Origin of the sequence: Acetobacter tropicalis, from assembly GCF_030644465.1 — a bacterium.
Lineage (GTDB): Bacteria > Pseudomonadota > Alphaproteobacteria > Acetobacterales > Acetobacteraceae > Acetobacter > Acetobacter tropicalis.
Genome location: NZ_JAUYUW010000001.1, coordinates 1,779,333 through 1,837,003 on the forward strand (window position 1 = coordinate 1,779,333; position 57,671 = coordinate 1,837,003).

Genomic DNA, 57,671 nt, shown 5'->3' on the forward strand with positions numbered 1-57,671 from the left:
CGCTTTTCGTGCTTGATCCCGTTATGGTAGCTAAGGGGGGCGCAGCCTTGCTGGCAGAGGACGCCATTAGCACGCTGAAGGCGTACCTCTTTCCGCTCGCGACAGTGCTGACCCCCAATCTGCCCGAAGCAGAACGTCTCACGGGTCGTTCTGTGGAGACGATACAGGATATGAGGGTGGCGGCGCGCCATTTGCGAGAGGAAACAGGTGCAGCGGTCCTGCTGAAAGGCGGTCATTTATCAGGTGACGATCTGGTAGATGTTCTGCTGGATGATACCGGTTTTACGGAATTTGCAGATAAACGAATTCCTACCCGCCATACACATGGAACAGGATGTACTCTGGCAAGTGCGTTGGCCACGCTGCTTGCTCAAAATCATGCCATGGCAGATGCCATTTCCTTAAGCCGTCAGTATGTGCGGAACGCTATTCTTACAGCGCCAGGATTGGGCCATGGGGCAGGCCCCCTATGGCACGCACATCCATTTCGGAAATAGAATTATTTCATAATGGTTTTTAAGTAATTCCTTATTCTCCGGCTGCCTGGAGTTGAGGAGCCCGGCTTTCCTGATAATGCCTGGCGGCATTGATCTGGTGCGCTGCGGGCTTTTTCGGCGGAGGGTCATTGAGAACATACCCGCGTCCCCAAATGGTGGAGATGAGGTTTCCCGCTCCAGCAGCCTGAAGTTTTTTGCGTAATTTGCACACAAAGACATCAATAATCTTGATGTCTGGTTCATCATGCCCACCGTAAAGGTGGTTGAGGAGAGCTTCTTTGGATAAAGAAACGCCTTTTCTCAGAACAAGAAGTTCGAGAATAGCAAACTCTTTTCCTGTTAGATGAACGGGCAAGCCGGCCACGGTAACGGTATGTTGGTTGAGATCAAGAGCTAGATTGCCAACTTCCGTGATAGGCTGACAATAACCGTTAGACCGTCTTAAAATAGCCTGAACCCGTGCAACAAGTTCTTCCGGGTCAAAAGGTTTGGTCAGATAATCATCTGCACCAATTGAAAAAGCCTTTATTTTTGAATGAGGTTTATCAATTGAAGATAAGATGACGATAGGAGTCTGAATTTTTCGCGCCCGGAGAGAGGCAATAAAGTCGTAGCCATCCATATCGGGCAGAAATAGCTCTACAATTACCAAACCGTACGTATAATTGCGGAGCATTTCAATTGCGCCGCGCCCTGTCTCGGTCACATCTACGTGAAGTCCGGCGTGTATAAGAACGGGAAGAATCGTTTGAGTTGCAGCATTGTTGTCTTCGGCCAATAAAATTCGCATGGCGTTAGTCCCTTCTCCCGGAAGAGAGTACAAACACACCCAATGGTTGTGTTCGAGGTGTTATAATATCAATTCATACCCTTTCATATAACGTAAACAAATTTTTTACCACCATTGGTTGTATCTTTTTAAGGGTATGCAATTAACGCATAACGCGTTTTGAATCTGAATGTTGCAACTTATGATTGAGAATTTCTCACAATCTGGTGTTGATAAATAGAAATCATGGCACACTTGATCTTATATTTATTAAGTTAATGTAATAAATAAGAAAATAAATAATAACTTTTTGAATCTTTGCTTTATTTTTTGAAATACTAAAGAAATTCTCTTTTTTATGATGGTTTTTGCCATGTGGACTTCTGACATGCTGTGCTGATCTGATAAAAAGCCCTAGAGAAGGTATGACAATGCAAGGTAAGAGGCGGTGGGGCTGTCTATGGGTGCGAGCGTGATTTTAAAAGATGAGGCAGCAACACAACACTTTGCTATGCAGGTAGCCGCTGTGGTTCGACCCGGAGACACCATTCTGCTCTCTGGTCCGTTAGGGGCAGGAAAAAGCGTGTTTGCACGTGCTTTTTTGCGGGCACTCTGTGAGAACCCTGCTCTGGATGTGCCGAGTCCGACTTATACTCTGGTGCAAACCTATGATGCCCCCCTTTGCGCCGTCTCCCATTTTGATCTGTGGCGTCTTGGTGGCCCAGATGAACTGGAAGAACTGGGCTGGGAAGAAGCTCGGGACGGTATTGTGCTGGTGGAATGGCCTGAGCGACTGGAAGATCTGACACCCGATGACGCTTTGCATCTGGGCGTTTCGGTGCTGGCCGGTGGCGACCGACAGGTTTCGATTAAAGGTTGGTCCCAGCGGCTTGACGCTGCTGGTTTGTCTTTGGGCCCAGAAACCAATGTGTAAATGCTTTTGTGAAGCGTCTATCTGGTTAGCTGATGGGGCTTTTCTTATGTCAGGTTCGTTTCCGCGCAGTAAGGTCAAGACAATATGAGTTTGGCGACAATTCCAGCCCATCTGCCTTTTCTGGATCATCTGGCGCAGCGGTGGATTGAAGCAGCAGGAGGAGACGCTCAGGCAATCGGGGAGGGGGTTATTGTTCTTCCTGGCCGACGTGCAGCACGCGCGCTGACAGAGGCGTTTCTGCGCCATATGGATGGCAGCCCCATGTTGCTGCCTCGCATTATTCCAATCAGTGCGCTGGATGAGGCAGAACTGGGGCTTGCATCTGATCTGGGGGGAGCCGAAGGGATCGACCTGCCTCCCCCCGTTGCCAGCATGATGCGTCTGGCTGTGTTGACCCGTCTGGTTCTGCAGGCCGAAGGGGCGTTTGGCACACGGCCCACGCTTGATCAGGCATGGCCTCTGGCCAAGGCGCTGGCAGACCTTATGGATGAAGCAGAATGGGCGGATGTGGATCTTGCTGCCCGCCTACCGGACGCTGTGCAGGATGATTTTGCTCAGCACTGGCAAACCATTTTGCAGTTTCTGGATATTGTCACACGTGCGTGGCCGGAATGGTTGAGGGCGCAAGGGCTTATGAACCCCGTTGCCCGGCAGGTTGCTCTGCTGCGGGCGCAGGCAAAGTTATGGCATGAACAGGCGGAGAAGGGGGACAAAACCCGTTTGTGGGCAGCCGGTTTTACTAATGTGATGCCTGCTACGGCAGAAGCCCTGCGTGCCGTTATGGCTTGCCCGGGGGGGCTGGTGGTGGTTCCCGGTCTGGATACAGGCATGGCGGAAGAAACCTTTGCCCATTTGCCAGACTGTCACCCCCAGGCTGGTCTGAGCCATCTGCTTGCGGCCTTGGATGCTGTCAGGGCGGATGTTCACGCCTGGGATGGAGAAGGTGGTTATCCAGCCCGCACACAGGCGCTGTGCCGCGCATTGCTACCCGCCTCTGCTCTGGAAGACTGGGCGCGGTCCGATCCCGTTGTCCTGCCTCATGTTACCCGGTTAGACCCGGCGGACCAGCAGGAGGAAGCCGTCGCCATCGCCATGTTGATGCGGGATGTGATTGAGCAGCCGCACAAACGGGCAGCTTTGATCACCCCGGATCGGGGGTTGGCGGCGCGCGTGGTGACAGAACTTTCGCGCTGGGGTGTTCTGGCGGATGACAGTGGTGGGGCCTCTCTTATCGGTACGCCGGGCGGAGTACTATTGCGGCTGGTGGCGCAACTGGTGGATAATCGGTTTGCCCCGGTTTCACTTCTTTCAGTTCTAAAACATCCTTTGGTAGCATGTGGGCTTTCTGCAGGCGTGTGCCGTGCGTCTGCCCGGCTTCTGGAGCGTGTGGTTCTGCGAGGGCCTGCGCCCCCACCGGGTTTTGCGGCCTTACGGGCGGCTGTTGAACGCGCCTTGGATGAACACACGCGGAATGAGAAAAAAATAGAACAGGTTGAGGCCGGTGCGGAGGCGGATCGCCCTTTTGGCCCGGAACCTCTTCTTGTGTTCATGGACAGAGTGGCGGAGTGTTTTGCACCTGTTCTGGCATGGCCGCAGGCTGATAGCGCAGCGGAAGATATGCCCGACCATTTGCAAGATGTGACAGAAACCTATCGGGCGCCTGTACCGGAACTGCTTGAAACCTTGATCAGGACGGTTGAGCGGCTGGTTCGTACGGATACGGAAGAACCGGCCGAACGGTTGTGGCGTGGGGAAGAAGGAAACCTGCTGGCCAGCCGTCTGACAGATTTGATGATGGCATCAGATATTTTGCCACCCCAGCCGCCCGCTGTTCTGGATGGCTTGTTGAGCGCCGTTCTGGCGGAAGAGCGCGTGGCCAGCCGCCGTGGGGGGGACCCGGCCGCCCTGCATCCGCGCGTGTTGATCTGGGGGCTGTTTGAAGCTCGCCTGCAAACGGCGGATACGGTTATTCTGGGTGGTTTAGCAGAAGGTGTGTGGCCGCCCGTGGCAGAAGCCGGTCCGTGGATGAGTCGCCCCATGCGTCAACGTGTGGGGCTGCCTTCACCCGAACAGGGAGTGGGGCAGGCAGCGCATGATTTTTTTGCCTGTGCAACTGCGGCGGATAACGTTGTGCTGTCCTGCCCGAAAAGGCGTGAGGGTGCGCCCGTGGTACCGGCGCGTTGGTTATCCCGGCTGGATGCGTTTTTAGCCGGGCGTGGCCTGTCTGTACCGGCGCATCCGGTTATGGAATGGCTGCATGAGGTGGATCGGCCTGGTGGGGCTGCGCGGCCTGTTGCCCCTCCACGTCCCACGCCGCCCGTGGCTCTCCGGCCTCGTCGCCTGAGTGTGACGGAAATTGAAACATGGATGCGTGACCCTTACGCTATTTACGCACGCCATGTACTGCGGCTTCAACCTTTGCCGGAACTGGAGGAGCCTGCCGATGCATCTGATTACGGGATGATCGTGCATGAAGCGCTTGAGCGGTGGTTCAGCACGCATGGCACAACCTGGCCAGCTAATGCCGAGGCTGGCTTGCAAAAGATGTTTCAGGATGTGCTGGCCGCACAAACGTTGCGCCCGGCTTTGCGTGCGTGGTGGGAGCCACGCCTGATGCGCATTGCTTCCTGGGTTGTTCAAGCGGAAGAAGCATGGCGTGAAACAGCAGGAACGCCGCGCAGTATTAAAACAGAATTGCGCGGGCAGGTGGATATGCCAGACGCATCGCATGGTCCTTTCCGGCTGGTGGGGCGAGCAGACCGTATTGATTTTGATGCAGAAAACCGTGTGATTGTACGGGATTACAAAACAGGGACGCTGCCAACCGCGCGGGACGTCCAGTTTGGCTGGAACCCTCAGCTTCCGCTTGAAGCTGCCATGATCTTGCGTGGCGGTTTCAAGGAATTACCGAAAATCGATACGGAAAAAACAGCGGAGATTGGTGGTCTGGTATATTGGCGGCTGACCGGGGGTGCAGAGCCTGGCGCAGAGGTGGCGATTTCCGCAGGGAAAGATATATCACTGACAGATTTGGCAGAGCAGACATGGGTACGCTTGCGGGAGCGTGTGGTGGCGTATGACAATCAGGCACAACCCTACCTGTCCCATCCTCATCCGGGGCAGGAGCCTCGCTTTGCAGATTACGCCCGTCTGGCCCGTGTGCCGGAATGGAACACTGCACGCGTGGATGATGAAATATGAGAAATAACCACGTCTTTTCTGATGCTGTTGAGCAGGCAAATCAGCAGCAGGCTCTGGCGTCTGATCCTCTGGCCTCCGTATTTGTATCCGCTTCGGCAGGAAGCGGTAAAACCAAACTGCTGATTGACCGCCTGCTTCGCTTGATGCTGCCGCGCCGTACGTCAGACGGAGAGATTATACCCGGTAGCCATCCGGCCCGCATTCTGTGCCTCACGTTTACAAAGGCGGCCGCGGCGGAAATGGCCATCCGCTTGCAAACTCGGCTGGGGCGGTGGGTAACGTTATCTGATGCGGATCTGGAGAAAGACCTGACAGCCCTTTTTGTGCCGTGCACACCAGAAACACGCCGACGCGCACGGGCATTATTTGCAGAAGTTCTGGATCTGCCAGGCGGTATGCGTATTGGCACCATCCATGCGTTTTGCCAGTCTCTGCTGCGTCGTTTTCCGTTGGAAGCGGCCATGAACCCGCACTTTACGGTCATGGAAGAAACGGATGCCTCTTTGGCCTTGCAGAGTTGTGTGGAAACGGTTCTGGGCAGCCGCTCCTCCGCAACGCTGGCACCGGTAGCGGGGCAGATTGGGCTGGGAGATTTTGTTAGTCTGGCGGGAGCGTTACGGCATGATTCGCGCGCTGAACGTATTCGGGAGTGGACTTCAAGAAAACCAGGAGAATTGCCTGCAATTTTCTGTCGTGTTCTGGGGCTTGAGACCGGAGCGCTGAAGGGAACAGATCAGGATTATGTGCAGCGCGCTTGTATGGCATTTTCTGGTGAAGAAAAGCTGCGTCATTTCTTGCGGTTGCTGGCGGATGAAGGCACAGAGGCGGTCAAACGGAATGCGCTGGCGTTACTGGATTGGCTGAGTCTTGAATCTGCCCAGCGGGCTGCGCAGTGGGATGTATGGCGCAACGGGTTTCTGACCAAAGACGGAAATCTACGCAAAACAGGCCTTATTACCAAAAAGCTGACGGAGAAATATACCGATCAGGCGGAGTGTCTTGCGCGAGAAGCAGACCGTATTCAGGGGATTGAGGACGCTTTGCGAGCCAGGGAGTTGGCGCGGCTGGGTGTTTCTCTTCTAAAAAATGCTGCGCCTGTCGCTGCTCTTTATGAGGACAGAAAAACCCAACGTGGGCTTGTTGAGTATGATGATCTGATTTATCGCACATTAGGGCTTCTGAAAGAACCCGGTGCAGCCTGGGTGTTATATAAACTGGATGGCGGGATAGATCATCTTCTGCTGGATGAGGTGCAGGATACTTCCGGTGAGCAGTGGCGCATTGCTGGAGACCTGACAGAAGAGTTTTTTGCGGGTGAGGGTACTCATGCGCCAGAGGCAGGACCACGCACTGTTTTTGCTGTTGGGGACTATAAACAATCCATTTACGGTTTTCAGGGCGCAGACCCGGAAGCATTCCGCACATGGCGGCGTGTGTTTCAGGAACGTGCGGTGTCAGCCGGCTTACCGTGGCGGGAGCCGGAACTGACCGTTTCCTTCCGTTCTACAGAACCTGTTCTGAAACTGGTTGATTCTGTCTTCTCCCTTCCGGAGGCAGCGAAAGGGGTGGCGGAAGAAGATGGTCGGCCCATGCACCATATCACGGCCAGACCGGGGCAGGGCGGCCGGGTTGAGCTCTGGCCTCTGGCGGAAGCCACAGAAGAGGATGCGGATTTGGCCAGCCCGTGGGAGCCTCCGCAGGCCAATACCACACGGCAGAACCCGCGCCAGAAGCTGGCGGATACGTTGGGCCGCCATATTGCGCGCCTGCTTGCCGCGCCACCTGCGCCGGGAGAGAAACCGCTTACGCCGGGAGATGTCCTCATTCTGGTGCCGCGTCGCTCTCCGTTTGTTACAGCGCTGATCCGGGCATTGAAAACAGAGAACGTGCCAGTCACGACTCTGGTGCGCACAGGCTTGGCGGATCAACTCGCCGTGCAGGATTTGATGGCGCTGTGTGCGGCTTTGCTGTTGCCGCAGGATGATCTGACTCTGGCCTGTGTCTTGACCTCCCCGCTGGGCGGGGTGGCAGATGACAGCCTGATGGTGCTGGCGACAGGACGCAAACCCGCCGAACCTCTGTGGTCCGCCCTGAGGGATCGTCATGCCGAGCGGCCAGACTGGGCGCAGGCATGGGCATTGCTGGATAGCCTGTTCCGGCGGGTGGATTACCTGACCCCACATGAATTGTTGTCTGAAGCCCTAGGGCGGGCCGGAGGGCGCGCGCGTCTGCTAGCACGGCTTGGCCCGGAAGCGGCGGAATCCATAGATGAGCTTCTCTCCGCTGCCCTGCGCTATCAGGACATGCATCCTCCTTCCCTGCAAGGCTTTCTGCACTGGCTGCGTAATTCGGAAGAAAGCGTGAAGCGTGAGGCCGAAGCCGGGGGAGATTCCGTGCGGGTGATGACAGCCCATGGGTCCAAAGGTTTGCAGGCACGGCTGGTCATTCTGCCAGACACGGTCAGCAGGCCCCGGTATGAGGATCGGCTGTTCTGGGCAAAGGACAACCATACAGGGCTGGACGTGCCGGTATATGTGCCGCGTGGGGCGCTTGCCGTAGGGCTGACGCAGGCCTTGCGGGCTTCCATGCAGGCCAGCGCCATAGAGGAGTACAATCGCCTGCTCTACGTGGCGCTGACGCGTGCGGCGGAAAGGCTGATTGTGTGCGGCTGGATGCCGGGCCGCCATGTACCTGCTGAAAGCTGGTACGAGCGCTGTCGTCAGGGGTTTGAGGTTGCCGGTGCCCAGCCCCAACCGTGGACGGAAGGTGATTGGGCAGACACCATACTGGTTCTGGAAGAACGGGCAGAGGTCAAGGAGCAGTCCCCAAAGGCGGGGGTGGATGCACTACCCGAAATCGGTAAACCGACAGTCGCTTCTCTGCCCACATGGATGGGGCGAGCCCCAGACTGGCGGCCTGTGCCACCTGTGCCTGATGCCAGACTGGCCCGGCCTCTGGCCCCCAGCCGACCGGATGACGCCATGCTGGGGCCGTTGCCACCTGTGCGTTCTCCATTGGATGTTGCCGCCGTGACTCCTGCCGCAGCGCGTGAGGCTGCGTTCCGGCGCGGCACACTGGTGCATGCCTTGTTGCAATATCTGCCAGGGCTCCCACGTGAGCGATGGGCCGATCTTGCGCACGGATGGCTGGCGCGCCCTGCCAGCGGCCTGAAACCGCAGGAGGCCAAAGTGCTGGCGGATCAGGTGCTGGGGGTTCTGGCTCTGCCGGATCTTGCGACCTTGTTCACGCCCGAGGCGCGTGCGGAGCAGCGTTTGGCGGGCGTGGCCGGCGGGCAGGTGATTGTGGGGCAGGTGGACCGTATGCGCGTTCTGCCAGACCGCATTGTGGTGTGTGACTTCAAAACTGGTCGGCACACGCCCCGTACCGTGGCGGGCACGCCGGTTCTGTATCTGCGGCAGATGGCGGCCTATCGGGCTCTGTTGCAGGGCCTTTATCCCGATAAGCCTGTGCGCTGTGTGCTGGTGTGGACGGAAGGCCCGCGGGCGGACGTGTTGCCTGATTCGCTATTGGATACACATGCTCCGGGCAACCCTGCATCTTGACCGCCTGCGTTGCCGCCTTAAGTGTAGGGCTATCAGATGATGCGGAACCGTTTTTCGGCATCCGGTTTATGGCAGCCAAGGAGGCAGGGGCTGAAATGTCCCGCCCAGAAAAAGGAACAGGTTAATGAGTGAACATACGCTTGCTGTCAGCGATTCCACCTTTGAAGCCGATGTGCTGAAGGCATCCGGTCTGGTTCTGGTGGATTTCTGGGCCGAATGGTGTGGCCCGTGCAAGATGATCGGCCCGGCGCTGGAAGAAATCGGCAAGGATTTTGCTGGCAAGGTCACGGTTGCCAAAGTCAACATTGATGAAAACCCCGCAACGCCGACCGCTTATGGCGTGCGCTCCATTCCGACCCTCATGCTGGTGCGTGATGGCAAGGTGGTGGAAACCAAGGTAGGCGCTCTGCCCAAGAGCCAGCTTAAAGCCTGGGTTGAAGGCGCTCTGTAACGCCTGAAACACTCAGGGTTGGGCTTTTCTGGCAGGCTGTGTGCGGGGTACGTTCCGGCGCATAATGCTTGGCAGGAAGGCCCAAGCAGCGTAATGCACGCCTCATTGGGGCTGCATGCCCATTTTCATGTCTCGCAGTTGCAAGGTTCAAAATGAGCTGGATCACCGAATATGTCCGTCCCAAAATTCGCGGCCTTCTCCGCCGTGAAGTGCCGGATAATCTGTGGACCAACTGCGAGTCCTGCAGTCAGATGATTCTGACCAAGGAACTGCACAAGAACCTGAATGTGTGCCCGCACTGTGGCCACCACATGAAGGCTCCTGTGACGGAACGCCTTGAATGGACATTTGATAACGGCGAGTTCACCCGTATTGAACTGCCCTCCGCTCCCGTTGATCCGCTAGGGTTCCGGGATCAGAAAAAATATACGGACCGTCTGAAGGACGCCCGCGCCAAAAGCCATGTGGATGAATCCCTTGTGGTGGCGCACGGTAGCATTGGCGGGCATCCTGCCGTTGTGGCCGTCATGGCGTTTGAATTCATGGCAGGCACCATGGGCGCGGCTTTTGGCGAACGCTTTGTGGCCGCCGCACGTCTGGCTGTTTTGCAGAAATCTCCGCTGGTTGTTTTCACTGCGTCTGGTGGGGCGCGGATGCAGGAAGGCGCCATCAGCCTGATGCAGATGCCCCGCACCACCATTGCCGTGCAGATGCTGAAAGAAGCCGGTCTGCCTTACATTGTGGTGCTGACCAACCCGACAACGGGCGGGGTTACGGCCTCTTTCGCCATGCTGGGTGATGTGCAGATTGCAGAACCCAATGCCCTGATCGGGTTTGCAGGCCCGCGCGTTATTCAGGATACCGTGCGTGAAAAACTGCCCGAAGGCTTCCAGCGGTCCGAATATCTGCTGGATCACGGCATGTTGGACATGGTGGTGGTGCGTAAGGACATGCGTGCCACGCTGGGCCGCGTGATCGGGCTGCTGACGCGTGCGCCGGTTGGTGCTGAAAAATCAGCACCTGATCGGCCTGCGCCGGTAGAGGAAGCACCCACCGCGGCTCCGTCTGTCTGAGTTTGGCGAGCGTGCCCGCTTCTGCCGCCGGCGCAGCGCCGACAACCGAATTTTCTGGTCGCACTGGTGAGGTGCTGGAGCGCCTCAACCATCTGTACCCCGCGCTGATTGATCTTTCGCTGGGGCGGCTTGAAGCCCTGCTGACCAAGCTGGGTAACCCCGAAGAAAAACTGCCTCCTGTAATCCATGTGGCGGGCACCAATGGCAAAGGCAGCACCTGCGCAACGCTGCGCGCTATGGGTGAGGCCGCAGGCTGGCGTGTGCATGTCATGACATCCCCGCATCTGGTGGATGTTACTGAACGCTTCCGTATTGCGGGAAAGCTGGTCAGCGAGGCTGAACTGGTCTCCACGCTGGAAGAAATCGAGCGGGTGAACGCAGGCGCGCCCATTACGGTTTTTGAGGTGCTGACTGCCGCTGGTTTTCTGCTGTTTGCCCGCCATCCGGCAGAACTGGCGATTATCGAGGTCGGGCTGGGTGGCCGGTGCGATGCTACCAACGTGCTCAAACACCCGGCCGCATGCATTGTCACCTCTGTTTCCATGGATCATGAGGCCTTTCTGGGCAACACGCTTCAGGCCATAGCGGCAGAAAAGGCCGGAATTTTTAAACCCGGCGTTCCGGCGATCACAGGCGCACAACCGGAAGCCGTGATGCAGGTTTTAGAAGCGGAAGCCCAGAAGGTCGGGGCGCCTTTGCATCGGCGTGGGCACGAGTGGCAGATTACGCCAAAACGTTCTGCCGAGACCGCAAAACCGTCTTCCGCGCTCATCTTTACGGATGAGCAAGGCACCCTGCATCTGCCTGCGCCGGCGTTGTCTGGCCCGTGGCAGATTGAAAATGCCGGTCTGGCCGTGGAGGCTTTGCGGGTTTCCGGTTTGTCTGTTCCTGCCACGGCGTGGCAGGGGATTGGGAACGTTTTCTGGCCAGCCCGCATGCAACGCCTTCATGGCGCTCTGGCTGCGCGCGTGCCGGAGGGATGGGACGTTTGGCTGGATGGTGGCCATAACCCCGGTGCTGGCCATGCGCTGGGCAAGGAACTTCAGAACTGGGATGATCGTCCGCTCCACCTGCTGGTGGGCATGAAGCAGACTAAGGATGCATCCGGCTTTCTTGACCCTGTGCTGCCGTATGCCACGACGGTCTGGGCTATCAGTGAACCCAAGCAGCATCTGGCATTGCCGGTAGAGGCCATTGTGGCAGCATCCGGCGGTAAGGCGCAGGTTGGGCCAACACTGGCGCAGGCGCTTGATGGCCTCAAGGCGCAGTCTGAAGGAAAACCGGCGCGGGTGCTGATTTGTGGCAGCCTGTATCTGGCGGGTGTGGCGTTAACGCAGGATGGCTGGCAACCGGGCGCATAAAAGCGCCTGCCAGACATAGCTGTTACCAGTCCGCCAAGCGGAAGAGACTTTAATAAAACAAGGGGAGAAAAATGGTGCCCCCAGTAGGATTTGAACCCACGACCTACCGCTTACAAGGCGGTTGCTCTACCACTGAGCTATAAGGGCACAGCACAACTTGGTGCAGGGGCAGGATTAAAACGGCAATTTTTGACGCACGTCAAGGGCTGGTTTTCACTCCTGGTACAGATTTTTGGCTGTTATGATATTGCATCCCGCAAGGCGCTGGCGCATCTAGGCGATCATGCCGTACTCAGAGCCTGCACCAATGCCCCTTCTTTCTCTGCACGACAGCCAACGCCGCGCAACAGTGCCTTTCACACCGCTCGATCCGGGCCATGTGAAGGTCTATTACTGTGGGCCTACGGTGTATGATCTGGCCCATATCGGTAATCTGCGCGCCATGTTGACGGCGGATGTGCTGGTGCGGCTTCTGCGGCATCTGTTCCCGCGTGTCACGTTTGTGCGCAACATCACGGATGTGGATGACAAGATCACCGCCCGTGCCCGCGCAAACGGGGAGGATATTGGTTCCCTGACGCAGCGGACCACGGAAGAGTTTCATGCCGATCTGGCTGCCATGAACGTGCTGCCGCCTGATATTGAACCCCGTGCTACCCATAATATTGGCGAGATGCAGGCCCTGATCGCCCGCCTGATTGAAAACGGTCATGCGTATGAGGCCGATGGCCACGTGCTGTTTTCTGTCGCCTCTTTCCCATCGTACGGTGCGCTTTCCGGGCGTGACCCTGAAGAATTGGTGGCAGGCGCGCGAGTGGAAGTGGCCACCTATAAAAAAGATCCTGGTGACTTTGTGCTCTGGAAGCCCTCCGATGCAGACCAGCCAGGGTGGGAAAGCCCGTGGGGCCGCGGGCGTCCGGGGTGGCATATTGAATGTTCGGCCATGTCGCACCGCTATCTGGGCGAGAGCTTTGATATTCATGGTGGTGGGTCTGATCTGCTGTTCCCGCATCATGAAAATGAACGGGCCCAGAGTCTGTGCTGTTTCCCTCAGGGCAAGTTCGCCAATTACTGGGTGCATAATGCCATGCTGCTGGTGGAAGGGGAGAAGATGTCGAAATCGCTCGGCAACTTCCTGACCATTCGTGATGTGCTGGCTCAGGCTCCGGCAGAGGCGCTTCGCCTGTTGCTGCTGGGGGCGCATTATCGTTCCACGCTGAATTATACGCAGGCAGGGTTGCAGGAAGCGCGCAAAACGCTGGACCGGTTCTACCGCGCGCTGGCCGCAGGCCCTGTGCCTGAAGCGGATGTGCCGGAAGGTGTGCTGAAAGCCCTGACGGATGATCTCAATACACCCATGGCTATTGCCGAACTGCATGCATTGGCAGGGCTGGCACTGGCGGGAGACCGCGCAGCGGCGGGGGCTCTGAAAGCCGGAGCAGGCATGCTGGGGCTTTTGCAGGAAGACCCGGAAAAATGGTTCAAAGGGGATGCTTCAGAAGATGACGCAGCCATTGAAGCCCTGATTGCCGACCGTCTGGCAGCAAAGAAAGTACGGGATTTTGCAAAGGCCGATGCGCTGCGCGATCAGCTTCAGGCGCAGGGGATTGTGCTGGAAGACAGCAAGGACGGCACCACCTGGAGGCGTGCATGACCGGGCGTGACGGCGGCGCGCCGCTGGAGCCGATAGGCAATACGCCGGTTGTTATTCTGGTGCGGCCTCAGCTTGCTGAAAATATTGGCACGACTGCGCGGGCCATGGCTAACGGCGGCCTGTTTCACATGCGCATTGTGGCGCCGCGTGATGGCTGGCCGCAGGAGCGTGCATGGCGTGCCGCCTCTGGCGCAGACCGGATTCTGGATGCTGCAACGGTGCACGAAACGGTGGATGATGCAGTGGCGGACTTACACCATGTGTTCGCCACCTGTCCGCGCCCGCGCCACATTGTAAAGCAGGTCATGACCGCCCGTGGAGGCGCTGCCGAACTCCGTGCTGCAACCAACCGGGGGCTGCGTGTGGGCCTTATGTTCGGGCCGGAGCGGGCTGGTCTGGATAATGAGGATATGGCGCGGGCGGATGGGTTGATTCGCTATCCGCTGAATCCGGCCTTCATGTCCCTCAATCTGGCGCAGGCCGTCATGATCATGGCGTATGAATGGTGGCTTGCTGCGGATCAGACCCCGCCGCGTGAACTCATGACCAATGAAACCCATGTTGCCACCAAGGGTGAGCTTGAAAATTTCATGGGGCATCTGGTGCGGGAACTGGATGAGTGCGGTTTTCTGCATAATGAGCAAAAACGCCCCGGCATGGTGCGGAACTTGCGTCATTTCTTTACGCGGGGGGAAGTGACTGAGCAGGAACTGCGCACCATGCATGGGGTGGTGCGTGAACTGGCCAACAAGAGGCGCGCAAAAGTCTGACTGGTTTTTCAAACTGTCTCTGATCTGTTGGGGACGGTTTGAAATAAAGGAGCCCCTCAAAAAAGCGACCGGCAAGGGCGGATCAGTTTGGTACACGGTTTGGTGGGGTTACGGTTTCCCTGAACGGCGTGTGTGATTGATAGACCACTCTTACGCAGAAGGCTGCGGCCTTCATCGGAAATCCAAGACAACTGTTTGAAAAAGTTGCTCAGGTCGGTCCGGTTCTCTTTTGGTGGCTGAGTGTGCAGGATTTTCGTTCAGATCGTCCGGCATGGAGCTTTCAGATCCGGCTTTATCAGCCTTAAAAACCCTCGTGCCCCGTAAGTGCTGACTTTTCAGGCAGCATCCAAGGCCGGGTTCGTGTTTTTGCGAGAGAAACAGGGAGGCCGGTTATGGTCCCTGTTGAGAGTTTATCTGTCAGGCATGAGGACACACCTGACAGATAAAAAATCCTCAGTCGGCAGCCAGCGGCATGTTGCGCTGAGCCATGGCGGTGGTCACATGGTCTTCTAGTGCAGCCGTAATCTTGTCGGCCTGCTTGGCAAAGATATGGTCCGCTTCCGGAAAGACGCGATAATCAACCGTCACACCCTTCTGGGTGTTCAGTTTGTCTACCAGTTTATGGATGGCAGGTTCAGGAGCCATGTCATCCTTGCCACCAGCAATCATCAGTCCACCGCAGGGGCAGGGAGCCAGAAAGCCGAAATCATAGTAGGTGGCAGGCGGCGCAACACTGATCCACCCGGTAATTTCCGGACGGCGCATCAGAAGCTGCATGCCCACAAATGCCCCGAAGGAATAGCCAGCAATCCACAGGCCGGAAGCATTGGGGTTAACCATCTGCATCCAGTCCAGTGCTGCGGCGGCATCTGAAATTTCGCCAATTCCGCCATCATACCGGCCCTGAGACCGGCCGACGCCGCGTGAGTTGTAGCGCATGACCGAAAAGCCCATTTTTTCAAAGGACCGGTACATCGCATACGTAATACGGTTGTTCATGGTGCCGCCGTGCAGCGGGTGGGGGTGCAGCACGAGGGCAAGCGGCGCATTGGGCTCGTTTGAGTGATGGTAACGCCCTTCAAGGCGACCGTCAGGGCCGGCAAACATAACCTCAGGCATTTGTATTCCGCATAATCTTTGAATGCGCCCTTGGGCATGACGCATCCAGGTTTGGCGAAGGTCCCAGCATGGAACGATGCCGCGCACCGTGCCGGAACAGGCGGGTTATCAGGCCCGCAAAAAGGTCAAGAACTGTTCATCCGCTACCATGGAGGGAAGGCAGAGGGCGGCGGGCATACAGTATGGACATGGTATCATGCAAGACGCAGGAAAAGGGGGAGGCAGTTTTTCCGGCATTGACGGCGTCGGAAATGAGGGCATAATCCCCTCGTTCTGTCTCGCGGCCTTCTGTTATGGAAACAGTGTTTCCACAAAAGACGGCCTTGCTGCGCTGTATGGTATCGACCATAAGCCCCTCTATAACGGGTGCGGAGCCGAAATTTCCACATAAATCGTTATAATGGCTGTTTTGTGCCCTTTGCAGAGGACACCATTGCACCCCAGAAACAGGCAGGAACGGGATCATGACCGCACATACACACAGCAGGGATGGCCAGAGCCGTGTTGTGTATCTGGATGCCAACGCCACAGAACCATTGCGTCCACAGGCAAGGGACGCACTGCTTGAAGCGGCGGACATGACGGGAAACCCCTCATCCGTGCACAGGACGGGCCGTATGGCGCGGGCCGTGCTGGAAAGCGCGCGGGATACCGTGGCCCAGATGTTCGAGGTTGAACCGCTGAACTGTATTTTTACCTCAGGCGGCACGGAAGCCAATGTGTTGGCCATGCACGGTCTGGGGCAGGGACGTCGTTTTCTAGTGGGCGCGACGGAACATGATGCCGTGCGCAAAGGTGTTCTGGAGGGAGCACTGGTTAACTGGCTGCCGGTTAACCCCAATGGGCAGGTAGAACTGGACGCATTGGAGGCGGCCTTGGCGGCGGACGAGTCGCCTGCCTTTGTGTGCCTGATGCTGGCCAATAATGAGACAGGTGTGCTGCACCCGTTGGCGGAAGTGGCAGCACTTTGCCAGCGTTATGGGGCGCACCTGCATGTGGATGCCGTGCAGGCAGCCGGACGAATGGCGTTTTCCGTCGCAACCATTGGTGCGCAGAGTGTTGCGATTTCCGGCCACAAGATTGGGGGCCCAAAAGGCGCGGGGGCCCTGCTGCTGGCTGGCCCTGCTCCGGCACGGGTAGCCCCCTTGTTTGAAGGCGGAGGGCAGGAACAGGGGCGGCGGGGCGGCACACAGCCATTGCCAGCCATTGCCGGGCTTGCTGCCGCTTTGAAAGCTGCGGTTGAAACTCCGCGTGACCTCAGTCCTTTGCGCAACCGGCTGGAGCAGGCGGCAGTAGCGGCAGGCGCTGTGGTGTGTGGGGCGGAAGCGCCGCGTCTGGGCAACACAACCTCACTGGCGCTGCCCGGACGGCGGGCCCAAGGGCAGTTGATGCGGCTTGATCTGGCCAATATCTGCGTATCGGCAGGCTCCGCGTGCTCCTCGGGCAAGGTGGCGTTTTCCCATGTCTTGCAGGCCATGGGGCTGGACACTCTGGCTGGAGAGGCGATTCGTGTGTCTCTGCCCTGGAATGTGCAGGAACAGGACATAGATAGGTTTATTCAGGCTTATGTTGGTATGGCGCAAAGTGCCTCCCCGGTTCTGGGGCTATAAGATACCGGCTGCTGGCTGTTCAAAAAGTCTTTCCGCAGACGTCTGATGGGGGACCAAATGGAAGAACTCTATTTCGATCACGCTGCGACCACCCCTTGTGACCCGCGGGTACAGGCTGTGATGATGGCGGCCCTTGAGCAGGAAAACGGCAACCCCCACAGCGCGACACACGACTCGGGCCGGAGAGCGGCTGCACTGGTGGAGGCAGCGCGGCAGCAGGTGGCCGATCTTCTGGCAGCCGACAGCCGTGAGATTATTTTTACGTCCGGAGCGACAGAGGCCAATAATCTGGCCATCAAGGGCGCAGCCCGGCATCTTGCCGCACAGGGTAGCCCGCGCAAACGCATCATTACAGTGGCGACCGAGCATAAATGCGTGCTGGAAAGCGTGCGTGATCTCGCCGCAGAAGGATTCGACCCCGTTATTCTGCCGGTGCAGCCTGACGGCCAACTTGCGCCCGATGTGCTGGCGTGCGCACTGGAAATTCCGACGGCGCTAGTCTCCCTCATGGCGGCCAATAATGAAACCGGCGTGCTACAGGATTTCACGACTCTGGCGCCTCTTGTGCAGAAGGCAGGGGCACTTCTGCATGCGGATCTGGCACAGGCAGCAGGCAAGATACCGATAGATGTCTCAGCCATGGGGCTGGCTCTGGCCTCGGTCTCTTCCCATAAACTGTATGGCCCGAAAGGTGCCGGGGCGTTGTATGTGCGGCGGCGGCCCCGTGTGCGGTTGGAACCGCTGTTTTCCGGTGGCGGGCAGGAGCGCGGCTTGCGCTCCGGCACATTGCCCGGCTTTTTGCTGGCCGGATTTGGGGAGGCCTGTCGTATTGCGCGGGAAGAGATGGCGAAGGATGCCACCCATCTGGCGACTCTGCGGAGTCTCTTCATGCAACGGTTGACGGAGCGCCTGCCGGGTGTTGGCATCAACGCGGAAAATGCGCCCCATTTGCCCGGCCTGTTCAGTGTGCGTCTACCAGCCGGGCTACGCGCGCTTGATGTGCTGGAGGCCGCAACAGGCATTGCCGCCTCGCTTGGTTCGGCCTGTTCCTCGGCTGAACTGGCACCGTCCTATGTACTGGAAGCCATGGGTTTAACGCGGGAAGAAGCGGGAAGAAGCTTGCGTCTCTCCCCCGGACGTTTTACCTCACCCGCCGAGGCGGAGCGTGCGGCGGATGTGCTGGCGCAGGCCGCCCTGCGGGTACGCGGCCAACGCATGCCCGAAGAGACCGCATGCGTGTGACCCTCACCGCAGTTGAGACAGCCTGGCAGGATATAAAGACGAATGCCCCAGATGACGTTTGTTGAGCAGGACGGAACAGAGCGTACGGTTGATGCGCCGCTTGGCCTTTCCGTACTGGAAATTGCCCATAAGCACGGTATTGATCTTGAAGGTGCCTGCGAGGGCTCTCTGGCTTGCGCCACCTGTCACGTGATTGTTGATCCGTCCTGGGCGCCGAAGCTCAATACGCCGACGGATGACGAAGAAGATATGCTTGATCTGGCGTTCGGGCTTGAAAAAACTTCTCGCCTTGGGTGCCAGATCGTCATGACCGAAGATTTGAACGGGCTGGTGGTGCGTCTGCCGCGCACGGCCTGACCACACACCGTTTAACGTAAGAAAGGGAGCGCCCATGCGCATTCTTGTGGCCATGTCCGGGGGGGTGGACAGTTCCGTGGTTGCCGCCCGCCTTCAGGCAGAGGGGCACGAGGTGATAGGCGCCACCCTCCAGCTTTATGATTCGCGCGGAGCCGCCAAAAAGGGGGCCTGCTGCGCGGGGCAGGATATCCGTGATGCTCGGGCTGTGGCTGATCGTCTTGGTTTCCCGCATTATGTGATTGATGCTGAGCGACGCTTTCAGGACAGCGTGATAGAGCGTTTTGCCGATGCCTATGCGGCGGGTGAAACACCTGTGCCCTGCGTGGCCTGCAATCAGGGCGTGAAATTTACTGATCTTCTGGGGTTGGCCAAGGAAATCGGCGCGGATGCCATGGCCACAGGCCATTACGTGCGGCGCGTGGAAGGCCCCGATGGCGTGGAATTGCACCGCCCGGTGGACAGCGCGCGGGATCAGTCCTGGTTTCTGTTTGCCACCACGCGCGAACAGCTTGCGTTTCTGCGCTTCCCCCTAGGCGATATGCCAGACAAGGGTGCCGTAAGGGCGGAAGCGGAAAAGTTTGGTCTGATTGTTGCAGGCAAGCCCGACAGCCAGGATCTCTGCTTTGTCAGTGACGGATCCTATGTGGATCTGGTTGAGCGCATGCATCCGGAAATGGCCGGGCCTGGCGAAATTGTGGACAGCGCCGGGCAGGTTGTGGGCCACCATGAGGGCGTGATGCGCTTTACCGTGGGGCAGAGCAAACGGCTGGGCAATGCGGCGCGCCTGAATGGTGAGCGTCAGATGGTGGTGGGCGTGGAACCGGGCCGCCGCCGTGTGATTATCGGCCCGCGTGAGCACTCTTTTGTCAGTTCTCTTTCCGTGCGGGATGTCAACTGGCTGGTGGATGCGCCGCCGGAGGGCCTTGTCTGCCATGTGCAAATGCGCGCGCGGGAAGTGCCGCGTCCGGCCCGGGTTATTCCCACGGCAGACGGGGCGCTGGTGCAACTGACCGAACCGGCAATGCCTGCGCCCGGTCAGGCCTGTGTGTTTTATGATGGCAGCCGTATTCTGGGCGGTGGTTTTATCCGCCGGGAAGCAGCCGCCTCGGCAGCCTGAGGGAGAGACAGCATGGCAGATGGTCGTCTTGTTATCGGCACGCAGCGTTATTCATCATGGTCTCTGCGTGGGTGGCTTATGGTGAAGCTGGCAGGGCTGAACGTCGCCACACAGGTTGTTCCGCTTGAAGGGGCTGGCCAGACCAAGGCGCTTAAAACCCTTTCTCCCAACGGGTGCGTTCCCTATCTGGAGCACAACGGGGCGCAGGTGTGGGATTCGCTTTCCATTGCTGAATATTGTGCGGAGCATGCCCCGACCCTGTGGCCTGCGGACCGGTGCGAGCGTGCTGTTGCCAGGTCTCTCTCGGCGGAAATGCATTCGGGGTTTCGTGGCGTACGCTCCACATTCCCCATGAATCTGGGGCGGGATGCTCGTCCTCTGGCAACACCCCTTGATGCGGATGTTCTGAAAGATATTGCGCGTATTGATGCCATCTGGACCGATGCACGTAAGCGTTATGGTCAGGGTGGGCCCTTCCTGTTCGGGGCGCAGTTCGGCAATGTGGATGCCATGTTCGCGCCGGTTGTCTCGCGCTTTTTGTCCTATTCCGTGCCAGCGCTTTCCGAGACGTCTCTGGCCTATATGCAGGCAGTGCGTCATCATCCCCTGATGCAGGAATGGTACGAGGCTGCGGCGCGTGAGCCGGAAGCGTGGCATCTGGACATGTACGAATCCATTGCGTGATCCCTGACGGGAGGCATCAGACTTATGATGTCGATGCAGGCTTCTGCCTCAAGACCACAGGATGAGGACGCAATGCCGTTGAAGGTGATGACTGTCCTGCCACCGAGAGAGCGCTTTGCGGTGGGGGAGGCTGGTGCAATTTCTCTGCTGGTGCAGCGCATGGCTGCGCCGGGAGAAATTGTGGTGGGGTTGCCGCCGGACAGCGCACCCTTTGCTGGTATTTTTTTTCTGCCCGTGCAGCGCGTTTTTCGGCCTTTCAGCCGTATTCACCGTTATGCTGGTGGGGTGGCGCGTCTGGCACGGCAGGTGCAGCCTGATCTGCTGGAAGTGCATAATCGTCCGGATGTGGCGCTTGCCTTGCGCAAACTGTGCCCTACCGTGCCGGTTGTACTGGTGCTGCATAATGATCCCTGTGGCATGCGGCGCGCGCGAACATCGGGGGAGCGCGACAAGCTGGGGCAGGCGGTCGCCATTGTGGCTGTGTCAGAATGGGTGCGTTCGCGCTTTGTCAGCCAGAATGTCAAAGCCTGTGTACGGGTTCTGCCCAATAGTTTGACTATGGCCTCTCTCCCCGCCCAACCGGACCAGCGGGAAAAACGCCTGCTGTTTGCAGGCCGGGTTGTGGCGGACAAAGGGGCCGATGCGTTTGTTGCGGCCTGTGCCCAGCTTCTGCCCCGGTACCCGGAATGGCGGGCGGATATGATCGGTGCAGACCGTTTTGGCCCGGATTCGCCAGAGACCCCCTTTCTGGCAGCACTCCGCCCCAAGGCGATTGAAGCAGGGGTAGTATTGCATGGCTACCAACCGCATGAGGTCGTGTTGAACGCCATGGCGCATGACGCCATTGTGGTTGTGCCCAGCCGTTGGCCGGAGCCTTTTGGCATGTCCGCGCTGGAAGCCATGGGATGCGGGGCCGCCCTTGTCGCATCACGCAAAGGCAGCCTGCCCGATGTTGTGGGCGATACAGGCCTGTATGCAGACCCGGATGATCTTCCCAAACTGGTTCAGGTTATTGAGCGCTTGATGCTGGATGAACCGCTGCGCCAGACCTTGGGGCAGGATGCCCGTCAGCGGGCGTGGTTGTTTGATACAACCATCGTGCGTGAAAAGCGGCGTCTTCTGCATCAGGACATTGTGCGGGAATGGCGCTGGAAAGGCACCTTCCACGCCTGAAAGATAATTTTGAAAATTTACTCAGACTCGGCGAATAGGTCTTTTTTCGCAGGATAAGAGGGGTTTCAAAGGAGTCGCCCCGATTCTACCCACAGTTCCATCCACAGGCTTGTAACGCCGCTTGCATACCCTTGCGAGGTGGGGCGACGGCCTTCACTGGTGGCGTAAAAGGCAACGTCAGGCTACGTGCCAGCAGGTGAAGCCCCTCCGGATGGGGCGCCCCGTAAAGTGTATCGCCTACAATGTGCCAGCCCATGGCGGCGCAATGGACTCGGGCCTGATGGGTCCGGCCCGTGTGCAGATGAAGTTCCAGCCAGCAGAGTGAGTCTGATCGACCCAACACGCGCCAGGACGTTCGGGCAGGAGTGCCTTTTTCGCTGGTGATCATCCGCCAACCGCTGCGATCTGTCTGTTTGAGAAGAGGCAGATCAATTTCGCCAGTATCGTCCTTGGGGCCGCCTTGAACAACGGCCCAGTAGGTTTTCTGCGCTGTCCTGCTGGCAAAAGCCTGTTGCATGGCCAGCAAGGGTTGCTTGCGCAGCGCAATGGCCAGACAGCCGGATGTTTCCGTATCCAGCCTGTGGGCCAGCCATGGTCCATCCTTACGCCGCGACAGAAGTGGAAAGCAGTCTTCCACACAGGGGCCTCCTTTCGGCCCTGCATGCACAGGGATACCCGCCGGTTTGTCCAGAATCACCACATGCTGATCCTGATACAGCACGGAGAGAGGAAAGGGCGGAGCTGAAAGGGTGCTCATTCCTCGCGGGCGGACCCCACCAGCACCTTGCGGCGGCCTACATGGTCGGCCCGGCTGATAATGCCTTCCTTTTCCATCTGTTCAATCAGCTTGGCGGCGCGGTTGTAGCCAATGGAGAGGTGCCGCTGCACGAAGGAGGTCGAGGCTTTCCCTTCCCGCGTTACAATGGCTACGGCTTCATCATACATGTCTGATTCGCCGCTATCTCCGCCGCCCGACTTGCCGCCGCCAGCGGGCGCTTCTTCCACGGGTTCGGCCAGCACGTCATCATCGTAAATGGGTTCGCCCTGTTCTTTCAGGAAGCTGACAACCTGCTCCACTTCGCTATCGGCCACAAACGGACCGTGCACGCGGGTAATGCGGCCGCCCCCCTGCATGAACAGCATGTCACCCTGGCCCAGCAATTGTTCCGCACCCTGTTCACCCAGAATGGTGCGGCTATCAAACTTGCTGATCACCTGAAAGGAGATACGGGTGGGGAAGTTGGCCTTGATGGTGCCGGTAATCACATCCACGGAGGGGCGCTGCGTGGCCATGATCACATGGATGCCAGCCGCACGCGCTTTCTGGGCCAGACGCTGCACACACGCGTCAATTTCCTTGCCGGCGGTCATCATCAGATCCGCCATTTCGTCAATAATCACGACGATATAGGGCATCGGGTCCAGCGTGACGGATTGTTCCTCAAACACGGGGTTGCCGGTTTCAGGGTCAAAGCCCGTCTGCACACGGCGTACCACCACTTCACCATCAGCACGGGCTTCGGCCGCGCGGGCATTATAGCCGGCAATGTTTCGCACCTGCATATGCGCCATGGTGCGGTAGCGGCGGTCCATTTCACGCACCACCCATTTCAGGGCGTTCACGGCTTTTGGGGGTTCTGTCACAACCGGGGTGAGCAGGTGCGGAATGCCATCGTAAATGGAAAGTTCCAGCACCTTGGGGTCAATCATGATCAGGCGGCATTCATCGGGGGAAAGCCGATAAAGCAGCGAGAGGATCATGGCGTTTACGCCAACCGATTTCCCTGAACCCGTGGTGCCCGCAACAAGCAGATGCGGCATGCGGGCCAGATCACTGAACACGGGCTCGCCCGCAATGTCTTTCCCCAGAGCAAGGGAGAGGTGGGCGGGATCATTCTGCCAATCCGGCTGGCTGAGCAGTTCAGAAAGATAAACTGTCTCGCGTGTCTGGTTTGGTACTTCAATACCAATCACATTCCGCCCGGGCACGGTGGCGATACGAACACTCAGAACCGAGAGCGAGCGCGCAACGTCATCCGCCAGCCCGATCACACGGGCGGAACGGATACCGGCAGCGGGTTCCAGTTCATAAAGCGTGACCACAGGGCCAGCGCTCATGCCCACAATGGTTCCCTGCACACCGTAATCAGAGAGCACCTGTTCCAGCAGGCGCGCCGTGGCGTTCAGTGCTTCGGCGGAGGGGCCATATTGCGTGTGGGCGGGGGCTGGTTTCAGCAGATCAAGGGGTGGCAGTTCCCAGCCGCCTTTCTTGGCAGATACGGCGGGAGCCTTGGGCGTGCTGGGTCCGGTTGCGTTTTCCTTACCTGTAAACAGGCGACCCAACAGGCCGCTTTTGGGGGCTGGGGCTGCGGCCGTTACAGGGTGCGGTGCAACAGCAGGAGTGGGGGCTGGTGCTGGTGCTGGTGGCTCACGCAGGGCTGGAGCGGTAGAACCTGCACTAGGTGAGACTGCCGGTGCGTCTTCTTCCCGCAGGGCCAGAGCAGTGCCAGGGGGAATATGGTCAGGAAGTGAGAGATCATCTTCCTCTTCTTCCTGCGAAAAAAGGGAGTGGGCAGAGGTTCTGCTTGCCGCGTAGGAGGTCTCCTCCGCGGTGGCAAAACGGCCTGCCGTACCAATGGGAGCTTCCTCCTCACGCGGTTTGCGGCTGGCATAATAGCGTACAAAGCGCATACCGAGCTGGCCCGGCAGACGGAGCACAACCATCACCCCGTGCCATAGCGTTGCCCATTCCTGACGGCGCAGCCCGGTGCCCAGCGCCAGAAGCAGGCATGACAGAAGCAGACCGAGAATCCACACCAGCATGCCACCAGCGGGACCAATGGCGGCTGTTCCGGCGGAAAGAGAAGTCTGGGCGATGGAAAACCCGATACCACCGCCAATGCCAGCTTCTGTGGGCCAATGCATGGGGGGGAGGGCAGTAAACAGAAGGGGGATGGCGGCCAGCAGGGCCCCGCTTACCGGCAGAAGGCAGAGGATAGCCAGAAAGCGCAAGCCAAACACCACAAGGGATTCATGGCCCAGCAACCTGTGGCTCATGAAGCGCCAGCCCCATGCCATCAGAATAAAGGCAGGCAGCACGGCTGCCATGCCAATACCTTGCAGCAACGTGTCTGACAGCACAGCGCCCACCATGCCAAGCAGGTTGGTGGGGGGCTGGCCTGTTGCCGTATTGAAAGAGGGGTCTTTCGGGTTGTACGTGGCCAGAGCAACCAGCAGCGCGCAGGCAAGCACACAGAGAAGGAGACCGCCTCCTTCTTCCAGCCGCAGCCGAAGCGTGCTCTTGTAAGTGGGAAGGACATAGTCTGCAGATCGTGTGTGGCTCGCTCGCGCCAAGGGTCTGGATCCTGACTCCAAAAGGCCCTGAAGATCTTGCAGCCCAAAGGGCAGCCTGTTTCTTTCAGGGCAGTTATCACAAAAACAGCGTTCGGAAACGGTGGCCCAACCTACCGTGAACTTCTGCTGTAAAGAAGGTTTGTAAGGCAGAGTTTTGGCAAAATGCCCGTTTTTTGCGCTTTACCCGAGCAGAAACCACAACCGGAACACCAGTTGCTCCAGTTTTTCATGTCGCCGGAGCTGTTCCATCTCCCGCAGGAGAGAGAATCGGGCAGCAACACCATGCCACCCATGGCGGAGCCCTTTATGAATGGTGTGCAGGCTTTCCTGATTTTCCGGAGTCAGCAATGTCTGGCGGCTGAGCAGATAAAGCGTATTGGCCCGAAAGATATCCATAAACAGGCTGGGGCCGCGCCGCAGGGCCCCCATGGCACGTTGCAGAAAGCGGGCTGGGGCACCCACAGCATTCTGTCCATGCTGCCGGTAAAGCAGAACAGGGTGATTATCTGTCAGGATGTTTCCGCCTGCGCCGGCCACCAGCAGATAGGCCCACCAGTCATGCAGAATATGGGGGGACGCGGGCATGGCTTTTTTCAGGAGATCACAAGCGGCAGGAGAAAGCATGATCGTGCAGCCGGTTGCAATATTCTGTGTGAGAGCCGCCAGAAAAGAGGTGGAGGCTGGCAGGCGTGGAGACAGCCCCAAGGGGGTGAGGTTTTTGTCCGTCAGGGTTTGTCTGGCGCAATAAAGTGCGGCGTGGGTCGCCGGGAGGGCCGCCAGCGCTTTCAGGCCACGCGCTAGTTTGTCCGGAAGCCAGACATCATCCTGATCACAGAATGCCACAGGAACATGCGGTGGAACGGCTGCCAGAAGTTTTGAATAAGACGCTGTTACCCCCAGATGCCGCCCATTGTGAGGGGTGACCAGAATGCAGCGTGTTCCCAGTTTCTGGCTGAAACGCTGCATCAGGGTGAGGGTCGTATCCGTAGAGCCATCATCCCGCCAGTAAAGTACCCAGTTAGTGTGGGTTTGGCCCTCAAGGGAGGCAAGCTGTTCGCTTAAATAGGTTGCTCCATTATAAAGCGAAAGCAGAATAGCAACCGGGCCCTCTGAAAGCCCCGATTGTGCAGGAAAAAGGCGTCCGGGCATGCTGCTCTGACTGTTATCCTGCACTCGGGGTCCTCTGACAGGGGGATGAAAAGACTGCTTCCGTAACGTAGTCAGAAGCAGTGGGTGCCTTTTTTTACTCAGGCTGCCGGGGTCTGGGCAAAAATCTGGTTTACAACCTGCCTCACGCTTTCTTCCCACGCGGGCATGGTTACGCCAAATACACGGGTGAGCTTGGAATTGTCCATCCGTGAATCAGCAGGCCGTTTGGCGGGAGTAGGCCAATCTTCTGTCCGAATGGCTGTAACTGTGGGCATGGGTTGCCCATGGTCAGCCGCATCTTTCAGTGCTTCTACCGCCAGACCGTGCCATGTGGTTTCACCTGTTCCGCACACATGGTAGATCCCGGCAAAATCATCTTTCCAGCCGTCTTTTTCGAGAATGGCAAGAACGGAAAGAATGGCGCGCGCCAGATCATCGGAACTGGTGGGATTGCCTTTCTGGTCCCCGACCACTTTCAGAGCCGGATTTTTGGCTCCTGCGTTCAGCATGGTGCGAACAAAGTTCTTGCCATGAGCCGAATACACCCAGGATGTCCGGAAAATCAGGGTCTTGGGATTGGCAGCCAGTGCCTGTTTTTCGCCTTCAGCCTTTGTGCTGCCATAAACCGTGTCAGGGGAGACCGCATCTGTTTCCACATACGGTGTGCCTTTGTCTCCGGAAAAGACGTAATCTGTGGAAACATGGATCAGCGGAATATTCTGCTGGGCGCACAGGCGGGCCAGTTCTGCCGGACCACTCGTGTTGGCGCGGGCAGCCGCTTCAGGTTCCTTTTCCGCCAGATCAACAGCAGTCCAGGCTGCGGCATTGACTACGGCAACCGGTTTGACGGCTTCCAGCGTGGCAGCCAATGTTTCAGGTTTGTCAAAATCAAAACCGGGACGTCCAACGCAATGAATGCGCGGACCGCCAAGCGTGATCAGAGATGTTGCAAGCTGCCCGGTGCCACCGGTGACCAGAATGGGACCACCTTCAGATGCCAGAATGCTCATGACGTGCTCCCGTTCTTAAAATTGAAACCAGCTTTTGGCGGCAGAAAATTCCGGTGCTTCCAGATCTTTTTCTGACAAAATGGCGTCTTCAGGTTTGACAGGCCAGTCAATGGCCAGTTCCGCACTGTTCCAGATTACCGCCCGTTCAGAAGCCTTGTTGTAAAGGCCGGTGCATTTGTACTGAACTTCCGCGTTTTCAGTCAGGGTGCAGAAACCGTGCAGGAAGCCCGGCGGAATCCAGAGCTGGGACCAGTTTTCTTCTGACAGTTCAGCCGCAACCCATTTGCCATAGGTCGGGGAGCCAGTGCGGGCATCAATTGCGACATCCCAGATGGCCCCTTTGGTGCAGCGTACCAGTTTTCCCTGAGCATATGGTTCAAGCTGGCAATGCAGGCCACGAACAACACCTTTCTGGCGGGAAAGGCTCTGGTTATCCTGAACGAATGGCTGGGTAATGCCTGCGTCACGCATGCGGTCGATATTGTAGGTTTCGGAGAAGAACCCCCGATTGTCTCCAAAGCGCGGCGGCGTAACAAGGATGACGTCCGGAATGGCGAGACGATCAACTTTCATGAAGGCAGATCTCCAGAAATTAAGACTGGCATAAAATTAAGGCGGGCATAGAAAAAAGGGCTGCCTGATCAGCAGCCCACGGGAGCAGAATCGGCAACCTGCATCAGCAGGCGGCCCAGTTCGGTTTTGATCATGCGCTGTGCATGAGCCCGCAACTGGTCTGCATCAATAAAGCCCATGCGATAGGCGACTTCAGCCGGAGAACCGACCAGCATGCCCTGACGTGCCTGAATGGTATGCACAAACTGACCGGCTTCCATCAGGCTGTCGGGAATGCCGGCATCCAGCCAAGCGCAGCCACGGCCAAGGCGGTCAACATGCAGGGATCCTTCTTCCAGATAGAAGCGGTTGAGATCCGTAATTTCCAGTTCACCACGGGCAGAGGGCTTCACTCGTTTTGCAAAGTCCAGCACCCGGTTATCGTAGAAATAGAGTCCGGTCACCGCCCAGTTGGAGGGGGCTTCCTTCGGTTTTTCCACAATGCTCAGGGCCCGGCCTGTGCTGTCAAAGGTGACCACGCCGTAGCGTTCTGGATCACGTACCTGATAAGCAAAGACCGTAGCGCCCGTCGGGCGGAGGGCCGCAGTTTGCAGGGCGGCGCTCAGGTGGTCAGCAAAAATAAGGTTATCGCCCAAAGCCAGTGCACAGGGGGCGTTCCCCAACCAGTCTTCCGCAATCAGGAACGCCTGCGGAATACCATCGGGAGAAGCCTGTACCCGGTATTCAAACCGTACGCCGAACTGGGACCCATCTCCCAGAAGGCGTTTGAACTGCGGCAGGTCAGCAGGTGTGCTGATGATCATGATATCCTTGATGCCCGCCAGCATGAGCGTGGAGAGCGGATAATAGACCATCGGTTTATCATAAACCGGCAGCAACTGTTTGCTGGCAGCCAGAGTCATGGGGTACAGGCGCGTGCCGGAACCACCGGCCAGCAGGATGCCCTTCATGGGCGTGGCGACTGCGGGTTTCTGTGTCATTCTGCGGCGGTTCCCAGGCGGTTTCCGGTATAGCGGCGGGCGCGGATAGCTTCCCACCAGTCACGATTATCCAGATACCACTGCACGGTACGGCGGATTCCGGTTTCAAAATCATGCTTGGCTTTCCAGTCCAGCGCCTGTTCGGCATGGGACGGATCAATTTCATACCGGAAATCATGGCCAGGGCGATCGGATACAAAACGGATCAGACGCTCGCGCGGCCCTGCGGTATCCGGGGCCAGTTCGTCCAGAACGGCGCAGATGGTCTTGACCACTTCCAGATTGCTGCGTGGCTGGCGGGCGCCAATGGCGTATGTTTCGCCCGGCACACCTTTTTCCACGGCCTTGACGAGTGCTTCTGCGTGGTCTTCCACAAACAGCCAGTCCCGCACGTTGGCGCCATCGCCGTAAACAGGCAGTTCCTTGCCTTCAATGGCGTTGATGGTGATCAACGGGATCAGTTTTTCCGGGAAATGCCAGATGCCGTAATTGTTGGTTGTGTTGGTCACAAAAGTGGGCAGACCATAGGTATGGTACCATGCTCGCACCAGATGGTCTGAAGAGGCTTTGCTGGCGGAATAGGGGCTGCGCGGATCGTAAGGCGTAGTTTCCGTGAACGGTGGATCATTGGGTTCCAGTGCACCGAATACTTCGTCGGTTGAAATATGATGGAACCGGAAGGTTTCACGGTCGGCCTTGTCCAGCGTGAGCCAGTATTTCCGTGCTGCTTCAAGCAAGGAATAGGTGCCGACCACGTTGGTCTGGATAAAGACACCAGGGCCATCAATGGAGCGGTCTACATGGCTTTCCGCGGCCAGATGCATCACGGCGTGCGGGCGGAACGTCTCGAACAGACGGCTCATCTCGCTACCATTGACAATATTGGCCCGTGCAAACTCATAGCGTCCGCTGGAGGGGGCATTTTCCACTGTTTCTTCAGAAGCTGCATAGGTCATGCAGTCAACATTGAGAACAGAGTGATCGGTTGACCGAATAATGTGTCGGATTACCGCAGACCCGATAAATCCGCATCCGCCCGTTAATAAGATACGCATAGAGTTTCCGCTTTTGTGGACCAAAGAAAACTTTTAAATTCTTACGTAACAGGCATAACGCAGAAAATTCCCATTCGCCAGTAATCATGCACAATTTGCGCAATTAGGCCGGTGCGCAGTATGAAAAAGACGAAGTGACGCAGCGTGGCTGGCTGGTAAGGACGAAGAGAATGTTTGCCGAAAACCTGACGGAAACGCTGTTGAGGGTGTTGGAAAGACCGGAACTGAAAGTTCTTGCACAATTCTGTTGCATTACGCTTAACCCTTCGATCGGACATCCTTTTCAGGTTAATCGGCAGGGAGACATCACTCTTGGCGCACCCTGCCTGGGGGAAGAGACAGTTGTAGCGTTTCACCTGCGGCATGCGCTTGAGCTCGCCGTTCTGTTGAAAAAAACCTCCGAATCGCAACGTGAAACCACCCGAATCATTTTGGCTGCCGCCCGTACAACTGCCAGATTCTGGTTGCTGGACAGTTGTGCCGACCAGCCTCCACCTGAAGCGTGGGTTCGTGTCTTTTCAGCAGCCGATGTACCCACAAAAGCGGCCTTGAAGGCTGTTTATCCAGTTTTTCAGCCTCTTGTAGCGGAGGCTGGGGGCCATGAACAAAGACCGCTTTCCTCTGGGGAGTGGGATGAGATTTTCGACTGGCTAGTGAAAGCTTGGTCTCTGATTGGTCCGGTTGAAGCGCTGATGGCAGAAGGAGGAGATGCGCGGCTGAGTGTGGGCGTGCGCACAGGGCTGAATCACTACGGATGTTCCCACCGCCCGCGCCCATGGGCTGTGACGTTCGCCTCCTCCACGGCCTCTTCCCTATCTGAACGCGGTTTTACAGGGGGGGAGCTTGCTCGACTGGCTTTGATGCGGGCCGTGCTACAAGGGAATGCTCATACGTTTTTAAAGCAGAAGGCGCGAGATATACGGGGCTATCTGGCCGGTTTTTTTGGGCTTGTGGATTCTGATGCGGTTATTCTCTCTCCTTCCGGCACGGATAGCGCATTGGCTGTGCTTGCATTCTCGGCGGCCTGCAACAAGCCCGTTACAACAGTACTGACAGCGCCGGATGAAACGGGAAGCGGTGTCCCTTTTGCTGCGCAAGGCTGCCATTTTGCGCAGGAAACAGCTCGTGGCGTCTTGGTGGAAAAAGGCAGCCTTGTAGACGGTTTTCCAGCGGACACACGGTGTTTGACGCTTCCCTTACGCAATGTGGAAGGGGGCTTACGTCTATCCGATGACGTTGTTCATTCCTGTCAGGTTATGGTGGCCGAAGAGGTTGCGGCAGGACGGCGGGTTCTCCTTCATGTTCTTGATTTGTCGAAAACTGGCCTGCTGGCGCCAGATATGGAAGCGATTGCCGCTTTGTGTGCTGCCTATCCGGGGTGTCTGGATGTGGTGGTGGATGCTTGCCAGACCCGTCTTATGCCCCAGCGGGTAAAAACCTATCTGGACCGTGAGTGGGCGGTAATGGTCACAGGTTCAAAGTTCTATACAGGCCCCCCATTCTGTGGGGCGTTGCTTCTGCCGGACTCCTGGAAAAAACGCCTCGCACACGGAGGGCTGCCTGCGGGGCTTGCGGCTTACGCCAACCAGTGTGAATGGCCTTCCAGCCCTGCGTGTCAGGTGCTGGCTTCAGGTGCTAATCATGGTTTGTTGCTCCGGTGGTCCGCGGCTCGGGCTGAGATGGAAGCGTTTGCCGCGATCCCGGCGGATGTGGTGTCAGAGCGTCTCCACAGTTTTCTGCATGCCGTGACACAGGCTATTCTGACTCAGCCTGATCTGCAATTATTGACCCCTTACGTGCCTCAACGCCCCATTCTGCCGGACGATTGGGACAGACGGCAGACTATTCTTTCTTTCATGGTCCGGGCTCCCGAGGCTCCGGATATTGATACGCCGCTTGATTTTGATCGATGTCGAAAACTGTATCAGTGGCTAAATGCGGATGTATCCGATTACGTGCCGTTGGTGGACCGCAAGCTGGGCGCGCTTCTATGCCATATCGGGCAGCCAGTTGCGCTACCTCACCCTCATGCGCGTGGAGGAAAAGCGGCAGCCTTGCGCCTATCAGCCGGAGCCCGACTGATATCGGGTGAACCTTCGCATGATGGATTGGGTACCAAGGCCAGAATGGCACGCGAAATAGCGGATGCCCGTAAGGTTCTGGAAAAAATCAGCCTGATTCTTGCACATTGGTCTGCTATTGCCACGGCAGATCCGCTGCCTTCCTATGCTCCTAAATTCAGTATGGGATTTCCCGCTTTGGGTGCAGATGGCTCATCATGTCATCATGGAAATGGTGGAGGTTCGCAGCAGGCAGGCATTACAATTTCTTCTCTTGCCTTGGGCCGTTCCTGATCGCACAACAGCAGCATGAGTGCATCTGTAACGTCTCCCAAAATCGTACAATCCAATCAGGGCAACTTTCTGGATACGCCTCAACTGGCCACGGGTGTGACCCGTTTCTGGCTTATTCGCCACGCGCTGGTGGAACAAAATGCCAGAATGAGCCTGTATGGCACTCTGGACGTACCCCTTTGCCCGGATAGCCTGATTGCCCAGCGCCCGATGTATGAAGCGCTGGCGGCACGCCTGCCCCGCAAGGCCCGCTGGCTGATCAGTCCCCTCTCGCGGACGCGGTGCACGGCGGAAGCCATTCAGGATGCCGGATATGGGCCTGCCGAACTAAAGGTTGAGCCAGCCCTGATTGAACAGAATCTGGGGGAATGGCAGGGAATGGCGCATCAGGAACTGCCGGATCACCTGCATCTTGCGCCGCATCCGTTCTGGTCCGTTGCGGCCTCTGAATGCCCCCCAAAAGGGGAAAGCATGATTGATGTCTGCGCCCGTGTGGGGCGCGGGCTGGATCGTCTGGCAGAAACCTATGCCGGACAGGATATGATTGCTGTCAGCCATGGCGGTGCCATTCGTGCGGCCCTGGCCCATGCTCTGCGTATTCATGCTGAAACGGCTTTGCATTTTTCCATCCAGAATCTATCTCTCACCATCCTGGAACGGCTGGAAGAGGGATGGCGGGTTGTAACCGTCAACGAATTGCCGGGCATCTGATTTTTTAAGCAATCGGCAGCAGAAATCAGGCTTTATCCCTTCTCAGGGAGTGCCAGATTTTTGCTGTTGCTGTTGCTGTTGCTGTTGTGGCGAAGGCGGTGCGGGTGACAGCGGGGGCGTGACCACCGGCGGTTTTCCGTTTTCTGCCGGTGGTATGGGTTGTGACGCCGCTGGCGGGTTTTGCTGCACGTTAGCTCCCGCAGGGGCGTCTTTTCGGGTCTGATCATCCTGTGCGTCCTCTTCTGTATGCAAAGCAGAAAGCGGTACGCCCTTAAGCGGAGATTTTTCGGTCACAGGAATATCCGGTCCCTTGGCATCCCACGCGTCAACAGGGGGAAGCGGCTGCTGGGATGGCTGATCAGCCAATGGGTTTTTGTCCAGAACTTTTCGGGTGCTTTGCGGGTAGCGGTTCATCAATCCCAGCAGGGTGCCGTTTGTCCAGCCAAAGCCGACCTGCATGGGGTATTCTCCACCGCCCTTGCCGCCGGTGGGGCTTATGTCGTTTGCCACAACATCATATTTTTCCAATAGAACACCACTTTTTTCAAAGGTGCCAATAACGCGTGCCATCCATCTGCGGCCAATATCGGCTGCCAGATCATGGTGCCCGTACTGTTCCAGCCCCTTTATGGCCATCCATTCTTCAGGAGCCCACCCGTTCGGGGCATCCCATTGCTGGCCGGTCACCTGATCCGTTACGGTCAGCCCGCCCACATGCAGCAACCGTTTCTGGATGGTATGCGCCACGGCATCGGCCTTGTCCTGTGGGGCCAGATGAAGGAAAAGCGGAACAGCCGTGGCAGTGGACAGAATGCCGGTGGGTTTGCTGGTTTTCCAGTTGTAATCGAAATAGGCGCCTTCTTTTTCATCCCACAGATAATGGTTGATGGCGTCCTGAAGCTGTTTGGCCTGCTGCATGTATGACGCGGATTTCCCTTTATCTCCACTCAGCGCGTAGGCGTGGGAGAGGGTCTGCATCAGATGCACCATCAGACAATTATATTCTATTGTCAGGAGCGATGTTGTCTGGATGGTTGAAAGGGTTTTTCCGTCCGCCAGCCAGCGTGAGGAATAATCCCATCCGGTTTCAGCGCCCGCGCGCAGATCACGCCAGAGATCATTGGCGTTGCGTTGTGTTTGGCGGGCAGTGGCCAGATCCTGCGGGTAGCTTTCATCGCGAGGCGTGTTCATGTCATCCCATGGGCGAAACATGAGTGTTCCGTCGGGGAGTTTTACGGCGTGTCGCCACGCGTTTCCGGGTTTGAGTGTGGCGGCTCCATCCGTCCAGTAATCATATTCGCGCTGCAGTTCTGGCAGGAAGGACGTGTAAACCACCTGCCCATCATGGCTGGCGAGCAGATCCAGCATCACGGAGAAAAACGGAGGCTGAGACCGGCTGAGATAATAGGTGCGGTTTCCGTTGGGCATATGCCCATACCGTGCGATCAGGGAGGCAATATCCTGCACCATGTTGCGCATCAGATCGATGTGCTCGTCCTCATAGAGGCCAATCATGGTAAAATAGCTGTCCCAGTAATATATTTCTGAAAAACGTCCGCCGGGAACAATGTATTTCTGTGGCAGTGCGAGCAGAGAAGACCACGGCACGGCAGTATCGGCGTCACGTGTCAGGACATCCCACATGCCGGTAATGTAATCGCGCACGTTTTCATCAGGTTTGCGTGAATAGGCAGCAGACCGCAGAACAGGAATGGTGAAATGTTCTGATACAAACAGCTTCAGGTTGAAATCGGGCAGGTCTTTCTGCTGCTTCCACATGGCAACCAGATCAACAGGAGCCTGATCGGGAATGGCATCGGCCACCGCTTTTGCATCCGTGAAGATTTTGGCTGCATGAATGGCGGCGAACAGTTCTCCTAGCGCAATGGACGGCGGACGCAGATCCTGCGGAATGGAGAGAGGGTGATCTCCCGCATGGGGAGCAGGAAGCCGATTGAACAGTTTGGCCTGCACGGGTGGCGTTGCATCATCCTGCTGGTCCAGCGCGGGAGAGGCATCACGAGGGCTTGCGGACTGCGCCACGCCAGCGTTGCTTTCAGGAGCAGGAGCAGGAGCAGGAGCAGGAGCAGGAGCAGGAGCAGGAGCAGGAGCAGGAGCAGGAGCAGGAGCAGGAGCAGGAGCAGGAGCAGGAGCAGGAGCAGGAGCAGGAGCAGGAGCCTGCGTTGCGGTGGAGGTGAGCCTGACCACGGAGGACGGTGCCGCGAGGGCCGGAGTTGGCTTTTCTCCTTCCACCTTAGAAGTCTCCACTGAGGGGAGGGCTCGTGCGCCTATTGGAGCGTCTGCCTGCATGGAGGAGGACGTTGGGGAGGGAAGCGGCGCAGCAGACTGCGCCCACCCGCTGAGTGGTGTGCTGGCCAGAAAAAGGAACAGGGCTACAGAGCGCAGGCGTGAGCAAGAGAGAGTGGCAGCAGGCAACGAGCGCGGAGTCAGCACGGAAGAAGGGAATATGCTGGAAATATGGGCTGTAGGGCTTGTTCTGTCCGTATGCGCGCTCATGTCTTTCTTTCAGTCGAAGTCTTTCTGGCCAACGCAAAACCTGTCAGCCTCTCTTGCCAAGGCGGAGGAATGGAAACCTCCGGCTGGTAGGTAAAGAACGGTGCAACCGGGATCGGGTTTTGCGTAACACCGGAACTGTCTATGCTTTTCAGCCATGCTGGGCGATTGTGGCCCGCGCACTTTTAGTCCTGTCAGGAGTTTTGTTCATGTCGTCCCCTCTTTCAAGCCCCGGGGCTCTGGCCGTTACGGATGACCTGTTTTTCAAGCGGCCCAACGCCTTGCTGCAACGGGACGAAGCCGAAGGGCTGGCCCGCGATGCGCTGACAGGCATGGATGATGGTGAACTTTTTCTGGAATACAGGGAAAGCGAGAGCATTGCGCTGGATGATGGTGTGATCCGCTCCGCCTCTTTTGATACCAGTTGCGGGTTTGGTTTGCGGTCAGTGCTGGGTGAGGAAACCGGCTTTGCCCATTCTGATGATCTGAGCCGTTCAGCCCTGAAGCGGGCTGCTGATGCGGTCAGTGCTGTGCGCAATGGTCGGTCCGGCACCATGGCGGATGCGCCGCGCTCCACCAACACGCGCCTTTATACGGATGCAAACCCTCTGGGGGATACGGATTTTGCTGCCCGCTCCGGGTTGCTGTCCCGCATTGATGCCTATGCCCGGGGCAAGGACAGCCGTGTGGTGCAGGTTATGGCGTCTCTTTCTGGTGAGTGGCAGGCCGTGCAGATTATCCGTGCGGACGGGGTGCGCGTGGCCGATCTGCGGCCTCTGGTGCGCTTGAATGTGTCCGTGGTGGTGGAACAGGGTGGCAAACGGGAAAGTGGCAGCCATGGGCTGGGCGGTCGCTATGAAATCAACCGTTTGCTTGAAGAACCGACCTGGCAGGGCGCTGTGGATGAAGCCCTGCGGCAGGCATTGGTCGCTCTTGAAGCCCGTCCTGCTCCGGCGGGTGAGATGGAAGTGGTGCTCGGCGCTGGCTGGCCCGGTATTCTGTTGCATGAAGCGGTTGGGCATGGGCTTGAAGGAGACTTCAACCGCAAGGGCACATCCGCTTTTGCTGGCCTTATGGGCAAGCGGGTGGCGGCTCCCGGTGTCACGGTGATTGATGATGGGTCTTTGCCTGATCGGCGCGGCAGCCTGACCGTGGATGATGAAGGCACCCCCACAGGCCGCACCGTGCTGATTGAAGACGGTATTCTAACGGGTTACTTGCAGGATCGCCTCAATGCCCGGCTGATGCACATGGCTCCTACCGGCAATGGTCGGCGTCAGTCCTATGCGCATGTGCCGCTGCCCCGCATGACCAACACCCTCATGCTGCCGGGTCAGGCATCCACGGAAGATATGATCCGCTCCATGAAGCGCGGTCTGTATGCGGTGCATTTTGGTGGCGGTCAGGTGGATATTACCTCCGGCAAGTTCGTGTTCTCAGCATCTGAAGCCTATCTGGTGGAAGATGGAAAAATCACGGCTCCCGTTAAAGGGGCCACGCTGATTGGCAGCGGTGCGGAAGCCATGACGCAGGTTTCCATGATCGGGAAAGATATGGAACTTGATCCGGGCATTGGTACCTGTGGCAAGGCCGGGCAGGGCGTGCCTGTGGGTGTGGGGCAGCCCACCCTGAAAATGGCAGGCCTGACCGTGGGCGGCACGGCCTGAGCATAAAAAGGGGATACGCGTGGCAGCGTGTGCGGGCTGACGCGCGGATTTTATTGAACCGAAAAAGGCGGCAGAAGGAGCCTGCGTGGGCGAATCGAGAGGTTTCTGCTGTTTGACCTCTCGTGGTAGAGCGTGGTGCGGAAAGACCACGCGGCGTGCTGACGCGTGACAGACAAGGGTAAGAGAATGGTCGAAAACGGGTATCAGAGTCCTTTCATGCAGGAAGCCGCCGCCCGCGGTTTCATTTTCCAGTGCACGGATGCACAGGCGCTGGATGATGCCATGGCGAAGGGGTCTGTCGCCGCGTATATCGGGTTTGATCCCACGGCAGACAGTCTGCACGTGGGGAGCCTGATCCAGATCATGATGCTGCGTCTGCTGCAAAAGCATGGCCACCGGCCTGTAGCCCTTATGGGCGGAGGCACGGCGCGGATCGGTGACCCGTCTTTCCGTGAGGAAGCCCGCAGGTTGATGACGGAAGAGACCATCACCACCAATCTGGCAGGCATTGAAGGCTGCCTCCGCCAGTTTCTGACATTTGGTGAGGGTGCTTCTGAGGCCAGGCTGGTCAACAATGCGGACTGGCTGGACAAGCTGGCCTATATTGACCTGCTGCGGGATGTGGGGGTGCATTTTTCCATTAACCGCATGCTGGCGTTTGATTCCGTCAAAAGCCGCCTGGACCGTGAGCAGGGCCTGACCTTTCTGGAGTTCAATTACTCCATTCTCCAGTCCTATGACTTCCGTGAACTGAACCGCAGGCATGGCGTCACGCTGCAGTTGGGTGGATCAGACCAGTGGGGCAATATTGTCTCGGGTGTGGATCTGGTGCGTCGCACAGACCAGAAAAGCGTAATGGGGCTGACCACGCCGCTGCTGACCACCGCATCAGGCGCCAAGATGGGCAAGACGGCCAACGGCGCGGTGTGGCTTTCCGAAGCCCGTCTGCCGGTGTTTGATTACTGGCAGTTTTGGCGGAATACGGAAGATGCCGATGTCGGCCGCTTCCTGCGCCTGTTTACGGATCTACCTTTGGAAGAATGCGCCCGTCTTGAAGCGCTTGAAGGCGCGGAGATCAACGAGGCCAAGAAAGTTCTGGCGACTGAAGCCACGGCTCTCTGCCATGGGCGCAAAGCCGCTCTGGCTGCGGCAGAAGCGGCCCGTCAGACCTTTGAAGAAGGCAAGGTGGCCGCAGCAGACCTGCCAGTGCACGAAGTTCCACTCTCTGTGCTGACGGAAGGGGTGCCGGTGTTCCGTCTGCTGGTGGAGGCAGGGCTTGCCAAAACCAATGGTGAAGCCCGGCGTTTGATTCGCGGTGGGGGAGCACGCGTGAATAACCAGCCTGTTGCTGATGAAAACAGGCTGGTGACTCAGGCAGACGCGGTGGAAGGGGCTGTTCGGCTTTCTTCAGGTAAAAAGCATCATGTGCTGATCAAGGCCGGGTAAAGGGACTGGCCTGTCAGAGATGACTGGCGGAGAGAAAAAATGAAGCGCATTCCTCTACTCGTGGTCTGTCTGGCTGTAACCTGCTCTCTTTCAGGCTGTGTGGGCCCGGACGTGGGATACGGAACATATGGCTATTCAGGCTATGGTTACGGCCCACAATATGATGGGTATTACGGCTATGGTCCCGGCCCACGGTGGGGCTATGCGGCCCGTCGGATAAGGCCCATGCCGCCGCCGCCTCGCCCTGGCGGAAGGCCGGGTGGTGGTGGACGGCCCGGAGGTAGACCCGGAGGCGGTGGTCGCCCGGGAGGCGGAGCTCATGGTGGTCCGGGTGGGCGTCCTGGCGGAGGTCCGGGTGGCGGAGGTGGCCAGCGCGGTCCCTCAAGAGGCGGCGGCGGAGGCCATAGTTCCGGCGGTCCACGCGGCCCTCGTTAAAAGGCGCCCGCTTACCGTTTTTAAAGAAATCAAAAGAGAGGAAGCCATCACGCTTTCTCTCTTTTTTGTCTGCTGGACATGAATTTGCTGCGGTATGGTCGCGCAGATATTCCCCGTTCAATTTTTCAGCCAGAAACAGTCTCGCTACCGTTTTTTCCTGCTGAATTTTCAAACAGTTTTTCAGGAAAAATGGAGGGGGAGAGATGCGCCTCTGCCTTACACGGGCGGAGAGAACGCAAATATTGTTTTTTGTGGAGAGAACTGGTGCTGCTGGACAGGATTGAACTGTCGACCTCTCCCTTACCAAGGGAGTGCTCTACCACTGAGCTACAGCAGCGACGTTGGCGGCGTTCTAGCGTTTCACGCGCAACGCCGCAAGTCTGTTTCCGCTTAAAAAGCGGAATTAATCATCACGGTGGGTTTTTTCCATCCGTTCATGCTGTTCCTGCGCCTCAATGGAGAGGGTCGCAATCGGGCGAGCTTCCAGACGGCGCAGGGCAATGGGTTCCCCTGTTTCTTCACAGTAGCCGTAACTGCCGTTTTCAACACGCTGCAGAGCAAGGTTGATCTTGCCAATCAGCTTGCGGGCACGGTCACGGGTACGCAGTTCCAGCGCGCGGTCTGTTTCCACGCTGGCGCGGTCTGTGATGTCTGCTTCATGAATCCCGCCTTCGGAAAGGCTGGCAAGAGTATCTCCTGCCTCTTTGAGGAGTTCGGCACGCCACTTGAGAAGCTTCTGCCTGAAATACTCCGTCTGAAGAGGGTTCATGAACTCCTCGTCGTCTGACGGGCGGTAGTCCGGCGGTAGAGTGATCATAGTCAGTGTCAGCCTTTGCAATGACAGGAATCCTGCCTTGAAAGAATGACGCGGCTTATAACGGGGGCTGCCCGGAACGCCAAGAAGATAATGGAGGCAAGAGCCAAGAAAAGCGGAGGGCTGCCCGGTAACTATGCGCCATAGTTCAAGAATTCGGCCAATGCTTACCAGTTATGGGAACGGATTATTTGGTCCGTACGTGCGGATCATTGGGCACGGTCACGTTTTTGCGCAGGGGTGCCGCATTCTGCGCTGCTGCCATCAGCCATCCGGCAAACAGAAAGACCCACCCCGCAGTAGGGAAGGAGAACAGGGCGCTGGTGGAGGCTATGGGCCACAGAACGGTGCAGCACATCACAAACAGCATGGCCTGTTGGGGGGCGTGGGTGGGGGAAAGATGCCGTGTGCCAGCCTTCAGCCAGCACACAACCGTAGCGGCAAAAGCGGCAAGACCCAGAAGGCCCGCCGTTGTGGCAACCTGAAGATAGTAGTTGTGGGGGTGAATATTGCATCCAGTTCCTGCCGGGCTATCAAGCGGCGGGAGCCCGAGCGCGGAAATACCAGCGCTATGCATGCCCAACTGACAGAAATTACGAAATCCATCCACGCCCAGCCCGAGCCATGGGTGGTTGAGCACCATGATGCTGGCCTTGGTAAAGAGCTGCCCGTAATCACTGGTGGCAAAATGCTGGAGCTGATTGGAAAATTTCAGCACCAGTTTGGCATAGGTGGGCGGGGAGATAACCGGCAGGCTGGCAAGGGCCGCAGCAACGCACGCCAGCAGCGCGACAAACGGCCACCGGAACTGCCGCACCAGCAGGGCAGTCAGAAACAGGCCAAACAGCAGCAGCACATTGCTCATGCGCTGGCCAATCAGCACCATGGTCAGGGCCGAAAACAGCAGCAGCACGCAGCTACCAACCCATGCGCCACGGTTTTTACTGTGCAGGGCATGCAGCACCACGGGCATGATGCCGGGGAAGAACAACATCAGGAAGGTAAAGCCCGCACGGGGTTTAACAAACGGGCCGGTCAGGGAGCCGTCTCCCCATCGGGGGGCTCCCATCAGGTTGGTGCCCGTCAGATATTGTTCCCAGCACTGGCTCATAAGCCATAGGGCCAGCAGAAAAAACACGCCCCCCAAGGCCATGCGCCGAGTCTGGCGGGCGAGAATCCAGTTCTGGGTGGCAGCGGTCAGCAAAAACAGGCGCGGCAGACACAGGGCCTGTGTCCAGGCTCCCTTGAGTCCAACATGTATGGAAGAGAGCAGGCACAGCCCACAGAACAGGGCGGCGGGAATGATCCATGGCTTGCGAAGCCATTGCCAGTCCCGGGTCAGGCCAGAATAAATCAGAAAGAAAACGCCAATAAGCGTTGCTGCAATATCGCTGAGCGCCCGACTGTAAAACATCAGCAGGGGCAGCAGCAGGGTGCAGGCCGTGCCGGTGAGTGTCAGGCTTTTTGCCAGCACTGTCTGCCAGCGGGGGAGGGGGGCGTCCATCAGGTCAAAACGAGTCACATCAGAAGCCCGCTCGTCTCATACGGGCGGGCCTCCGGGTGTCCGGACTTAGAACGGAATTTCGTCATCCAGATCGTTATTGCTGCTGGGGGCATCCCAACCGCCAGAGGAGCTACCGCCACGAGAAGGCGTATTCTGGCGCGGAGCGGAAGAGCCGCCGCCAAAATCACCACCGCCGCCATATCCGCCGCTGCTGCCACCGTAGCTGCTACCGCCGCCGCCAAAGCCGCCACCGGCATCATCACTATCATTGCTGGAACGGCTATCCAGCAGAACCAGTTCCCCACGGAACCGTTCCACAATCACTTCGGTCGTGTAGCGTTCCTGCCCGGACTGATCTGTCCATTTCCGGGTTTGCAACGCACCCTCCAGGTAAACCTTGCGGCCTTTGCGCAGAAAGCGTTCCGCCACATCAGCCAGCCGTTCATTGAAGATCACCACACGGTGCCATTCCGTGCGTTCACGGCGCTCGCCAGACTGACGATCGTTCCACGTGTCACTGGTGGCCAGTGTCAGGGAAACAATTTTCATGCCGCTCTGGCTGGTGCGCACTTCCGGGTCCTTACCCAGATTGCCGACCAGAATAACCTTATTGACACTGCCAGCCATCAGAGACCCCGTTTCGCTGTACCATTTAAAAGAATGTCTCGCCCGTGTAGCGCACTCCGCTACGGCTATAAAGTCCGTGAAGCCGTTTGGCTGCTCTTTCTACCCATGAATGTGAGAGGCTTCTTGCGGTCAGAAGACCGTATGCCGCCTGCTACATCCCCCTTTTTCGTTTTGGGTATTCTCCGTCAGATTTTCTGTATCGCGCCTTATAAATCCGTTTCGGATGCCCACACGGGTTTCCTGCGGACAGGCACGATAAGAAATGACGAAGATGAGATCAGAACCGAAAAAGGAAGGAGAATGACGGCCTTACCCCTCTATCCGCCACACCGATATCCGCGCTGCGCCATGCTTGCGTTCGGCCAACAGGGCGCCAGAAAAAACAGGAAGAGGATCATCCGTCTCAGGCACGGAGACACCCTGTTGTTCAATATCCAGCAGGGGCAACGGTTCCTGTGCGGAGGTTTCAATAACGGCAATGGCGTGTGGGGCAATCCATCCCTGTGCCTTTAGCGCTGCAAGCGTGCGGGCCGGGAGGTTTTGGCGGTAAGGAGGGTCCAGAAACAGCAGGGAGCACGGTATCGCCGCACGTGGAGGGGAGGTGACATCCTTTGCAAAAACCTTGCATCGGTCCTGCCAGCCGCACCCGGCAATATTGGCACGCAGCGCTGCTAAAGCGGCCCGATCAGTTTCAAAAAAAGTGGCCTGTGCCGCCCCGCGAGAGAGCGCTTCCAGTGCCAGCGCCCCAGTGCCTGCAAATGCATCAAGCACATGGGCATTGTCCAGAAGGCGCGAGCCCCCCCACGGCGCATGGAGCAGCATGTCAAACAACGCCTGCCGCACGCGGTCCGCTGTGGGGCGGGTGGTTGTGCCCTGTGGGGCGGCCAGCACGCGGCCTTTGCGGGCTCCAGCAATAATGCGCATGTCTAGCGCGTTGGGCGGGGCTTGGAGGCAGAGGTGCGGGAACCGCTTTTCTCTGGCCCTTTGGGCATTTGTTCACGCAGAATCTTGCCTGGCACTTCTTCCAGTTCTCCGCGTTTGAGCGTGCCAAGCTGGAAGGGGCCGTAGCTGGTGCGGATCAGGCGGCTGACATGCAGGTTAAGGCCCGCCATCACTTTACGGATTTCACGATTCTTGCCTTCGCGGAGGGAAACCGTAAGCCACGCATTGTCGCCCTTGCGGGAATCCAGCCCTGCATCAATGGGGCCGTAGCGCACACCTTCAAACACGCTGCCTTCCGCTAACGCCGCAAGACGTGCTTCATCCACCACGCCAAACACCCGCACACGGTAGCGGCGAATCCACCCATTGGAAGGCAGTTCCAGCCGACGTGCCAGTTCACCATCATTGGTCAGCAGCAGCAGGCCTTCACTGTTCAGATCCAGTCGGCCGACGCTGATAACGCGGGGCATCCCTTCCGGCAGAGAGGCAAAAACCGTGGGGCGGCCTTCCGGGTCTTTATGCGTGGTCACCAGCCCGTCGGGCTTGTGGTAGCGCCATAGCCGGGTGCGGTCAGGGGAGGAAACAGCCTTGCCATCTACCTGCACCAGATCCTGCTCGGTCACAAACGTGGCGGGATGGGTCACGGGTTGGCCATTCAGGCGCACCCGTCCTTCCTCAATCATCCGTTCCGCATCGCGCCTGCTGGCTACACCTGTGCGGCCCAGCCATTTGGCAATGCGTTCTCCACGCGGTTCCTGCGTCACTCTGTTTCTCCTGCCGCCTGAATAAAGGCGTTAAAAATCTTCCGGTCGCCCGGGTCTATGCCAAATTCGGGGTGCCATTGCACCCCAAGGCAAAATCGTTGGGTGGGGTCTTCTATGCCTTCAATCAGCCCATCATCCGCCACAGCGTTTACAACGGCGCGGCCGGGTGTGCGGACGGCCTGATGATGGGAGGAATTGACCGCCATATGGCTGGTGGTGGCAATCTGCGCCAGCAGCGTGTGGGGCGTAATGTTTACGGCATGGCTGGCTTCATCACGGGGGTTGGGTTGCTCATGCGGCAGAGCATCCGGGAAGGAGGCTGGGATATGCTGGATCAGCGTGCCCCCAAGGGCCACGGCCATAAGCTGCATGCCCCCGCAAATGCCCAGAACGGGGGTGTTCTGATGCAGTGCTGCTGCCAGATAAGCCGTTTCCGCCTGCGTACGGCGGGGGCGCAGGGTGATGGTCTCATGGCAGGTGGTGTCACCATACAGGGTGGGGTCAATGTCAAACGCCCCGCCTGTAATCAGCAGTCCGTCAATATGGGGAAGATACTCCCCCGCCAGTTGCGGGAAAAGTGGCAAGGCCACGGGTAACCCGCCCGCTGTGGAGACAGCGGACATGTAATTCTCCCGCAGGGCATACCACGGAAATCTGGAATAACGGTCTGTGCCGCCTGCTTCATGATCAAGCGTAATGCCAATAACAGGACGGCGTGCGGTCATTTATCCGGGTTCTTAAGCAGAAAGCGCAATGGTCAAGTGTCTTCACTGCCATAGTGGCAGCAGTTTTGCACGCGCTATATCTGCCCGTTACCGGAACGGCTTTGCATGTAAGTGCAAAAGCGGCGTTAGCCCGGTAGGAAAGACGTATGATGAATAGTGCGGGCCGGGGCCGGAGAGGGCTCATTAACCGTACGGTCCACAACGGAGAGACCAAGGCCGATAGCCGCAGCGGCCAGGATGAGAGACAGGCTATGCATTGTACTAATCCTTTCCCGCAAAATCAGGCTGGTGAAGGCCTGATAAAAAACAAAGCAACCCGCGATCTGTTACAGAACAGATCATGGCATCTATAAGGCATGATGACAGCAAAGGTTGCAGAGATGCAAGAAAAAACCGTGCCTTAATTTGGGCCAGATAGGCTTTGGGTCAGAACAGTGTGTGAGGATTGACACATTTTGTGAGGCCGGTGTGAAACACACCGTAAGGACACGCCCACACGGCGGGCAACAGGGGGGAGGCACATGGAAAACGGGATGGAGGTTGCCCTCCAGCAGGCCCGGGAGGCAGGGCTACGCGGAGAGGTGCCCGTGGGCGCCGTGCTGCTCGGCCCGGATGGCGCCGTACTGGCGCAGAATGGCAACCGGGTGGAGGAATGGTGTGATCCCTCCGCCCATGCGGAAATGCTGGTCATGCGCGAAGCGGTAAGGCTGCGGCAGGGTAAGAGGCTGGCGGATTGTACGCTGGTGGTTACCCTTGAGCCGTGCCCCATGTGTGCGGCGGCCATTACGCATTTTCGCGTAGGGCGGGTGCTGTTCGGTGCTTATGACCCCAAAGGGGGAGGCGTGGAACATGGCCCCCGGGTGCCTTATCGCCCGGAAAGCCTGCACAAGCCGGAGGTGATTGGGGGGGTGCGGGAACGGGAAGCAGGTGCGCTGCTTAAAACATTTTTCCAGATACTACGCGCCACCACCGTGCCGGCGGATTCCTGACCCGGGGCTCTTTTGTTTTTGGGGGCAAGGAACCATCTTATCCTTACAAGCGTCTGGTATTAGGCAAAAAAGGCCGGTTAAGATGCGGGAACAGGGTGGCCCAATGCCGCGCCCGGGTGGGGCAGCGCCCTGCCTGACAATGCAAGGAACAGTCGGAAACGTGATGTCGGAAAAATCTGTGTCAAAATTTTTCGGGCGGTCTCGCCGCAAGACACTTCTGGCCCTGCTGGCCGGAGCAAGCCTGATGGTGGATGTGGGCGCAGGGCCTCTGGCGGTAATGGGGTATAATGCTGCCCACGCACAGGATGCCGGGGCCATCAAACCTAGCGCTCAGGGCCAGAAAATTCCAGATTTCGTTAATCTGGTGAAGCAGGTCAAACCTGCCGTGGTTTCCATTACATCCATGCTCAAGGCGGATTCGGTGGAAGATGAAAACGGTGGCATGGGTGGCGGTATGGGCGGCATGCCCTTTCCTTTTCCTTTCCCGTTCCAGATGGCGCCTCAGCATTCCCGCCAACTGGTAGAAGCGCGCGGGTCAGGCTTTGTCATTTCTGCTGATGGCTATGTGGTGACCAACAACCATGTGGTGAAAGGGGCCACCAAGGTTACTGTCACGCTTGATGACGGCACCACCCTTCCGGCCAAGATTATCGGGCGGGACGGAAAGACCGATCTGGCACTCTTGAAAGTGACATCCTCCCAAAAGCTGCCTTTTATTGAACTGGGTGAATCGGATGATGTGCAGCCCGGTGAATGGGTTGTAGCGGTCGGCAATCCGTATGGTCTGGGTGGCACTGTTACCGCCGGGATTGTCTCGGCCCGTGGTCGTGACATCAATGAAGGCCCGTATGACAACTTCATCCAGATTGATGCGCCCATCAATCGTGGGAACTCCGGTGGCCCGCTGTTCACGCAGGATGGTAAGGTTGTCGGCGTCAATACGGCTATTCTCTCTCCTTCAGGGGGCGGGTCCATCGGGATCGGATTTGCCATTCCGTCCGATACGGTGCGGAGCGTGACAGACCAGTTGCGGAAAACTGGCCATGTAGTGCGCGGCTATCTGGGCGTGAACGCGCAGGTGATCTCCCCCGCCATGGCCAAGGCGCTCAATCTGCCTTCTTCCAGCGCGGGTGCCGCTCCTGCCGGAGCACTGGTTGCCAGCGTAACGCCTGATAGCCCGGCTGAAAAAGCTGGCTTGAAAGCGGAAGATGTCATTACTGATTTCAACGGCCAGAAAGTAACGTCCCCGCATGATCTGGCGGTGCGCGTTGCCTCTATTGCACCGGGTGCGGATGCCAAGATGGGTTACATCCGTGCTGGCAAACCGCAGACAGTCACCATCAAGATTGGCAATCTGGCCACTGCTGGCAATGATGGCGGTGTCAGTGGCGCTTCGGCTGCGGGTCCGCATCTGGGGGTCTCTCTGGCTCCGCTGAATGCTGATGTGCGCCGCCAGCTTGGGCTGGGTAATGACGTGCATGGCGTGGTGGTGAATGATATTCAGCCCGGCTCACCGGCAGATCAGGCCGGCATTCGCCCCGGAGACGTCATTCAGTCTGTAGGCGGGCAGGCTGTGGATGCGCCACGTGCTGCCGTTACGGCCGTAAGAGGGGCGCTGGCTGCCAAAAAGCCGGTGCTTCTGCGCATTCTGCGTGATGGGCAGTCTCTCTTTATCGCTATCTCTCCGGATGGAAGCTCCGGGGGAGACACTTCCGATAATGATGGTGATGACGACTGATAAATCCTTCCAGTAAGGATACCGGAAAAAGCGTCGGCCCTTCGGGGTTGGCGCTTTTTTTATGGCTGTAGGGTCATGGGTGTTCTGGAAGGTCTGATGGGCATCTGTACAAGAACAGCAAAGAAATCCACTGTAAAATTTTGATTAAAAACACTCCGGTAGGGTGAATTTTTCTGCACGTTCGGCTTAATGCGTGGTGTGCAATGACGTTGGGATAGGTTTTGAGTGTGCCTTTATGTCGATCCTTACGCCACTGGGTGGTGCGTATTGGGCTGGTTTTCTGAATAAGATCTGCTTCCCGGCGAGGGCTCTGGCAAAGGTCCGGCGGGTTCTTTACATACGCCGCAGAGACCCCCTTGGCTTCAAGTCTCCGCAAAGTGGCGTTTTTCTTTCTTACGCAAAAGTGTGCGGGCTGATGCGTGCTTTCCGGGTTTTCTGCCGTCGGAACGGATTGTTGTCATGAATTTTAGCTTCCCCTTCTCGCTGCGTTATTTTCACAGGTCATTCATGGTGGGGGCGGTGGCAGCGGTCCTCTGCGCGCCGCAAGGGGCGGTATATGCTACAGGCGCCGCCAGTGTTGTTGTCGGGGCGGATGGGACGCTGAGCGTTCCGGAATCGTCTCCTTTACGGAAGCGGCTGGAAGTGACAGCGGTGCAGATGTCCGCTCCGCGCGATACTCTTTCCGTGCCCGGGTCCATTGTAGCTGAACCTTGGCGTGTGGTGCCTGTTCTGGCGCCCGTCACGGGCCGCGTTGTTTCCGTTTCTGTTGTGCCGGGGCAGCATGTGCGGCGGGGCCAGGATCTGTTGACTCTTTTGTCAGGGGACATGGCGCAGGCCACCACGGATGAAGTCAAGGCGCGGGCCGGACTGGTGCAAGCGCGGGCGGGGCTGACACGCGCGCAGGAAGTCAGGCAGGCGGGGGGGGCGGCCACAAAGGATGTAGAGGCCGCCCGCGCCCTTTTGCAGGAAGCTGAGGCTGAAGAACGGCGGGCGCAGGCCCGTGTCGCTTCCCTGACCGATCAGGTGGATGAAGACGGCAAGCTGGTCATGCGTGCGCCTATGGATGGCGTGGTTGCATCCGTTGCGGCGGCTCCGGGTATGAATGTCACGGATATCACAACGCCCCTGCTGCGGGTGGAAGATCTCTCTGAAGTCTGGGCGGTGGCGGATGTTGCCGAGGCGGATGTGGATGACATGCATGTGGGCCAATCCGTCTCCATCACGCTTCCGGGGCGGGAAGGCGTAGTGCTGCCGGGCCAGATTGCGACTGTGGAGCCGGATCTGCACCCTGAAACGCGCCGCCTGCGCGCCATGATCCCGGTGCCCAACCCGGATGAAGATCTCAGGCCCAACATGTTCGCCACGGTGGCCATTCAGTTAAGGCAGCCTCCCGGCCTGATGGTGCCGCAATCCGCCCTGCTGATGAACAATGACCGGGTGACCGTGTTTGTGGAGGTCGCGCCATGGACGTTTCAGCGGCGTGTTGTGACGATCTCCTATGATGAAGGTGAAGATACGGAGGTGCTCTCCGGCCTGAAAGTAGGGGAACGAATTGTGACCCGCGGCGGGGTCCTGCTGAACGATGATTGAGCGGATTATCGCAGCCTGCCTGCGGGAGAGACGGATTGTTTTTGTGGCCATGGCCATTCTCGCCCTGTGGGGTGGCTGGGCGTGGAAAGACCTGCCTGTAGAGGCTTATCCTGATTTGGGCGCGGTCTCGGTTCAGGTGACCACGCAGAGCTCCGGCTTGGCGGCGGAAGAGGTGGAACAGCAGATCACCATCCCCCTTGAACGCCAACTGGCTGCCACACCGGGCCTTGCCAGCAGCCGGTCCAGCAGCACATTCGGATTATCCCTCATCAACCTGATTTTTCGGGATGGGGTGAATGTGTATGCCGCCCGCCAGCGGGTGACGGAGCAACTGGCGCAGGTCACTCTGCCGCCAGGGGTCACGGCCAGTCTCGGCCCTGTTAGCAGTCCATCGGGTGAAATTTTCCGCTACACGCTGGAATCAGACCGGCAGAACCTGATGCAGCTTTCCGAGATTCAGCGCTGGATTGTGGTTCCGGCGCTGACCAAGGTTCAGGGTGTGGCGGCCATCAACAATTTTGGCGGCTTTACGCGGGAATACCAGCTTCAGCTCGATCCGTCGGCGCTGAGTCGCTACGCCATCGGGGTGAATGACGTTCTGGATGCCATTCGCAACAGTAGCGTGAATGCGGGCGGCGGCCGCGTGGCGCGTGGGGAGCAGTCCTATATTGTGCGCGGTGTGGGCATGATCCACACGCTGGAGGATATGGGCGATATTCCGGTTTCCCAACATGATGGCGTACCGGTTTTCCTGCGTGAACTGGGCCGTATGCAACTGGGGCATCAGGTGCGGGAAGGGATTCTGGGCAAGGATTCCAACCCCGACACCATTGAAGGCATTGTCACCATGGTGACAGGCGAGAATGCCTCCCACGTTCTTCAACTTCTTCATGCGCGTGTTGCGGCCCTGCAAAAGCAGCTTGAGCCACAGGGCGTGCGGATTGTCCCCTATCTGGACCGCGATAATCTGGTTCACGCCACCACGGAAAAAGTGACCCATACCGTCATGGAAGGTGTGGGGCTGGTCTTTGTTATTCTCATTCTGTTTCTGGGTAGCCCGCGCAGCGCCATTGTGGCGGCCATCACCATTCCGCTGGCCTTGGCCACGGTGTTTGTCATCATGAGTCTGCTGGGCATGCCGGCCAATCTGTTCTCACTGGGGGCGATTGATTTCGGCGTGATTGTGGATGGCGCGATTGTGGTGACGGAATCCATTCTGCGTATGCGTGAAGCCCGGCCTGACCATACCATGACGCTGGATGACGTGGAGGGCATGACCCGGCACGTGGGCCGCGCCATCGTGTTTTCCACGCTGGTGATCATTGTGGCGTACAGTCCATTGTTCGCCTTTGTGGGGGCGGAGGGACGGTTGTTCCGGCCCATGGCCTATACGGTCAGCTTTGCTCTGCTGGGGGCATTGCTCAGCGCTATTGTGCTCACGCCGTCTCTGGCGTTTCTGGCCATGCGCAAGCCCCACAAGATCTTTCATAACAAGCCGCTTGAAAAGCTCCACACGCTCTATCATCAGGGACTGGACCACGCCATGCGTCGCCCGCGACTGGCCTATCTGGGTGCGGTTGTCGCGTTTATTCTGGTGCTGGTGCTCGGCGCCCATACCGGACGGGAGTTCCTGCCCGATATGGATGAAGGCGCTTTGTGGCTTCAGGTGCAGTTGCCCTCCGGCCTTTCTCTGGAAAAAGCAGGCGCCATGGCGGATGAAGTGCGCAAGGCTATCCGTTCGTTCCCGGAAACATCCTACGCCGTCACGCAGCTTGGCCGGAATGATTCCGGCACAGATCCATGGACTCCCTCTCACATTGAAGTGCCCGTTGGCCTGAAGCCTTATGACACATGGCCACATGGAGAGAACAAGGCGCAGTTTATCGTCAAGTTACGCAATCGGCTGAACCAGATTCCCGGCATTACCTTCGGCATCAGTCAGCCCATTGCCGATGGTATGAATGATCAGGTAGGTGGTGCCCATTCTGCTCTAGTGCTGCGTGTTTACGGGAACGATGCGCGGGAACTGCGGCATATTGGCAGTCAGATTGTATCCGTGCTGAAGAGCGTGCCCGGCACAACTGAAGCCTCCATTTTTCAGGAACCGGAAATTCCGCAGCTCAATATTGTGGCCAATCGTCGGGCCGCAGCGCGCTACGGTATCTCCGTTGCGGATATCATGGCTGTGGTGGGCAATGCTGTGGGGGATGCACCCATCAGCCAGATCTATATTGCAGACCGCACCTATAACATGACCATTCGTGTGCCGCCTGCCAGCGTCAGCAATCTGCGCCAGCTTGGTCATCTTCCGCTCACCGCTGCCAACGGGGCGCAGATCCCACTGGAAATGGTGGCGGATATCAGCCTGAAAACAGGCGAAGGCACCATCTCGCATGAGATGACGGAGCGCCAGATCACCCTGCGCGTGGATAACGGCAAACGCCCGTTGTCTGAGTATCTGGCGGATGCACAGAAGCGCATTGCCAGCGAGGTCCATTTCAATCCGGCGCTTTATCGGCTGGAATGGGCAGGCGAGTTTGAGCAACAACAGCGCGCGCAGGCCCGGCTGAGCGTGGCGTTGGCCATCATGCTCGCCATTATGCTGGTGCTGCTGTTTGGTGAATTCCGTAAACTCCGTCAGGCTGTTCTGGTGCTGGCGGTGGTGCCTCTGGCCCTGCTGGGTGGCCTTGTTGCGCTACAGGTGCGCGGTGAAACGCTGAACGTGGCGACGGCAGTTGGTTTTATCGCCTTGTTCGGGGTGGCGGTGCAGAACGGCATCATCATGGTCTCCAACATTAATCGGCACCGGGCAGATGGGGTGCCGTTGCGGGATGCTGTGCTGGAAGGTGCAGGGGAGCGTTTTCGCCCTGTGTTGATGACGGCAACAGTCGCCAGCATGGGCATGCTGCCAGCCGCTCTTGCCACGGGCATTGGCACGGACGTGCAGCGTGGATTGGCCACGGTGGTGGTCGGGGGGCTTGGCATTGCCACCATTCTGACCCTCTTTATCCTGCCAACCTTCTATTACGAGATGGAAGCATGGTGCGAGCGGCGAGCCGCGGCACGGGGACCGGTAGAATCGTGAAACGGATACTTCTGACAAGCTGCATTCTTACCGGCTTGGGGCTGGGTGGTTGCGCCGTGGGGCCAGATTTCAAAAAACCGGCAGCTCCTGCCGCCAGCCGTTACGGGCAGGCAGGTCAGCCTGACAGAACACAGGCGGTTACCGGCAAGGCGGAGCAGGCGGCGGCTGGCCTGCAAGGTGGAGCACAGGCGCTTCATCCGGGGCAGGATATTCCGGCCCAATGGTGGATGCTGTTCCATTCTCCGGCGCTGGATCAACTGGTGCGCAAGGCGATTGACAACAATCCCTCGCTGGAGGCCGCACGGGATGCACTGGCCGCTGCGCAGGAAAACAGGCTGGCGCAACAGAGTGCGCTTTACCCCTCCATTTCTGGCAGTTTCAACCCGACCCGCAACAAGACATCCCGCACGTACTCACCAGTGCCCAACAGCAACCAGTGGCTCTACACGGTGCATACGGCCCAGTTGAATATTTCCTATGTGCCGGATCTGTGGGGTGGCGTGCGGCGTGGGGTGGAAGCCGCCAAGGCCCTGCGTGATGCCCAGCGTGACCAGTTACGCGCGGTGTATCTGACTCTTACGTCCTCGGTGGTGCAGGCGGCCATTGATTACGCCACCCTGAAAACGCAACTGGAGACAACTCAGTCCCTTGTCGCATTACAGCGGAACCTGCTGGAGTCGGCTCGCAAGCAGGAAAAAGCTGGCGAGTTCTCGCAGAATGATGTGGCGTTGCAGCGCACGGCGCTGGCCCAGAATGAAGCGACTCTGGCCCCCCTGCAAAAGCAGTTGGAACAGCAGAAGCATCTGATCGCTTCTCTTGTTGGCGATTCTCCGGATGCGCCTCAGCCCGAATTTTCGCTCAATGATCTGACCCTTCCGGCTGATCTGCCGGTCAGTCTGCCAGCAAGGCTGGTGGAGCAGCGGCCCGATATCCGCACGGCACAGGCCAACTGGCATGCCGCCTGTGCTCAGGTGGGCGTGGCGGTAGCCAACCGGCTGCCCAACATTCAGCTTGGGGCAACACCCGGTTTTGCTGCGGCTTCCATCGCGCAGATGGCTGCACCCGGTTATGGTCAGTGGGAAGTCATGGCCATGGTGACGCAACCTTTGTTTGATGGCGGTTTGCTCCGGCATCAGGAACATGCCGCGCGTGCGGCGTATGATCAGGCTGCGGCTGATTATCGCACCACATTGATTACGGCGTTGCAGGATGTAGCGGATTCGCTCACCGCTATCCGGACAGACGCCACGGCCCTGGCGGACAATGCGGAAGCCGCAACGGCGGCTGGGGACAGCCTGCGTATCGCTTTGGCGCAGTATCGGTATGGCGCCATCAGTCAGGTGGTTATGCTGACAACCCAGCAGGCCCACCTGCAAACCGAACTGGCGCTGGCTCAGGCGCGGGCAGATCGGCTTTCCGATACAGTGGCGCTGTTTCAGTCTCTGGGGGGCGGATGGTGGAACAGCACTGAGTCAGATGCGCCGCATCACCCCTCCTGGCATCCGGACAAGGGGCTAAGCGTTCTCCTGCCCTGAGGCGAGGCCTTGTAATCTGGAAGGGGATAACACCCGGATTCCGTGGTGGTCCGTGCCTGTAATAATATGATCACGCCGAAGAGCGCTGATGGTACGGCTGACCGTTTCAATGGTCAGGCCCAGATAATCGGCAATATCCACCCGCGTCATGGGAAGAGAGACGCGGTTTTCTTCCCCCGTTGTCTGGCAGGGGCGGTGGATCATGCGGGCGAGCAGAAAGCTGGCTACCCGTTCCCGCGCTGTCTTGCGGCCCAGCAGCAGCATCTGTTCCTGCGCTTCAGCCAACTCGTCTGTCACTTCCGCCAGTAGGCGCCGTTCAAACTGGGGGTAATCGGCCAGCAATGTTTCCAGTTGCGGGCGCATAAAACGGCAGACCTGCACAGTATCCACCGTTTCCGCACCAAAGGAGTAGGTGCCTGCATTGGTCAGCCCCAGAAAATGGCCGACATCGGCAAAGCCTGTAATCTGTCTCCGCCCATCAGGCAGGGATTTGAACAGCTTTACGGTGCCAGCCGTCACGTTGAAAAAGGCTGTGGCAGCAGAGCCTTCTTCTATCAACGTCGTGTTGGGGGGGAGAGAAAGCTGTTTGGAGGATTTGGCGAGAACAACCAGATCTTCATCATCAATCGCCCGGCAGACGCTCTGATCGCGAATTTCGCATACCAGACATCTGTGCATGTCTTCTCCGCCGTTAATGACTAGCCTTCGGCGCATCGAGGCGGGCGAAGTCCGAGGTTGTGGGGCAGAAGACATCACGCACTATCCGGTAGAATCAGCCTTCCAGAACGCTAAGTTACCGGAAAACTTCATTAAAAAAGCTATGTTATTAATACTATGTGATTTTTGATATAAATCAAAGACAAGCATTAACCGAGTCTCTCGTTCACACCTGCCCCGGTTGTATATCTGGGTTGTGTAAAATGCTGTGGTTTTCAGAACACACCCCCTGCCGCATTCTGTTGAATGCTTGATCTAAATCAAGGCTGCACACTGCTGTGCGTGATTTCTCCGCTTCAGATATCACAGCGCAGTTAGAAGAGTATCAAACGATGGTGAAGCTTCGTTCCTTATTGACCGCCATGGTGGCCGGGGTGGCCGCTCTTTCTGGCACAGCCAAGGCGCAGACCACCCAGGTGGCTCCGGCCCCCGCTACGTCCAATGCTGCTTATGTTAACGCTCCGGTGCTGAGCCACATCCCGTCAGCCCCGCGTCCTTACAGCGGCCATTGCGGCATTTTTGAAACCTGCGCCAGCACCAAAATCGGTCTGGGCAAGGGCGATTTCATGATCCGCCTTTCCGGCGTGGGCGTTCTGCCGCAGGATCGTGACAGCAACGTAAGTCTGCATGCTGGTGGCGCAACCATTCCCCTGCGCAACACCCACCTGTCCACCACCAATCAGGCAATGCCTGAACTGACGCTGGAATACTTCCTGACGGACAACGTGTCTGTTGACCTGATCGCCACCAGCACCCGTCACGAAGTGGCTGCACTGGGTAGCGATGTTCCGTCTCTGGGTGGGCCGCGCAAGCTGGATGTCGGGAGCGCCTGGGTGCTGCCGCCGACGCTGACCTTCGCTTGGCATTTCCGTCCGCACAAGCGTTTCAACCCGTATGTGGGTGTGGGTGCCACGGCCATGTGGTTCCACAACATGAAGGGCAACGCTGGCAGCCCGCTGGGTCTGACCAAGCTGAACGCAGGCTTCACTGGTGGTCCGTCCGTCAACGCCGGGTTTGACTATCAGCTGGTTGGCAACTGGTTCTTCAATGCAGACGTCAAACAGATGTTTGTCCGTATGCATGCTTGGGTTCAGAACCCCGCAGAAACGCTGCGTGTCCGTGCCCACGAATCTCTGGACCCGACCGTCGTTTCCGCTGGTATCGCTTACCGGTTCTAATGGCATGAGCGCGGCATCTTCTTCAGATCTGGTTCACCGTTACGGCGGGAACCTGCCGCGCTATACCAGCTACCCGACTGCCGCCAGTTTTTCTGAGGCAGTCGGCCCCGCGCAAGCTGAAAGCTGGCTGCGCGCCCTTCCGGCTCAGCAGCCGGTTTCTCTCTATTTTCACGTTCCTTTCTGTGATGAGCTGTGCCGTTTTTGTGGGTGCAACACATCCGTCATGCGGCATGAAGACGGGCGTCTGGCCTACGGTGATCTTCTGCGGGAAGAATTACGCCGTGTTGTTGCGCTGGTTGGAACGCGGCGTAGTGTAAAACATGTGCAGTTTGGCGGCGGCACCCCTTCCACACTCCCGGCATCGGCTTTGCGGCAGATCATGCGGTCTGTTCGGTCCATGTTCCAGATTGAGCCGGATGCCGAACTATCCATGGAGCTTGATCCACGCCATGTGCCCGTAGGTTATCCGGCTCTTCTGGGTGATCTGGGTTTCACGCGGATCAGCCTCGGTGTGCAGGATCTGAACCCTCAGGTGCAGGATGCCTGTGGCCGCCATCAGTCTTTTGAACAGACAGAAGCCTGCGTTACCGCTGTACGGAATGCAGGGGTGTCTGGTGTCAATATTGATCTGATCTATGGCCTGCCATACCAGACAGAAGACAGTGTCGCAGAAACTGCACGCAGGATTGCGTCTTTGCGTCCGGATCGTCTGGCTGTGTTCGGATACGCCCATGTGCCCTGGAAACAGAAACGTCAGCGGCTGATCCCTGAAGAGTCTCTTCCCAAGCCATCCGAACGGCTTGCTCAGCGGGCCCGTATGGATACCGTGTTACGGGCAGAGGGCTATCTGCCCGTCGGTCTGGATCATTACGCTCTCCCTCAGGATGCGCTGGTGCAGGCCGCATCAACAGGCACGCTTCGTCGTAATTTTCAGGGCTATACGACCGATTCGTGCGATGTTCTGCTGGGCATGGGGGCCTCCGCCATTTCCATGCTGCCCGATGGGTACGTGCAGAATATTACCGCGGTCGCGCCTTATGCACGGGCCATGGCGGATCATGATGGTCTGCCCGTCGCGCGGGGTGTGGAGCGCACGGCAGATGATCGGCTGCGAGGCTGCCTGATAGAACGGCTGATGTGCGATATGGGTGTTGATCTGGAACAGATGGAAGCCCAGCTTGATGTCTTCTCGCCGGAGCTGGGTGCGCTTGAACCGTTGATTCAGGATGGACTGGTAACGGTAGAAGGCCCCAAAATCACAGTGACAGAAAAAGGACGGCCTTTTTTGCGTCATGTGGCGGCCGTGTTTGATACCCACCGGAAAACCTTGTCTCAGGCGCCTTCTGGCGGAGCGCCCCAGCCGCGTTTTGCGGGCGCGCTCTGAACCTCATTCACTGCTCTGCGTATAAGCATGAGTTGATCGTGTCGCTGTTTTGGCGCATGGAAAGAGGCTGTCCACCCCACATGCAAAGCAGATTTGCTATCAGGGAGTGGCATCCGTACCGTAACTGAAGGACAGGGCAGATGCATTCTGACGCCCAGGTTTTAGGGGCCGGCACCGCTTCCGCGTTTGTAAAAATGCTGGCGGGAACCCGTCCCGCGCCATATCCCTACCCGCACTGGATGATGGATTCTGTCCTGACGCCAGAGGCGTGTGATGCGCTTGTTGAGTGGGACCCCGGCGCACAGGCGCGTGCTGGGGATGTTGGAGGGCGTCGTGAAACGCGGAACAAGGCGCGGGTGTTTGTAGACAAAGCCAAGCGTGCGCAGGATGGGCGTCTTGATCGTATGGCTCATGTGCTGAACAGCGCGGAAGTGCGTCAGGCCTTTGCGGATTATTGTGGGGCCCAACTGGATGGTGCGGCCCTGCGCTTGGAACTGTGCCTGGATACGGATGGGTTCTGGCTGGAGCCGCATACGGATATCGGGGCCAAAAAACTGACCCTCCTGATCTCACTTTCTCAGGATGACAATGCGGAGGACTGGGGCACGGACCTCATGACACCGGAAGGTCAGTCCGTTGCCCGGGCATCCGGTACGTTCAATTCCGGCGTGTTGTTTATTCCGTCAGATAAAACGTGGCACGGCTTTGTAAAACGGCCCATCAGCGGCACCCGCCGCACCCTTATTGTCAATTTTGTCGATCAGAGTTGGCGTGCGGTGCATGAACTGGCATTTGGCCCGGTTGCTGCGCACGTCTGACGTTTGACAGTCATCCCTTTTTCAAGCTGGCCCACCATGACTGGTGGGCTGTTTTTTGCAATTCCGGCCTAGATCGGCTTTAGGAGGCCCCGCGCAAGCGTTCCGGGGAGAGGACAAGAATGAGCGAAACAGTGCGTGAGTCGATGGAGTTTGATGTCGTCATTGTTGGCGGTGGTCCGGCAGGGTTGGCTGCGGCCATTCGTTTGCGTCAGCTCTCGCCTGAAACCAGCGTTTGCCTGATTGAAAAAGGCAGCGAGATTGGGGCCCATATTGTCTCTGGCGCGGTGATCGAACCCCGTGCGCTCGCTGAACTGCTGCCAGACTGGAAAGAGCGCGGCGCACCGCTGAACACAGCCGTTACCGCCGAGGAAATGCTGTATCTGACAGAAACCGGCAGCGTGCGCGTGCCTTTTCTGGACAAGCTGATGCCGCACATGG

48 protein-coding genes and 2 tRNA genes (2 of these 50 cut by a window edge) are annotated in these 57,671 nt (G+C 58.0%); 29 read left to right on the forward strand and 21 right to left on the reverse strand.

What is annotated here, in order from left to right; genetic code table 11:
• Nucleotides 1-497, forward strand: the 3' portion of a protein-coding gene (gene thiD, locus QWU00_RS07940; protein WP_052051590.1) for a bifunctional hydroxymethylpyrimidine kinase/phosphomethylpyrimidine kinase. It extends 349 nt beyond the left edge of the window; 497 of the gene's 846 nt are visible here — the last part of the coding sequence; the start codon falls outside the window, past its left edge; its stop codon occupies nt 495-497.
• A gap of 31 nt (nt 498-528) precedes the next feature.
• Here thiD and QWU00_RS07945 read toward each other — a convergent pair whose 3' ends face one another.
• The gene (locus QWU00_RS07945) at nt 529-1,287 is read right to left on the reverse strand and encodes a response regulator transcription factor (protein ID WP_035382586.1); all 759 of its coding nucleotides are present in this window, start codon (nt 1,285-1,287) and stop codon (nt 529-531) included.
• A 439-nt stretch (nt 1,288-1,726) separates the two neighbouring features.
• Between QWU00_RS07945 and tsaE the strand changes: the two genes are divergently transcribed.
• From tsaE to QWU00_RS07975, 6 genes are all read left to right on the forward strand, one after another.
• Nucleotides 1,727-2,200 carry a tRNA (adenosine(37)-N6)-threonylcarbamoyltransferase complex ATPase subunit type 1 TsaE gene (gene tsaE / locus QWU00_RS07950; protein ID WP_035382587.1) on the forward strand — a complete coding sequence of 158 codons (474 nt, stop codon included), beginning with the start codon at nt 1,727-1,729 and terminating at the stop codon, nt 2,198-2,200.
• Nucleotides 2,201-2,284: 84 nt separating this feature from the next.
• The gene (gene addB / locus QWU00_RS07955) at nt 2,285-5,401 is read left to right on the forward strand and encodes a double-strand break repair protein AddB (RefSeq protein ID WP_035382591.1); all 3,117 of its coding nucleotides are present in this window, start codon (nt 2,285-2,287) and stop codon (nt 5,399-5,401) included.
• Complete coding sequence (gene addA / locus QWU00_RS07960) at nt 5,398-8,964, forward strand: double-strand break repair helicase AddA (protein WP_035382593.1); 3,567 nt, start codon at nt 5,398-5,400, stop codon at nt 8,962-8,964. Before addB ends, addA begins: the two co-directional genes overlap by 4 nt.
• A gap of 124 nt (nt 8,965-9,088) precedes the next feature.
• Complete coding sequence (gene trxA, locus QWU00_RS07965) at nt 9,089-9,415, forward strand: thioredoxin TrxA (protein WP_006558158.1); 327 nt, start codon at nt 9,089-9,091, stop codon at nt 9,413-9,415.
• Between the two features lie 152 nt (nt 9,416-9,567).
• Entirely contained in the window at nt 9,568-10,488 is a 921-nt protein-coding gene (gene accD / locus QWU00_RS07970; RefSeq protein WP_006558160.1) for an acetyl-CoA carboxylase, carboxyltransferase subunit beta, read from the forward strand.
• Nucleotides 10,489-10,499: 11 nt separating this feature from the next.
• Nucleotides 10,500-11,849 carry a bifunctional folylpolyglutamate synthase/dihydrofolate synthase gene (locus tag QWU00_RS07975; RefSeq protein WP_035382672.1) on the forward strand — a complete coding sequence of 450 codons (1,350 nt, stop codon included), beginning with the start codon at nt 10,500-10,502 and terminating at the stop codon, nt 11,847-11,849.
• A 72-nt stretch (nt 11,850-11,921) separates the two neighbouring features.
• Here the strand turns inward: QWU00_RS07975 and QWU00_RS07980 are convergent.
• Nucleotides 11,922-11,996 (reverse strand) — tRNA-Thr (locus QWU00_RS07980).
• A gap of 160 nt (nt 11,997-12,156) precedes the next feature.
• On the opposite strand from QWU00_RS07980, the gene cysS reads away from it, so the two are divergent.
• Both cysS and QWU00_RS07990 read left to right on the forward strand, forming a co-directional pair.
• Complete coding sequence (cysS, locus tag QWU00_RS07985; protein ID WP_035382600.1) at nt 12,157-13,503, forward strand: cysteine--tRNA ligase; 1,347 nt, start codon at nt 12,157-12,159, stop codon at nt 13,501-13,503.
• Nucleotides 13,500-14,273, forward strand: coding sequence for an RNA methyltransferase (locus QWU00_RS07990; protein WP_006558163.1), 774 nt, complete (start codon nt 13,500-13,502; stop codon nt 14,271-14,273). Before cysS ends, QWU00_RS07990 begins: the two co-directional genes overlap by 4 nt.
• Before the next feature lie 453 nt (nt 14,274-14,726).
• Here QWU00_RS07990 and QWU00_RS07995 read toward each other — a convergent pair whose 3' ends face one another.
• Together QWU00_RS07995 and QWU00_RS08000 are read right to left on the reverse strand one after the other, a co-directional pair.
• Nucleotides 14,727-15,392, reverse strand: coding sequence for an alpha/beta hydrolase (locus QWU00_RS07995; protein WP_035382606.1), 666 nt, complete (start codon nt 15,390-15,392; stop codon nt 14,727-14,729).
• Nucleotides 15,393-15,528: 136 nt separating this feature from the next.
• Nucleotides 15,529-15,741: a hypothetical protein gene (locus QWU00_RS08000; RefSeq protein ID WP_140385826.1), complete on the reverse strand. Its 213-nt coding sequence runs from the start codon at nt 15,739-15,741 to the stop codon at nt 15,529-15,531.
• 115 nt (nt 15,742-15,856) lie between these two features.
• On the opposite strand from QWU00_RS08000, the gene QWU00_RS08005 reads away from it, so the two are divergent.
• Genes QWU00_RS08005 through QWU00_RS08030 form a run of 6 tightly spaced genes read left to right on the forward strand, consistent with a single transcriptional unit; the run spans nt 15,857 to nt 21,575 of the window.
• Nucleotides 15,857-17,002: a cysteine desulfurase family protein gene (locus QWU00_RS08005; RefSeq protein WP_052051591.1), complete on the forward strand. Its 1,146-nt coding sequence runs from the start codon at nt 15,857-15,859 to the stop codon at nt 17,000-17,002.
• A gap of 57 nt (nt 17,003-17,059) precedes the next feature.
• The gene (locus QWU00_RS08010; protein ID WP_035382607.1) at nt 17,060-18,244 is read left to right on the forward strand and encodes a cysteine desulfurase family protein; all 1,185 of its coding nucleotides are present in this window, start codon (nt 17,060-17,062) and stop codon (nt 18,242-18,244) included.
• 42 nt (nt 18,245-18,286) lie between these two features.
• Complete coding sequence (locus tag QWU00_RS08015) at nt 18,287-18,601, forward strand: ferredoxin family 2Fe-2S iron-sulfur cluster binding protein (RefSeq protein ID WP_006558169.1); 315 nt, start codon at nt 18,287-18,289, stop codon at nt 18,599-18,601.
• A gap of 34 nt (nt 18,602-18,635) precedes the next feature.
• The gene (gene mnmA / locus QWU00_RS08020; protein ID WP_006558170.1) at nt 18,636-19,718 is read left to right on the forward strand and encodes a tRNA 2-thiouridine(34) synthase MnmA; all 1,083 of its coding nucleotides are present in this window, start codon (nt 18,636-18,638) and stop codon (nt 19,716-19,718) included.
• Between the two features lie 12 nt (nt 19,719-19,730).
• Nucleotides 19,731-20,402 (forward strand): glutathione S-transferase, encoded by a 672-nt coding sequence (locus QWU00_RS08025; protein WP_035382608.1) that lies wholly within the window; start codon nt 19,731-19,733, stop codon nt 20,400-20,402.
• A 33-nt stretch (nt 20,403-20,435) separates the two neighbouring features.
• Nucleotides 20,436-21,575, forward strand: a complete 1,140-nt coding sequence (locus QWU00_RS08030) for a glycosyltransferase family 4 protein (RefSeq protein ID WP_052051592.1) — start codon at nt 20,436-20,438, stop codon at nt 21,573-21,575.
• An 85-nt stretch (nt 21,576-21,660) separates the two neighbouring features.
• Here QWU00_RS08030 and QWU00_RS08035 read toward each other — a convergent pair whose 3' ends face one another.
• The 7 genes from QWU00_RS08035 to rfbB all read right to left on the reverse strand — a co-directional run bounded on the left by QWU00_RS08035 (nt 21,661) and on the right by rfbB (nt 29,696).
• Complete coding sequence (locus QWU00_RS08035) at nt 21,661-22,332, reverse strand: RluA family pseudouridine synthase (RefSeq protein ID WP_081939165.1); 672 nt, start codon at nt 22,330-22,332, stop codon at nt 21,661-21,663.
• On the reverse strand, nt 22,329-24,929 hold the full coding sequence (locus QWU00_RS08040; RefSeq protein ID WP_035382611.1) for an FtsK/SpoIIIE family DNA translocase: 2,601 nt from the start codon (nt 24,927-24,929) through the stop codon (nt 22,329-22,331). Before QWU00_RS08040 ends, QWU00_RS08035 begins: the two co-directional genes overlap by 4 nt.
• A gap of 180 nt (nt 24,930-25,109) precedes the next feature.
• Nucleotides 25,110-26,078 carry a glycosyltransferase family 2 protein gene (locus tag QWU00_RS08045; protein ID WP_052051593.1) on the reverse strand — a complete coding sequence of 323 codons (969 nt, stop codon included), beginning with the start codon at nt 26,076-26,078 and terminating at the stop codon, nt 25,110-25,112.
• A gap of 98 nt (nt 26,079-26,176) precedes the next feature.
• A complete protein-coding gene (rfbD, locus tag QWU00_RS08050; protein WP_035382612.1) occupies nt 26,177-27,088 on the reverse strand; it encodes a dTDP-4-dehydrorhamnose reductase in 912 nt (303 codons plus the stop codon).
• Between the two features lie 15 nt (nt 27,089-27,103).
• Nucleotides 27,104-27,661 carry a dTDP-4-dehydrorhamnose 3,5-epimerase gene (gene rfbC, locus QWU00_RS08055; protein ID WP_035382613.1) on the reverse strand — a complete coding sequence of 186 codons (558 nt, stop codon included), beginning with the start codon at nt 27,659-27,661 and terminating at the stop codon, nt 27,104-27,106.
• Nucleotides 27,662-27,729: 68 nt separating this feature from the next.
• Entirely contained in the window at nt 27,730-28,641 is a 912-nt protein-coding gene (gene rfbA / locus QWU00_RS08060) for a glucose-1-phosphate thymidylyltransferase RfbA (RefSeq protein ID WP_035382614.1), read from the reverse strand.
• Nucleotides 28,638-29,696 carry a dTDP-glucose 4,6-dehydratase gene (rfbB, locus tag QWU00_RS08065; RefSeq protein ID WP_035382616.1) on the reverse strand — a complete coding sequence of 353 codons (1,059 nt, stop codon included), beginning with the start codon at nt 29,694-29,696 and terminating at the stop codon, nt 28,638-28,640. Before rfbB ends, rfbA begins: the two co-directional genes overlap by 4 nt.
• A 170-nt stretch (nt 29,697-29,866) precedes the next feature.
• Between rfbB and QWU00_RS08070 the strand changes: the two genes are divergently transcribed.
• Both QWU00_RS08070 and QWU00_RS08075 read left to right on the forward strand, forming a co-directional pair.
• The gene (locus tag QWU00_RS08070; RefSeq protein ID WP_187668604.1) at nt 29,867-32,050 is read left to right on the forward strand and encodes a hypothetical protein; all 2,184 of its coding nucleotides are present in this window, start codon (nt 29,867-29,869) and stop codon (nt 32,048-32,050) included.
• 15 nt (nt 32,051-32,065) lie between these two features.
• Entirely contained in the window at nt 32,066-32,761 is a 696-nt protein-coding gene (locus QWU00_RS08075) for a histidine phosphatase family protein (RefSeq protein WP_035382618.1), read from the forward strand.
• A gap of 42 nt (nt 32,762-32,803) precedes the next feature.
• Here QWU00_RS08075 and treF read toward each other — a convergent pair whose 3' ends face one another.
• The gene (gene treF / locus QWU00_RS08080) at nt 32,804-35,278 is read right to left on the reverse strand and encodes an alpha,alpha-trehalase TreF (protein ID WP_304651033.1); all 2,475 of its coding nucleotides are present in this window, start codon (nt 35,276-35,278) and stop codon (nt 32,804-32,806) included.
• A 206-nt stretch (nt 35,279-35,484) separates the two neighbouring features.
• Between treF and tldD the strand changes: the two genes are divergently transcribed.
• The 3 genes from tldD (at nt 35,485) to QWU00_RS08095 (ending at nt 38,823) form a co-directional block, all read left to right on the forward strand.
• The gene (gene tldD / locus QWU00_RS08085) at nt 35,485-36,942 is read left to right on the forward strand and encodes a metalloprotease TldD (RefSeq protein WP_035382620.1); all 1,458 of its coding nucleotides are present in this window, start codon (nt 35,485-35,487) and stop codon (nt 36,940-36,942) included.
• 186 nt (nt 36,943-37,128) lie between these two features.
• Nucleotides 37,129-38,388, forward strand: a complete 1,260-nt coding sequence (gene tyrS, locus QWU00_RS08090) for a tyrosine--tRNA ligase (RefSeq protein ID WP_035382622.1) — start codon at nt 37,129-37,131, stop codon at nt 38,386-38,388.
• 39 nt (nt 38,389-38,427) lie between these two features.
• Complete coding sequence (locus QWU00_RS08095) at nt 38,428-38,823, forward strand: hypothetical protein (RefSeq protein ID WP_140385824.1); 396 nt, start codon at nt 38,428-38,430, stop codon at nt 38,821-38,823.
• A 262-nt stretch (nt 38,824-39,085) separates the two neighbouring features.
• Here QWU00_RS08095 and QWU00_RS08100 read toward each other — a convergent pair.
• The 8 genes from QWU00_RS08100 to QWU00_RS08135 form a co-directional block, all read right to left on the reverse strand.
• Nucleotides 39,086-39,160 (reverse strand) — tRNA-Thr (locus QWU00_RS08100).
• 66 nt (nt 39,161-39,226) lie between these two features.
• A complete protein-coding gene (gene dksA, locus QWU00_RS08105; RefSeq protein WP_035382626.1) occupies nt 39,227-39,640 on the reverse strand; it encodes an RNA polymerase-binding protein DksA in 414 nt (137 codons plus the stop codon).
• Nucleotides 39,641-39,824: 184 nt separating this feature from the next.
• Nucleotides 39,825-41,159 carry an O-antigen ligase family protein gene (locus tag QWU00_RS08110; protein WP_150395653.1) on the reverse strand — a complete coding sequence of 445 codons (1,335 nt, stop codon included), beginning with the start codon at nt 41,157-41,159 and terminating at the stop codon, nt 39,825-39,827.
• A gap of 48 nt (nt 41,160-41,207) precedes the next feature.
• Nucleotides 41,208-41,768: a single-stranded DNA-binding protein gene (gene ssb / locus QWU00_RS08115; RefSeq protein WP_006558631.1), complete on the reverse strand. Its 561-nt coding sequence runs from the start codon at nt 41,766-41,768 to the stop codon at nt 41,208-41,210.
• A gap of 309 nt (nt 41,769-42,077) precedes the next feature.
• Nucleotides 42,078-42,692, reverse strand: coding sequence for a 16S rRNA (guanine(966)-N(2))-methyltransferase RsmD (rsmD, locus tag QWU00_RS08120; RefSeq protein WP_035382628.1), 615 nt, complete (start codon nt 42,690-42,692; stop codon nt 42,078-42,080).
• A gap of 2 nt (nt 42,693-42,694) precedes the next feature.
• On the reverse strand, nt 42,695-43,474 hold the full coding sequence (locus tag QWU00_RS08125) for a pseudouridine synthase (protein WP_006558633.1): 780 nt from the start codon (nt 43,472-43,474) through the stop codon (nt 42,695-42,697).
• Entirely contained in the window at nt 43,471-44,199 is a 729-nt protein-coding gene (locus QWU00_RS08130; protein WP_035382630.1) for a gamma-glutamyl-gamma-aminobutyrate hydrolase family protein, read from the reverse strand. Before QWU00_RS08130 ends, QWU00_RS08125 begins: the two co-directional genes overlap by 4 nt.
• Before the next feature lie 125 nt (nt 44,200-44,324).
• Nucleotides 44,325-44,456, reverse strand: a complete 132-nt coding sequence (locus QWU00_RS08135) for a hypothetical protein (protein ID WP_254906903.1) — start codon at nt 44,454-44,456, stop codon at nt 44,325-44,327.
• A gap of 264 nt (nt 44,457-44,720) precedes the next feature.
• Between QWU00_RS08135 and QWU00_RS08140 the strand changes: the two genes are divergently transcribed.
• The 5 genes from QWU00_RS08140 (at nt 44,721) to QWU00_RS08160 (ending at nt 53,136) form a co-directional block, all read left to right on the forward strand.
• On the forward strand, nt 44,721-45,188 hold the full coding sequence (locus QWU00_RS08140) for a nucleoside deaminase (protein WP_035382633.1): 468 nt from the start codon (nt 44,721-44,723) through the stop codon (nt 45,186-45,188).
• A gap of 277 nt (nt 45,189-45,465) precedes the next feature.
• The gene (locus tag QWU00_RS08145) at nt 45,466-46,926 is read left to right on the forward strand and encodes a trypsin-like peptidase domain-containing protein (protein ID WP_392388312.1); all 1,461 of its coding nucleotides are present in this window, start codon (nt 45,466-45,468) and stop codon (nt 46,924-46,926) included.
• Nucleotides 46,927-47,385: 459 nt separating this feature from the next.
• Nucleotides 47,386-48,516, forward strand: coding sequence for an efflux RND transporter periplasmic adaptor subunit (locus tag QWU00_RS08150; RefSeq protein ID WP_222942049.1), 1,131 nt, complete (start codon nt 47,386-47,388; stop codon nt 48,514-48,516).
• A complete protein-coding gene (locus QWU00_RS08155) occupies nt 48,509-51,601 on the forward strand; it encodes an efflux RND transporter permease subunit (protein WP_035382638.1) in 3,093 nt (1,030 codons plus the stop codon). Before QWU00_RS08150 ends, QWU00_RS08155 begins: the two co-directional genes overlap by 8 nt.
• On the forward strand, nt 51,598-53,136 hold the full coding sequence (locus tag QWU00_RS08160; protein ID WP_035382687.1) for an efflux transporter outer membrane subunit: 1,539 nt from the start codon (nt 51,598-51,600) through the stop codon (nt 53,134-53,136). Before QWU00_RS08155 ends, QWU00_RS08160 begins: the two co-directional genes overlap by 4 nt.
• On the opposite strand, the gene QWU00_RS08165 is transcribed toward QWU00_RS08160, so the two are convergent.
• Nucleotides 53,116-53,889, reverse strand: a complete 774-nt coding sequence (locus QWU00_RS08165) for a Crp/Fnr family transcriptional regulator (RefSeq protein ID WP_035382640.1) — start codon at nt 53,887-53,889, stop codon at nt 53,116-53,118. The two genes, QWU00_RS08160 and QWU00_RS08165, sit on opposite strands and share 21 nt — an antisense overlap.
• Nucleotides 53,890-54,185: 296 nt before the next feature.
• Here QWU00_RS08165 and QWU00_RS08170 point away from each other — a divergent pair, with 296 nt between their 5' ends.
• From QWU00_RS08170 to QWU00_RS08185, 4 genes are all read left to right on the forward strand, one after another.
• Nucleotides 54,186-55,031: an OmpW/AlkL family protein gene (locus QWU00_RS08170; protein ID WP_035382689.1), complete on the forward strand. Its 846-nt coding sequence runs from the start codon at nt 54,186-54,188 to the stop codon at nt 55,029-55,031.
• Nucleotides 55,032-55,035: 4 nt separating this feature from the next.
• Complete coding sequence (gene hemN / locus QWU00_RS08175) at nt 55,036-56,415, forward strand: oxygen-independent coproporphyrinogen III oxidase (RefSeq protein WP_035382642.1); 1,380 nt, start codon at nt 55,036-55,038, stop codon at nt 56,413-56,415.
• Between the two features lie 140 nt (nt 56,416-56,555).
• A complete protein-coding gene (locus QWU00_RS08180; protein WP_035382644.1) occupies nt 56,556-57,233 on the forward strand; it encodes a 2OG-Fe(II) oxygenase in 678 nt (225 codons plus the stop codon).
• Between the two features lie 119 nt (nt 57,234-57,352).
• On the forward strand, nt 57,353-57,671 hold the beginning of the coding sequence (locus QWU00_RS08185; RefSeq protein ID WP_035382646.1) for an electron transfer flavoprotein-ubiquinone oxidoreductase. Its footprint extends 1,319 nt past the window's final position; the window shows 319 of its 1,638 coding nt (coding positions 1-319); its start codon is at nt 57,353-57,355; the stop codon falls past the right edge of the window.

Coding starts and splice junctions, on each gene's coding strand:
- QWU00_RS07945 (WP_035382586.1), bottom strand. CDS start 1,287: ATGCGAATTTTATTGGCCGAAGACAACAATGCTGCAACTCAAACGATT.
- tsaE (WP_035382587.1), top strand. CDS start 1,727: ATGGGTGCGAGCGTGATTTTAAAAGATGAGGCAGCAACACAACACTTT.
- addB (WP_035382591.1), top strand. CDS start 2,285: ATGAGTTTGGCGACAATTCCAGCCCATCTGCCTTTTCTGGATCATCTG.
- addA (WP_035382593.1), top strand. CDS start 5,398: ATGAGAAATAACCACGTCTTTTCTGATGCTGTTGAGCAGGCAAATCAG.
- trxA (WP_006558158.1), top strand. CDS start 9,089: ATGAGTGAACATACGCTTGCTGTCAGCGATTCCACCTTTGAAGCCGAT.
- accD (WP_006558160.1), top strand. CDS start 9,568: ATGAGCTGGATCACCGAATATGTCCGTCCCAAAATTCGCGGCCTTCTC.
- cysS (WP_035382600.1), top strand. CDS start 12,157: ATGCCCCTTCTTTCTCTGCACGACAGCCAACGCCGCGCAACAGTGCCT.
- QWU00_RS07990 (WP_006558163.1), top strand. CDS start 13,500: ATGACCGGGCGTGACGGCGGCGCGCCGCTGGAGCCGATAGGCAATACG.
- QWU00_RS07995 (WP_035382606.1), bottom strand. CDS start 15,392: ATGCCTGAGGTTATGTTTGCCGGCCCTGACGGTCGCCTTGAAGGGCGT.
- QWU00_RS08000 (WP_140385826.1), bottom strand. CDS start 15,741: ATGGTCGATACCATACAGCGCAGCAAGGCCGTCTTTTGTGGAAACACT.
- QWU00_RS08005 (WP_052051591.1), top strand. CDS start 15,857: ATGACCGCACATACACACAGCAGGGATGGCCAGAGCCGTGTTGTGTAT.
- QWU00_RS08010 (WP_035382607.1), top strand. CDS start 17,060: ATGGAAGAACTCTATTTCGATCACGCTGCGACCACCCCTTGTGACCCG.
- QWU00_RS08015 (WP_006558169.1), top strand. CDS start 18,287: ATGCCCCAGATGACGTTTGTTGAGCAGGACGGAACAGAGCGTACGGTT.
- mnmA (WP_006558170.1), top strand. CDS start 18,636: ATGCGCATTCTTGTGGCCATGTCCGGGGGGGTGGACAGTTCCGTGGTT.
- QWU00_RS08025 (WP_035382608.1), top strand. CDS start 19,731: ATGGCAGATGGTCGTCTTGTTATCGGCACGCAGCGTTATTCATCATGG.
- QWU00_RS08030 (WP_052051592.1), top strand. CDS start 20,436: ATGCAGGCTTCTGCCTCAAGACCACAGGATGAGGACGCAATGCCGTTG.
- QWU00_RS08035 (WP_081939165.1), bottom strand. CDS start 22,332: ATGAGCACCCTTTCAGCTCCGCCCTTTCCTCTCTCCGTGCTGTATCAG.
- QWU00_RS08045 (WP_052051593.1), bottom strand. CDS start 26,078: ATGCCCGGACGCCTTTTTCCTGCACAATCGGGGCTTTCAGAGGGCCCG.
- rfbD (WP_035382612.1), bottom strand. CDS start 27,088: ATGAGCATTCTGGCATCTGAAGGTGGTCCCATTCTGGTCACCGGTGGC.
- rfbC (WP_035382613.1), bottom strand. CDS start 27,661: ATGAAAGTTGATCGTCTCGCCATTCCGGACGTCATCCTTGTTACGCCG.
- rfbA (WP_035382614.1), bottom strand. CDS start 28,641: ATGACACAGAAACCCGCAGTCGCCACGCCCATGAAGGGCATCCTGCTG.
- rfbB (WP_035382616.1), bottom strand. CDS start 29,696: ATGCGTATCTTATTAACGGGCGGATGCGGATTTATCGGGTCTGCGGTA.
- QWU00_RS08070 (WP_187668604.1), top strand. CDS start 29,867: ATGTTTGCCGAAAACCTGACGGAAACGCTGTTGAGGGTGTTGGAAAGA.
- QWU00_RS08075 (WP_035382618.1), top strand. CDS start 32,066: ATGAGTGCATCTGTAACGTCTCCCAAAATCGTACAATCCAATCAGGGC.
- treF (WP_304651033.1), bottom strand. CDS start 35,278: ATGAGCGCGCATACGGACAGAACAAGCCCTACAGCCCATATTTCCAGC.
- tldD (WP_035382620.1), top strand. CDS start 35,485: ATGTCGTCCCCTCTTTCAAGCCCCGGGGCTCTGGCCGTTACGGATGAC.
- tyrS (WP_035382622.1), top strand. CDS start 37,129: ATGGTCGAAAACGGGTATCAGAGTCCTTTCATGCAGGAAGCCGCCGCC.
- QWU00_RS08095 (WP_140385824.1), top strand. CDS start 38,428: ATGAAGCGCATTCCTCTACTCGTGGTCTGTCTGGCTGTAACCTGCTCT.
- dksA (WP_035382626.1), bottom strand. CDS start 39,640: ATGATCACTCTACCGCCGGACTACCGCCCGTCAGACGACGAGGAGTTC.
- ssb (WP_006558631.1), bottom strand. CDS start 41,768: ATGGCTGGCAGTGTCAATAAGGTTATTCTGGTCGGCAATCTGGGTAAG.
- rsmD (WP_035382628.1), bottom strand. CDS start 42,692: ATGCGCATTATTGCTGGAGCCCGCAAAGGCCGCGTGCTGGCCGCCCCA.
- QWU00_RS08130 (WP_035382630.1), bottom strand. CDS start 44,199: ATGACCGCACGCCGTCCTGTTATTGGCATTACGCTTGATCATGAAGCA.
- QWU00_RS08135 (WP_254906903.1), bottom strand. CDS start 44,456: ATGCATAGCCTGTCTCTCATCCTGGCCGCTGCGGCTATCGGCCTTGGT.
- QWU00_RS08140 (WP_035382633.1), top strand. CDS start 44,721: ATGGAAAACGGGATGGAGGTTGCCCTCCAGCAGGCCCGGGAGGCAGGG.
- QWU00_RS08145 (WP_392388312.1), top strand. CDS start 45,466: ATGGGGTATAATGCTGCCCACGCACAGGATGCCGGGGCCATCAAACCT.
- QWU00_RS08150 (WP_222942049.1), top strand. CDS start 47,386: ATGAATTTTAGCTTCCCCTTCTCGCTGCGTTATTTTCACAGGTCATTC.
- QWU00_RS08155 (WP_035382638.1), top strand. CDS start 48,509: ATGATTGAGCGGATTATCGCAGCCTGCCTGCGGGAGAGACGGATTGTT.
- QWU00_RS08165 (WP_035382640.1), bottom strand. CDS start 53,889: ATGTCTTCTGCCCCACAACCTCGGACTTCGCCCGCCTCGATGCGCCGA.
- QWU00_RS08170 (WP_035382689.1), top strand. CDS start 54,186: ATGGTGAAGCTTCGTTCCTTATTGACCGCCATGGTGGCCGGGGTGGCC.
- hemN (WP_035382642.1), top strand. CDS start 55,036: ATGAGCGCGGCATCTTCTTCAGATCTGGTTCACCGTTACGGCGGGAAC.
- QWU00_RS08180 (WP_035382644.1), top strand. CDS start 56,556: ATGCATTCTGACGCCCAGGTTTTAGGGGCCGGCACCGCTTCCGCGTTT.